General features: G+C 45.4%; 53 protein-coding genes (2 of these 53 running past the window's edge). 22 read left to right on the forward strand and 31 right to left on the reverse strand.

The genetic code is table 11. The annotated features are described in order from the left end of the window. The 15 genes from JAO78_RS06985 to mioC form a co-directional block, all read right to left on the reverse strand. A protein-coding gene (locus JAO78_RS06985) for an alpha/beta hydrolase family protein (protein ID WP_226750648.1) crosses the window boundary here: on the reverse strand, positions 1-1,644 show its 5' portion. 306 nt of this gene lie to the left of the window's left edge; the window shows 1,644 of its 1,950 coding nt (coding positions 1-1,644); it begins with the start codon at positions 1,642-1,644; its stop codon lies off the left edge, out of view. A 200-nt stretch (positions 1,645-1,844) separates the two neighbouring features. Beyond that, positions 1,845-2,261: a F0F1 ATP synthase subunit epsilon gene (locus tag JAO78_RS06990; protein WP_226750649.1), complete on the reverse strand. Its 417-nt coding sequence runs from the start codon at positions 2,259-2,261 to the stop codon at positions 1,845-1,847. A 22-nt stretch (positions 2,262-2,283) separates the two neighbouring features. After that, positions 2,284-3,669, reverse strand: coding sequence for a F0F1 ATP synthase subunit beta (gene atpD, locus JAO78_RS06995; RefSeq protein ID WP_226750650.1), 1,386 nt, complete (start codon positions 3,667-3,669; stop codon positions 2,284-2,286). A 32-nt stretch (positions 3,670-3,701) separates the two neighbouring features. Then, complete coding sequence (atpG, locus tag JAO78_RS07000; RefSeq protein WP_226750651.1) at positions 3,702-4,565, reverse strand: F0F1 ATP synthase subunit gamma; 864 nt, start codon at positions 4,563-4,565, stop codon at positions 3,702-3,704. A 52-nt stretch (positions 4,566-4,617) separates the two neighbouring features. Then, entirely contained in the window at positions 4,618-6,159 is a 1,542-nt protein-coding gene (atpA, locus tag JAO78_RS07005) for a F0F1 ATP synthase subunit alpha (RefSeq protein ID WP_226750652.1), read from the reverse strand. Between the two features lie 13 nt (positions 6,160-6,172). Further along, entirely contained in the window at positions 6,173-6,706 is a 534-nt protein-coding gene (atpH, locus tag JAO78_RS07010; protein ID WP_226750653.1) for a F0F1 ATP synthase subunit delta, read from the reverse strand. 11 nt (positions 6,707-6,717) lie between these two features. Next, positions 6,718-7,188 (reverse strand): F0F1 ATP synthase subunit B, encoded by a 471-nt coding sequence (gene atpF, locus JAO78_RS07015; protein ID WP_226750654.1) that lies wholly within the window; start codon positions 7,186-7,188, stop codon positions 6,718-6,720. A 44-nt stretch (positions 7,189-7,232) separates the two neighbouring features. Continuing rightward, positions 7,233-7,466, reverse strand: a complete 234-nt coding sequence (atpE, locus tag JAO78_RS07020) for a F0F1 ATP synthase subunit C (RefSeq protein WP_062483651.1) — start codon at positions 7,464-7,466, stop codon at positions 7,233-7,235. A gap of 43 nt (positions 7,467-7,509) precedes the next feature. Continuing rightward, positions 7,510-8,370 (reverse strand): F0F1 ATP synthase subunit A, encoded by an 861-nt coding sequence (atpB, locus tag JAO78_RS07025; protein ID WP_226750655.1) that lies wholly within the window; start codon positions 8,368-8,370, stop codon positions 7,510-7,512. Between the two features lie 14 nt (positions 8,371-8,384). Further along, the gene (locus tag JAO78_RS07030; protein ID WP_226750656.1) at positions 8,385-8,810 is read right to left on the reverse strand and encodes an ATP synthase subunit I; all 426 of its coding nucleotides are present in this window, start codon (positions 8,808-8,810) and stop codon (positions 8,385-8,387) included. Positions 8,811-8,894: 84 nt separating this feature from the next. Then, a complete protein-coding gene (locus JAO78_RS07035; RefSeq protein ID WP_226750657.1) occupies positions 8,895-9,773 on the reverse strand; it encodes a ParB/RepB/Spo0J family partition protein in 879 nt (292 codons plus the stop codon). 26 nt (positions 9,774-9,799) lie between these two features. Beyond that, on the reverse strand, positions 9,800-10,597 hold the full coding sequence (locus JAO78_RS07040; RefSeq protein WP_226750658.1) for a ParA family protein: 798 nt from the start codon (positions 10,595-10,597) through the stop codon (positions 9,800-9,802). A 19-nt stretch (positions 10,598-10,616) separates the two neighbouring features. After that, positions 10,617-11,243 (reverse strand): 16S rRNA (guanine(527)-N(7))-methyltransferase RsmG, encoded by a 627-nt coding sequence (rsmG, locus tag JAO78_RS07045; protein WP_226750659.1) that lies wholly within the window; start codon positions 11,241-11,243, stop codon positions 10,617-10,619. Between the two features lie 9 nt (positions 11,244-11,252). Beyond that, the gene (gene mnmG, locus JAO78_RS07050; protein WP_226750660.1) at positions 11,253-13,142 is read right to left on the reverse strand and encodes a tRNA uridine-5-carboxymethylaminomethyl(34) synthesis enzyme MnmG; all 1,890 of its coding nucleotides are present in this window, start codon (positions 13,140-13,142) and stop codon (positions 11,253-11,255) included. A gap of 462 nt (positions 13,143-13,604) precedes the next feature. Beyond that, complete coding sequence (gene mioC / locus JAO78_RS07055) at positions 13,605-14,057, reverse strand: FMN-binding protein MioC (RefSeq protein ID WP_226750661.1); 453 nt, start codon at positions 14,055-14,057, stop codon at positions 13,605-13,607. 161 nt (positions 14,058-14,218) lie between these two features. Between mioC and JAO78_RS07060 the strand changes: the two genes are divergently transcribed. The 12 genes from JAO78_RS07060 (at position 14,219) to JAO78_RS07115 (ending at position 26,426) form a co-directional block, all read left to right on the forward strand. After that, positions 14,219-15,994, forward strand: a complete 1,776-nt coding sequence (locus JAO78_RS07060) for a DEAD/DEAH box helicase (RefSeq protein ID WP_226750662.1) — start codon at positions 14,219-14,221, stop codon at positions 15,992-15,994. A gap of 153 nt (positions 15,995-16,147) precedes the next feature. Beyond that, positions 16,148-18,628 (forward strand): M1 family metallopeptidase, encoded by a 2,481-nt coding sequence (locus tag JAO78_RS07065; protein ID WP_439647502.1) that lies wholly within the window; start codon positions 16,148-16,150, stop codon positions 18,626-18,628. Further along, a complete protein-coding gene (locus JAO78_RS07070; RefSeq protein ID WP_226750663.1) occupies positions 18,628-19,116 on the forward strand; it encodes a DUF6702 family protein in 489 nt (162 codons plus the stop codon). Before JAO78_RS07065 ends, JAO78_RS07070 begins: the two co-directional genes overlap by 1 nt. Before the next feature lie 39 nt (positions 19,117-19,155). Further along, positions 19,156-19,578, forward strand: coding sequence for a thioredoxin TrxC (gene trxC, locus JAO78_RS07075; RefSeq protein ID WP_226750664.1), 423 nt, complete (start codon positions 19,156-19,158; stop codon positions 19,576-19,578). 41 nt (positions 19,579-19,619) lie between these two features. Next, the gene (locus JAO78_RS07080; RefSeq protein WP_226750665.1) at positions 19,620-20,114 is read left to right on the forward strand and encodes a YbhB/YbcL family Raf kinase inhibitor-like protein; all 495 of its coding nucleotides are present in this window, start codon (positions 19,620-19,622) and stop codon (positions 20,112-20,114) included. A 68-nt stretch (positions 20,115-20,182) separates the two neighbouring features. Next, positions 20,183-21,367: a YbfB/YjiJ family MFS transporter gene (locus tag JAO78_RS07085; protein ID WP_226750666.1), complete on the forward strand. Its 1,185-nt coding sequence runs from the start codon at positions 20,183-20,185 to the stop codon at positions 21,365-21,367. Between the two features lie 143 nt (positions 21,368-21,510). Beyond that, positions 21,511-22,050, forward strand: a complete 540-nt coding sequence (locus JAO78_RS07090) for a sigma-70 family RNA polymerase sigma factor (RefSeq protein ID WP_226750667.1) — start codon at positions 21,511-21,513, stop codon at positions 22,048-22,050. Then, positions 22,047-22,724 carry an anti-sigma factor gene (locus tag JAO78_RS07095; RefSeq protein WP_226750668.1) on the forward strand — a complete coding sequence of 226 codons (678 nt, stop codon included), beginning with the start codon at positions 22,047-22,049 and terminating at the stop codon, positions 22,722-22,724. Before JAO78_RS07090 ends, JAO78_RS07095 begins: the two co-directional genes overlap by 4 nt. Positions 22,725-22,823: 99 nt before the next feature. Continuing rightward, on the forward strand, positions 22,824-24,401 hold the full coding sequence (locus JAO78_RS07100; RefSeq protein ID WP_226750669.1) for a DUF4331 domain-containing protein: 1,578 nt from the start codon (positions 22,824-22,826) through the stop codon (positions 24,399-24,401). A 12-nt stretch (positions 24,402-24,413) separates the two neighbouring features. Then, positions 24,414-24,938, forward strand: a complete 525-nt coding sequence (locus tag JAO78_RS07105) for an Ig-like domain-containing protein (RefSeq protein ID WP_226750670.1) — start codon at positions 24,414-24,416, stop codon at positions 24,936-24,938. Next, positions 24,931-25,920 carry a tetratricopeptide repeat protein gene (locus JAO78_RS07110; protein WP_226750671.1) on the forward strand — a complete coding sequence of 330 codons (990 nt, stop codon included), beginning with the start codon at positions 24,931-24,933 and terminating at the stop codon, positions 25,918-25,920. The genes JAO78_RS07105 and JAO78_RS07110 overlap by 8 nt, the downstream gene beginning before the upstream one ends. Beyond that, on the forward strand, positions 25,917-26,426 hold the full coding sequence (locus tag JAO78_RS07115; RefSeq protein WP_226750672.1) for a hypothetical protein: 510 nt from the start codon (positions 25,917-25,919) through the stop codon (positions 26,424-26,426). Before JAO78_RS07110 ends, JAO78_RS07115 begins: the two co-directional genes overlap by 4 nt. 2 nt (positions 26,427-26,428) lie before the next feature. Here JAO78_RS07115 and mnmE read toward each other — a convergent pair whose 3' ends face one another. The 5 genes from mnmE to rpmH all read right to left on the reverse strand — a co-directional run bounded on the left by mnmE (position 26,429) and on the right by rpmH (position 30,282). Further along, positions 26,429-27,793, reverse strand: a complete 1,365-nt coding sequence (mnmE, locus tag JAO78_RS07120) for a tRNA uridine-5-carboxymethylaminomethyl(34) synthesis GTPase MnmE (protein WP_226750673.1) — start codon at positions 27,791-27,793, stop codon at positions 26,429-26,431. Between the two features lie 89 nt (positions 27,794-27,882). Then, the gene (yidC, locus tag JAO78_RS07125; protein ID WP_226750674.1) at positions 27,883-29,535 is read right to left on the reverse strand and encodes a membrane protein insertase YidC; all 1,653 of its coding nucleotides are present in this window, start codon (positions 29,533-29,535) and stop codon (positions 27,883-27,885) included. Between the two features lie 3 nt (positions 29,536-29,538). Beyond that, complete coding sequence (gene yidD / locus JAO78_RS07130; protein WP_226750675.1) at positions 29,539-29,802, reverse strand: membrane protein insertion efficiency factor YidD; 264 nt, start codon at positions 29,800-29,802, stop codon at positions 29,539-29,541. Then, a complete protein-coding gene (rnpA, locus tag JAO78_RS07135; RefSeq protein WP_226750676.1) occupies positions 29,757-30,125 on the reverse strand; it encodes a ribonuclease P protein component in 369 nt (122 codons plus the stop codon). The genes yidD and rnpA overlap by 46 nt, the downstream gene beginning before the upstream one ends. Before the next feature lie 19 nt (positions 30,126-30,144). Continuing rightward, positions 30,145-30,282: a 50S ribosomal protein L34 gene (rpmH, locus tag JAO78_RS07140; protein ID WP_226750677.1), complete on the reverse strand. Its 138-nt coding sequence runs from the start codon at positions 30,280-30,282 to the stop codon at positions 30,145-30,147. A 440-nt stretch (positions 30,283-30,722) separates the two neighbouring features. Between rpmH and dnaA the strand changes: the two genes are divergently transcribed. Genes dnaA through glyS form a run of 6 tightly spaced genes read left to right on the forward strand, consistent with a single transcriptional unit; the run spans position 30,723 to position 39,789 of the window. Then, positions 30,723-32,090, forward strand: a complete 1,368-nt coding sequence (gene dnaA, locus JAO78_RS07145; protein ID WP_226750678.1) for a chromosomal replication initiator protein DnaA — start codon at positions 30,723-30,725, stop codon at positions 32,088-32,090. A gap of 12 nt (positions 32,091-32,102) precedes the next feature. Beyond that, on the forward strand, positions 32,103-33,206 hold the full coding sequence (gene dnaN / locus JAO78_RS07150; protein ID WP_226750679.1) for a DNA polymerase III subunit beta: 1,104 nt from the start codon (positions 32,103-32,105) through the stop codon (positions 33,204-33,206). A gap of 19 nt (positions 33,207-33,225) precedes the next feature. After that, complete coding sequence (recF, locus tag JAO78_RS07155; protein WP_226750680.1) at positions 33,226-34,326, forward strand: DNA replication/repair protein RecF; 1,101 nt, start codon at positions 33,226-33,228, stop codon at positions 34,324-34,326. Positions 34,327-34,328: 2 nt separating this feature from the next. Next, positions 34,329-36,746 (forward strand): DNA topoisomerase (ATP-hydrolyzing) subunit B, encoded by a 2,418-nt coding sequence (gene gyrB / locus JAO78_RS07160; protein ID WP_226750681.1) that lies wholly within the window; start codon positions 34,329-34,331, stop codon positions 36,744-36,746. Between the two features lie 59 nt (positions 36,747-36,805). Then, positions 36,806-37,732, forward strand: a complete 927-nt coding sequence (gene glyQ, locus JAO78_RS07165) for a glycine--tRNA ligase subunit alpha (RefSeq protein ID WP_226750682.1) — start codon at positions 36,806-36,808, stop codon at positions 37,730-37,732. Further along, positions 37,732-39,789: a glycine--tRNA ligase subunit beta gene (glyS, locus tag JAO78_RS07170; protein WP_226750683.1), complete on the forward strand. Its 2,058-nt coding sequence runs from the start codon at positions 37,732-37,734 to the stop codon at positions 39,787-39,789. Before glyQ ends, glyS begins: the two co-directional genes overlap by 1 nt. Before the next feature lie 102 nt (positions 39,790-39,891). Here glyS and JAO78_RS07175 read toward each other — a convergent pair whose 3' ends face one another. Then, a complete protein-coding gene (locus tag JAO78_RS07175) occupies positions 39,892-40,947 on the reverse strand; it encodes a GGDEF domain-containing protein (protein WP_226750684.1) in 1,056 nt (351 codons plus the stop codon). Positions 40,948-41,522: 575 nt separating this feature from the next. Continuing rightward, positions 41,523-42,422 carry a 23S rRNA (adenine(1618)-N(6))-methyltransferase RlmF gene (gene rlmF / locus JAO78_RS07180; protein WP_226750685.1) on the reverse strand — a complete coding sequence of 300 codons (900 nt, stop codon included), beginning with the start codon at positions 42,420-42,422 and terminating at the stop codon, positions 41,523-41,525. 128 nt (positions 42,423-42,550) lie between these two features. Here rlmF and JAO78_RS07185 point away from each other — a divergent pair, with 128 nt between their 5' ends. Further along, positions 42,551-42,949 (forward strand): VOC family protein, encoded by a 399-nt coding sequence (locus JAO78_RS07185; RefSeq protein WP_226750686.1) that lies wholly within the window; start codon positions 42,551-42,553, stop codon positions 42,947-42,949. Between the two features lie 8 nt (positions 42,950-42,957). Here JAO78_RS07185 and JAO78_RS07190 read toward each other — a convergent pair whose 3' ends face one another. The 5 genes from JAO78_RS07190 to fadB form a co-directional block, all read right to left on the reverse strand. Continuing rightward, a complete protein-coding gene (locus JAO78_RS07190; RefSeq protein ID WP_226750687.1) occupies positions 42,958-43,383 on the reverse strand; it encodes a hypothetical protein in 426 nt (141 codons plus the stop codon). Between the two features lie 87 nt (positions 43,384-43,470). Then, positions 43,471-45,066, reverse strand: a complete 1,596-nt coding sequence (locus tag JAO78_RS07195; protein WP_226750688.1) for an amidohydrolase family protein — start codon at positions 45,064-45,066, stop codon at positions 43,471-43,473. 120 nt (positions 45,067-45,186) lie between these two features. Beyond that, on the reverse strand, positions 45,187-45,435 hold the full coding sequence (gene tusA, locus JAO78_RS07200; protein ID WP_226750689.1) for a sulfurtransferase TusA: 249 nt from the start codon (positions 45,433-45,435) through the stop codon (positions 45,187-45,189). Between the two features lie 100 nt (positions 45,436-45,535). Beyond that, a complete protein-coding gene (gene fadA, locus JAO78_RS07205) occupies positions 45,536-46,699 on the reverse strand; it encodes an acetyl-CoA C-acyltransferase FadA (RefSeq protein ID WP_226750690.1) in 1,164 nt (387 codons plus the stop codon). An 18-nt stretch (positions 46,700-46,717) separates the two neighbouring features. Continuing rightward, complete coding sequence (fadB, locus tag JAO78_RS07210; protein WP_226750691.1) at positions 46,718-48,871, reverse strand: fatty acid oxidation complex subunit alpha FadB; 2,154 nt, start codon at positions 48,869-48,871, stop codon at positions 46,718-46,720. A gap of 193 nt (positions 48,872-49,064) precedes the next feature. Here fadB and JAO78_RS07215 point away from each other — a divergent pair, with 193 nt between their 5' ends. The 3 genes from JAO78_RS07215 to JAO78_RS07225 are packed head-to-tail and all read left to right on the forward strand — an operon-like array spanning position 49,065 to position 53,819. After that, a complete protein-coding gene (locus JAO78_RS07215) occupies positions 49,065-50,978 on the forward strand; it encodes a transglycosylase SLT domain-containing protein (protein WP_226750692.1) in 1,914 nt (637 codons plus the stop codon). Positions 50,979-51,020: 42 nt separating this feature from the next. Then, on the forward strand, positions 51,021-52,346 hold the full coding sequence (gene pepQ / locus JAO78_RS07220; RefSeq protein WP_226750693.1) for a Xaa-Pro dipeptidase: 1,326 nt from the start codon (positions 51,021-51,023) through the stop codon (positions 52,344-52,346). Positions 52,347-52,367: 21 nt separating this feature from the next. Continuing rightward, complete coding sequence (locus tag JAO78_RS07225) at positions 52,368-53,819, forward strand: TrkH family potassium uptake protein (RefSeq protein ID WP_226750694.1); 1,452 nt, start codon at positions 52,368-52,370, stop codon at positions 53,817-53,819. 10 nt (positions 53,820-53,829) lie between these two features. On the opposite strand, the gene trkA is transcribed toward JAO78_RS07225, so the two are convergent. The 4 genes in view from trkA to def are tightly spaced (at most 12 nt apart) and all read right to left on the reverse strand, a layout consistent with a single transcriptional unit that may run on beyond the window. Continuing rightward, a complete protein-coding gene (gene trkA / locus JAO78_RS07230; protein ID WP_226750695.1) occupies positions 53,830-55,206 on the reverse strand; it encodes a Trk system potassium transporter TrkA in 1,377 nt (458 codons plus the stop codon). An 8-nt stretch (positions 55,207-55,214) separates the two neighbouring features. Continuing rightward, on the reverse strand, positions 55,215-56,516 hold the full coding sequence (gene rsmB / locus JAO78_RS07235; RefSeq protein WP_226750696.1) for a 16S rRNA (cytosine(967)-C(5))-methyltransferase RsmB: 1,302 nt from the start codon (positions 56,514-56,516) through the stop codon (positions 55,215-55,217). Further along, complete coding sequence (gene fmt / locus JAO78_RS07240) at positions 56,513-57,454, reverse strand: methionyl-tRNA formyltransferase (protein ID WP_226750697.1); 942 nt, start codon at positions 57,452-57,454, stop codon at positions 56,513-56,515. The genes rsmB and fmt overlap by 4 nt, the downstream gene beginning before the upstream one ends. A 12-nt stretch (positions 57,455-57,466) precedes the next feature. Then, a protein-coding gene (def, locus tag JAO78_RS07245) for a peptide deformylase (protein WP_226750698.1) crosses the window boundary here: on the reverse strand, positions 57,467-57,671 show its final stretch. 311 nt of this gene lie beyond the right edge of the window; the window shows 205 of its 516 coding nt (coding positions 312-516); its start codon lies beyond the right edge, outside the window; it ends in the stop codon at positions 57,467-57,469.

Consider the following 57,671-nt stretch of genomic DNA (forward strand, 5'->3'; position numbering starts at 1 on the left):
GCCGCCTTTTGATTCTGTGGTATCACCATGTTCATACATTAAATTCAAATCTGACATACCGACAAAGCTCACCGCACACTTATATAAATCAGGTTCACGCACCACGCTCATTAATGAAGCATAACCACCGTAAGACGCACCGTAAACACAAACGCGATTAGCATCAACCATGCCTTTATCGATCAGATGTTTCACGCCATCGGTCATATCATCGATCATAGTGGTGCCCCAGTTTAAATAGCCCTGCTGCAAGAAGGAACGGCCAAAACCACCTGATCCGCGAAAGTTTGGCTGTAACACCGCATAACCATGTTGAGCTAACACTTTGGCATCAGTATCAATTTCTAAATAATCCCGAATACCATGCGGGCCACCATGCGGTAATAAGATTAATGGTAAATTTTTAGCGGCTTTGTCTTTAGGTAAGGTCAGTACAGCATGAATATCTAAGCCATCACGCGAGGTGTAAAATATCGACGATGTTTGTGCCAACTGTTCAGCTTTCATCCAAGGCTGACCGTTCAAAAGATAACTTAATTGCATATTGCGCGTGTCAAACAGATAAAACTCGCGCGGGTGATTGGCCGAATGAACAGTTAACACAGCCAAGCTGTTATCTTTAGTAATCGAGGTAAAATTAACTTTTTTGTCTGCAAAAGCGGCACGTAAACCTTGTAAATAACCACTAAACGTTTTGTCTTGAATATCTTCAAAGTAAACTTCTTCGTAGATATCATGTTCATACGAAGCACCGATGACTTCATTTATAAAGCCGTTTTTAATACTGTAGATTGCCGAAACATCCACTTTAGGATGATGGGCAATGATTTCCTCTTTACCGGTTTCAGGATTAAGAATACTAATGGCTTGCGTATCGGTTTGCGTATCGCTAACGCCAAGCACATGTAAATTATCAGGCATAAATGACAATGGCGTGAAAGAGCCATCACGTTGACCATAACGACGCAAAGTCTCCCAATCCGCTTTTTCATTTTTGCGGTACATCATGATCATTTCATTATCGTTTTCTTGATCGATACCAATAGCGATCCGTGCAACACCTGTGCGATCGGTCATCATGCCGGAAGAGCGCATCGGCGCGCGCGCCACTTGCCGAGCACGGCCATTTTCGATGTTCAGACGTTTAATTAAACTAAAAGACCCTTTGCGGTTGGGTGTTGATGTGACGATTAACACGTAATTTTCATCTTCGGGTAAATAGTTAATGACGGAAGCGGGCGTTTTTTCATTATCCGCACGGTAGCCCGTTAACATACGCGCATTAGAGCCATCGGCATTTACGGCAAAAATTTCACCCGTGCCCACCGGAGACTCTAAAGCACCAATATCACGCACTAAGGTAATTAAGATCCGCTCAGCATTAGCCCAATTAATTGAACCAATCGAATCTCGCCCCGTAAAATGGCGAACACTAATAATTTGATTGGTTTTTATATCAATAATTTGCAAATAAATATTACCCTCGTCACTGCGTGAAGTTGCAGCGAGGTATTTTCCGGTAGGAGATATTTTAATATCCAAAAACTGTGCAGGGCGTGCATAGTCTTCTAAAGTAAGATTTTGTGCCTGCACAACGATAAGGCATGATGCTATCAATAGTAGAAAACTATACAACGAGCGCATAAAACGATGTCCTGTTATTTTTTATTTTTGCCAACAATTTAATATAAATACCTTTCAGAATTGAAACAAGTTTTAAACGAATTTATCTGAGCTGTTAGTCTGCCAATTTTGGTTTATCACGCTATTTTTAGTCTTTGCACAAATTGTAGGCAAAAAAAAACCACCCTTAGGTGGTTTTTTTATCATTTATCAATGGAAACTTATTTCTTACGCAGTTTTTGTATCACGCGCAGCTGAGCAATGGCTTCGGCCAATTGCGCGGCTGCTTCGGCGTAATTAAAGTCAGCGCTGGCATGCTGCATTGCTTCTTCTGCACGTTTCTGTGCGTCTAAAGCCGCTTGCTCATCTAAGTCTTCACCGCGTACCGCTATGTCTGCGAGCACCGTGATCATATCGGGTTGTACTTCAAGTACGCCACCGGCAACATAAATCAGGTGTTCTTCGCCAAACTGCTTTACGATACGGACCATGCCAGGTTTCAGGGTGGTCAGTAACGGGGCGTGGAAAGGTAACACACCTAACTCGCCCTCACTGCCTGTGACCTGCACGGATTCGACAAGGCCTGAGAAAATCTTTTCTTCGGCACTTACTACATCCAGTTGCACTGTCATCGCCATCTCGCTCTCCTAAAGCCTGAACTTAAAGTTTCTTCGCTTTTTCGATCGCTTCGTCGATTGAACCAACCATGTAAAACGCCTGTTCTGGCATATGGTCGTATTCACCGGCCAGGATACCTTTAAAGCCACGGATAGTTTCTTTCAGCGGAACGTATTTACCTGGCGAACCAGTGAATACTTCAGCAACGAAGAATGGCTGAGACAAGAAGCGTTGGATTTTACGCGCACGGTATACAGTTGTACGGTCTTCATCAGACAGTTCGTCCATACCTAAGATGGCAATAATATCTTTTAGCTCTTTGTAACGTTGCAATACCGTTTGTACGCCACGTGCCACTTCATAGTGCTCTTTACCGATAACCAATGGATCTAACTGACGAGAAGTTGAATCCAATGGGTCGATGGCTGGGTAAATACCCAGTGAAGCGATGTTACGGCTTAATACTACCGTCGCATCTAAGTGCGAGAACGTTGTTGCTGGTGATGGGTCAGTTAAGTCATCCGCAGGTACGTAAACGGCTTGAATAGACGTGATAGAACCGGTCTTAGTCGACGTGATACGCTCTTGTAGTACACCCATCTCTTCCGCTAGCGTTGGCTGGTAACCTACTGCTGAAGGCATACGACCTAACAACGCAGATACTTCAGTACCCGCTAGGGTATAACGATAGATGTTATCGACGAAAAACAGTACGTCACGGCCTTCATCACGGAATTTCTCAGCCATGGTTAAGCCGGTTAACGCAACGCGTAAACGGTTACCTGGTGGCTCGTTCATCTGACCGTATACCAACGATACTTTATCGAGTACGTTAGAGTCTTTCATTTCGTGATAGAAGTCGTTACCTTCCCGTGTACGCTCACCTACACCGGCGAATACTGAATAACCGCTGTGCTCGATGGCGATGTTACGGATCAGTTCCATCATGTTTACGGTTTTACCTACACCGGCACCACCGAACAGACCTACTTTACCACCTTTTGCGAACGGACAAACCAAGTCGATAACCTTGATACCGGTTTCCAACAAGGCATTTGACGCCGCTTGATCTTCATATGAAGGCGCAGCGCGGTGAATTGACCAACGCTCTTCTTCACCGATTGGGCCCGCTTCATCGATCGGCTCACCCAATACGTTCATAATACGGCCCAGAGTCGCTGTGCCGACTGGAACCTGAATTGCTTTACCGGTATTACTTACCGCTGAACCGCGACGTAAACCGTCTGTAGTACCCAGCGCGATAGTCCGTACCGTACCGCCACCCAGCTGCTGCTGAACTTCCAGCACTAAACCAGCTAGATCACCGTCGGTCACGTTTAACGCGTCATAGATACCAGGTACCGCATCTTGTGGAAAGTCGATATCCACAACGGCGCCAATGATTTGGACGACCTTACCTTGACTCATGATGTTTCCTCAAATTTGCAAAACTCTTAACCTTAGCCTACAGCTGCCGCACCTGCGACGATCTCGCTGAGCTCTTGGGTAATCGCGGCCTGACGTGCTTTGTTGTACACGAGTTTCAGGTCGTCCATCAGGTTACCGGCGTTGTCGGTTGCGGCTTTCATTGCCACCATCCGCGCTGCATGTTCACTGGCAGCGTTTTCAACAACACCTTGATAAACCTGAGATTCAATATAACGAGACAACAACATATCCAAAATAGGTTTCGGATCTGGCTCGTATAGATAGTCCCAATTATGCTCTTTTTGTGCGATGTCTGCTTTTGGCAGAGGTAACAGTTGATCGATCACTGGCTCTTGCTTCATGGTATTAACAAACTTGTTGTATACCAGGAATAAGCGGTCGATCCGGCCTTCGTTAAATGCTTGCAGCATTACTTGCACCGAACCAATCACATCAGCCAAACGTGGTACGTCACCTGAACCCGATTGTGCAGCGACCACTTTACCACCGAAGCGCTTGAAGAAGGCGGCGGCTTTATTACCGATTACGGCAAATTGAGCATCAACACCTTGCTGTTTCCAGTTCTTCAGTTCGATAGCGACTCGTTTAAACTCGTTGGTATTCAGGCCACCGCAAAGACCACGGTCAGTAGCAATGACGATGTAACCCACTCGTTTCACGTCACGATCCGCTAAATACGGATGACGATATTCGAGCGAACCATTCGCCACATTACCAATCACTTTGCGCATACCTTCAGCGTATGGGCGAGTTGCAGCAACGCGGTCTTGCGCTTTGCGCATTTTGCTGACCGCAACTTTTTCCATAGCACTGGTGATCTTGCGAGTATTATTAATACTCCCAATCTTACTTTTTATCTCTTTACCACCGGCCATGACTGTATCTCCGTTTTTTCAACGAATGGGGTGGCTAAGCCACCCACATTGCTTACCAGGTCTGCGTCGCTTTGAATTTATCAATAGCGGCTTTGAACGTAGACTCGATTTGGTCGTTGTAGTTACCGGTTTTATCGATTTCAGCCATCAGCTCAGCGTGTTCAGCTTTCATAAAGGCGATTAATCCTGCTTCAAAATCAAGGATTTTGGCAACATCAACATCTTTCATAAAGCCTTTTTCGATAGCGAAAATAGACACACCCATCTCAGCAACTGACATCGGGCTGTACTGTAACTGTTTCATCAGCTCAGTCACCTTTTGACCATGCTCTAACTGAGCACGGGTTGCATCATCTAGGTCAGAAGCAAACTGCGCGAACGCGGCTAATTCTGAATACTGAGCTAAGGCTAAACGGATACCGCCACCCAGCTTTTTGATGATTTTAGTTTGCGCTGCACCACCTACCCGCGATACTGAAATACCGGCGTTAACGGCAGGGCGAATACCTGCGTTAAATAAGTCAGTTTCTAAGAAGATCTGACCATCGGTAATTGAGATCACGTTAGTGGGTACGAAAGCAGAAACGTCACCCGCTTGTGTTTCAATGATAGGTAAGGCGGTTAATGAACCGGTTTTACCTTTCACTGCGCCTTTAGTGTATTTTTCAACATAATCGGCATTAACACGCGATGCACGCTCAAGTAGACGAGAGTGTAAATAGAATACGTCACCTGGGTAAGCTTCACGACCTGGTGGACGACGTAACAGTAATGAGATTTGACGGTAAGCAACTGCTTGCTTAGATAAATCATCATATACGATTAGCGCATCTTCACCATTGTCACGGAAGTATTCGCCCATAGTACAGCCAGAGTATGGCGCTAAGTATTGTAACGCAGCGGCTTCAGAAGCAGAGGCCACAACCACGATAGTGTGAGCTAAAGCACCGTGCTCTTCTAATTTACGTACTACGTTAGCGATCGTAGAGGCTTTTTGACCAATTGCCACATAAACGCATTTAACGCCAGTGGCTTTTTGGTTGATGATAGCATCGATTGCCAGGGCCGTTTTACCGGTCTGACGGTCACCGATCAGCAATTCACGCTGACCACGACCGATCGGGATCATCGCATCAACCGATTTGTAACCGGTTTGCATTGGCTGATCAACTGATTGACGTTCGATTACGCCAGGTGCAATTTTTTCTACTGGCTCAAAACCTGCAGCTTCAATTGGACCTTTACCATCAATTGGCGCACCGAGTGTGTTAACTACACGACCTAATAAGCCTGGGCCTACAGGTACTTCTAAGATACGACCAGTACTTTTAACTTTTGTGCCTTCCGTTAAGTCCGCATACGGACCCATAACTACCGCACCTACTGAATTACGTTCTAAGTTCAGTGCGATTGCATAACGGCTGCCAGGAAGCTCTATCATCTCACCTTGCATACAGTCTGCAAGGCCATTGATACGGATAATACCGTCAGTTACCTGAACGATAGTACCTTCGTTACGAGCTTCACTGACCACGTCGAACTGAGCAATACGACTCTTGATCAGTTCAGATATTTCTGTGGAATTCAGTTGCATTCTCTGTTCCCCATTAAGACTGCAGCGCAGTTGCTAAACGATCCAGCTTACCGCGGACCGAGCCATCAATTACCATGTCACCTGCTTTAATCAGCATTCCGCCGACTACGTCAGGATTGACGCTACAGTGCAATTTAACCTTGCGTGCCAAACGTTGCGATAATGCAGCTATTAGCTTGTCTTGTTGTGCAGTATTCAGCGTGGTGGCAGAAGTTACTTCAACAGTAATTTCTTTTTCATACGCTGCTTTATGCTCAATAAAAGTTGCTAATACTTCAGGCAACGCCAACAAGCGGTGATTTTCAGCCATAACTTTAATAAAGTTGCGACCTTGCTCATTGAGTTGCTCACCACATACCTGGATAAACAGGTCGGCCTGCGTTTCGGCAGTGCCGTTAGTACGCAATATGGCAGCAACCTGTTCGTGTTTTGCTACTTCCGCAGCGAACACCAGCATTTCTAACCATGCGTCCAATGCTTTTTGCTCAACAGCAAAGTCAAAGGCCGCTTTTGCGTAAGGACGAGCAATATTCGTCAAATCAGACATAGCTCACCCTCTTACAGTTCTTGTACCAGTTTTTCCAGGATGTCAGCGTGAGCCGCTTCGTCAATAGAGCGTTGCAGAATTTTCTCTGCGCCGGCTACCGCTAAGGCTGCTACCTGCTTGCGTAAATCTTCACGTAAACGATTGCGTTCAGCTTCAATTTCAGTCTTGGCTTGTGCCAGGATATTGTCGCGCTCAGCAGAAGCTTTCGCTACCGCTTCGTCCAGCATTTTCGCTTCACGCTTTTTCGCTTGCTCGATGATTTCAGCCGCTTGTGCTTTGGCATCTTTTAACTGATCTTTTGCTTTGTCCTGGGCTAAAGCCAAGTCTTTTTCAGCACGATCAGAAGCCGTCAGTCCGTCTGCGATTTTCTTCTGGCGCGCTTCAATTGCATTACTCAGCGGTGGCCAGACGAACTTCATACAAAACAGTACAAAGACGACAAAAGCGATTAATTCTCCGATAAGAGTGGCGTTTAAATTCACGTCCGCTCCTCCTTATTTAGTTGTTCGAGTTTAAAAACCTTAAATTACATTGCGAACAACATGTACATGGCGATACCTACACCGATCATAGCTACGGCGTCGATAAGACCAGCAAGGATGAACATTTTAACCTGTAGTGAAGGGGCTAGTTCTGGTTGACGAGCACAAGCTTCTAAGAACTTACCACCCATGTTACCGAAACCTAGCGCAGTGCCGATAGCACCGAAACCGATTAACAGCGCAACTGCGATTAATTTGATAGCTACTGCAATTTCCATTTTTATCTCCGATATTTCAAGTTTAAGTTAAAGTTTAAAAAAATTAATGATTGTCCGAACTGGCCATGCTCAGGTAAACAATGGTCAGCATCATAAACACGAACGCCTGCAATACAATTACCAGGATGTGGAATACCGCCCAAACAAAGTGCAGTGGTAACTGCAACAAGCCAATGGCACCAATCAGGATAAAGATCATTTCGCCCGCATACAGGTTACCGAATAAACGTAGTGCCAGCGAGAATGGCTTGGCTACTAAGGCAATCAGTTCAAGTAATAGGTTAAATGGGATCAGTACAATTTGCAGCGGTACGTTTTTGGTGCTGAAAGGATGCAGCGTTAACTCTTTAATAAAGCCAACAACACCTTTAATACGGATTGAATAACCGATCATCAATATGAATACGCCCAATGCTAAAGCGGCGGTCATGTTGATATCAGTTGTGGGTACGATCTTCATGTAAACATCATGCGAGTCCATACCAAAGAAGGTGGCTCCGACCCAACCAGCAAAGGCTGGCAAGAAGTCAACAGGTACTAAGTCCATCAAGTTCATTAGGAAAATCCAAACGAAGATGGTCAGTGCCAGCGGGGCAATAAGTTTACTTTTACCGTGGTAGGTATCTTTAACGTTGGCAGCAACGAATTCGATAACCATTTCCACAAAGCATTGAAATTTACCCGGTACGCCGGTTGTCGCTTTTTTAGCGGCGCTACGGAACAATAATATAAATAAGAGGCCTAAGCCAATAGACCAAGCGAGCGTATCAATGTGCCATGTCCAGAACCCGGCCTCGCTACACGCTTTGTTAAATGCGACACTACCGTCAACGGTACACATTTTGGCGTTAGTAAGGTGGTGCTGAATATGACTGGATAGCGTTAACTCTTCACCTGCAGCCATGTTTCATCCCAATGTTAATGTTTAAAGAAAAAAGGTGCTGTCCATTGTGTGAGCAGGGTAAGCAAAAATCCGGTAAGAAAAGGTCCCGCTACCGTTTGCTCTTGTTGAAAAACCACTGCACACAACACTACTGTTAACAATACTTTCATTGATTGGCCGCGCATCATTGAAGCCGCCACCAATTCTGCTTTATCTGCGCCGCTGTGACGAAACGCAAAAAAAGCGAATGCAAAATTCGCTATTACTGCCACTAAACCGCCTTTAAAAGCCGATTTAGCCGCTGCGGCATCTGCCGCAATCAGAAAGAATAACACCACCAAGGTTGCAAACACTGCTTGAAACAAAACTAACAAATATGCAGCTTTACGACTTTGCTGGCTATTTGGCTCAGCCACTGTAATTGCCTCTGAAAACGCCCGAGAAGGGGTTACAAAAAACATGCGAAAGTATACTTATTTGCCCCTGATTTGCAACTAAAAGCGGCTTAGACGTTAGTCATGTAGCGATCTTGGAGAAAATTTTAGCTATTCTGATTGTTCGTGGCCTAACTTACCTAAAATGCCATCTAATTCATCTAAACTATTATAGGCAATCATTAAACTGCCTTTGCCTTTTTTGTTGTACTGAATTTGCACAGGCGCAGCAAAGCGATCACTTAAGCGTTGTTCAAGTGCAATCACATCGGGATCCTTTACTTTTGGCTCGGGTACAGGTGCTGGTTCAAGTATTTTCCGCACCAAATTTTCAGTATCACGTACCGTCATTTGTTTAGCCGCCACTAAACGGGCAGCATCAGACTGGTCCGCATCTGATAAAGCTAATAAAGCCCGTGCATGCCCCATTTCAATATCGCCATGCTCTAACAACAATTTCACATCATCGTTTAATTGGTTTAAGCGTAAAAGATTGGTGACAGTGGTGCGTGATTTACCGACCGCATCAGCCACTTGTTGATGGGTTAATTCAAATTCAGATAACAAGCGTTGCAGTGCTATGGCTTCTTCCATAGCATTAAGATCTTCGCGCTGAATATTTTCAATCAGCGCGATAGCCACGGCAGCTTCGTCAGGCACATTTTTGATGAGACAAGGCACTTCGGCAAGTTGTGCCAATTGCGCTGCTCGCCAACGGCGTTCACCCGCGATAATTTCATAGCTGTTTTCGGCTAAGGTACGAACAACGATAGGTTGAATAACCCCTTGCGCCTTGATTGAACTGGCCAGATCGTCTAACGCTTCTTGTGACATGTCTTTACGCGGTTGATATTTACCAGGGCGTAGAAACTCTACTGGAATAGTTTGCAGTTCCGATTTAATCGGTGCGACATCTACTGTGTTAGTAGGTTTACTTGCTGTGAGTAATGCATCAAGCCCTCGGCCTAAACCGCGTTTTTTTAAAGACATGCGAAGTGTAATTCCTTTAGAGGCTGTTAGCTGGTTAGGTGAGCTGCTGTGCTACTTTTCTTTTCAGATCGCCGTAATATTTCACCTGCTAAAGCGAGATAAGCTTTAGCGCCTGTCGAGCTTTTATCGTAATACATTACCGGTGTACCAAAACTTGGCGCTTCGGCAAGCCGAACATTACGCGGAATCACCGCACGATACACCTTATCACCAAAATGTTGTTTTAATTGCTCAGACACATCGTTGGCTAAACGATTACGGGGATCATACATGGTCCGTAATATGCCTTCGATTTTCAGATCGCCATTGATTACCGCGGCTAATTTATTAATGGTTTCAACTAAAGCGGTTAAACCTTCTAGCGCAAAATATTCACACTGCATCGGCACTAATACGCTGTCAGCTGCGGCCATTGCGTTAACCGTCAACATATTCAAAGAAGGTGGGCAATCGATAAAAATAAAATCGTAACTGCTTTTGTAAGCTTTCAATGCGTTCTTCAAACGAAGTTCACGAGCAAAAACATCCATCAGGCGTACTTCGGCCGCTGTCACATCAGAGTTGGCCCCGATCAGATGATAACCACCGGTCGTTTCTTTTACGACCACTTCTGATAAGGGTTTTTCATCGACTAATAATTCGTAAGCACTGGCGGCTAATTCATATTTATCGACACCGCTCCCCATAGTGGCATTACCTTGAGGATCAAGGTCAATAAGCAGAACTTTACGTTTTGTTGCGGCCATAGAGGCAGCCAAATTCACCGCTGTGGTTGTTTTACCCACGCCGCCTTTTTGGTTAGCTATTGCGATGATCTTGCCCACAAGGATCCCTCTTTGACGATTAGACTTTTTTAAGAATAACCAAATGACGCTGCGCATCCAGCTCTGGTACTTGTAAGTTTTGAATAGCTGTTACTTTAACAAAATCCTGCAAAGCTGCAATTTCTTCTTGCACTGCAGCGCCCTTCATGGCGAAAAACTGGCCGTTTAGCCCAGGTAAATGCTGACACCAGTTCAGCATATCATTAAGTGAGGCAAATGCGCGGCTTATTACACCATCATAACCGGGTTGGGGTTGATGATCTTCAACTCGGCTTTGTAGTGGGAAAATATTGTTTAAGCCTAACTGTAATTTCACCTGATTTAAAAAACGTATACGTTTTCCTAAGCTGTCTAACAAGAAAAATTGTTTCTGTGGATAGTAAATGGCCAATAACACACCAGGTAAACCAGGACCGGTGCCAACATCAATAAAACGTTCGCCGATTAAATAGGGTGCAACAACCAGGCTATCCAATACGTGCTTGATGAGCATTTCTTGTGGATCACGTACTGAAGTGAGGTTGTAAGCGCTATTCCATTTATCCAATAACCGTACATAATCCACGCATTGTTGTAATTGTTGTTCAGTTAATTGCAGATCGGTTTGTGCAACTAGCCGGCGTAAAGGGCTTAATAAATCAGTCATGCTTTTCCTTTAAGCGCTTTTACGCAGTAAACCTTGTTTTTTTAAGTACACCAACAGTAAAGAAATCGCTGCGGGCGTAATGCCTGAAATACGTGATGCTTGGCCAACCGTTTCTGGTTGGGTTTGGTTTAGTTTAACGATAACTTCATTCGATAAACCTTTAACCGAGGCATAGTCGAAGCCTGCAGGCAATTTTGTTGCTTCGTTGCGTTGCTGCTTAGTAATTTCTTCTTGTTGACGGTTAATATAGCCTTCATATTTGATCTGAATTTCAACTTGTTCAGCTGCTATCGGATCAGCTAAACAGGGCCCTAATTCAGCAATGCTAATTAATTGCTGATAAGTGACTTCAGGACGGCGGATCAATTCTTCTAAGCTGGCTTCGCGGGTTAAAGGCGTTTTAAGTAATTGATTAACTTCGTTTAAAGCTGGGTGTTGTTGATGGATCCAGCCTTGACGTAAACGTTGTCGTTCAAGTTCAATTTGCTCCATTTTTTCATTAAAGGCAGCCCAACGGATATCGTTTACTAAGCCTAGCTCACGGCCTTTACTGGTTAAACGAGCATCGGCATTATCTTCACGTAACATCAGCCGGTATTCAGCTCGGCTGGTAAACATGCGGTAAGGTTCTTTAGTACCCAGTGTTGTGAGATCATCCACCAGTACACCTAAATACGCCTGATTACGGCTTGGTGACCAACCGTCTTTTTCTTGGGCATACAATGCGGCATTTATCCCGGCTAGTAAGCCCTGTGCACCGGCTTCTTCATAACCGGTGGTACCGTTAATTTGGCCGGCAAAAAATAAGCCTTTGATAAATTTTGTTTCTAAAGTGGCTTTAAGATCGCGTGGATCGAAGAAATCATATTCAATGGCATAGCCTGGACGTGTGATATAGGCGTTTTCCATGCCTTTGATCGATCTCACAATACTGAGTTGCACATCAAACGGTAAACTGGTTGAAATACCGTTAGGGTATAGTTCATGCGTGGTTAAACCTTCTGGTTCAATAAAGATCTGATGTTGATCTTTATCAGCAAAACGCATCACTTTGTCTTCAATTGATGGGCAATAACGTGGGCCAATACCTTCGATCACGCCGGTATACATCGGTGAACGATCCAGGTTGTTACGTATTACATCGTGTGTTTTTTCATTGGTGTAGGTGATGTAACACGGGATTTGCGGTGGTTGATCGCTATGTTTGCCTAAGAATGAAAATACTGGCGTAGGATTATCGCCTGGCTGAGCTTGCATAACTGAAAAATCAACGGTGCGTGCATCGATACGCGGCGGTGTGCCGGTTTTTAAACGATCCACTCTAAAGGGTAAATTGCGTAAGCGTTTAGCCAAGGCGATAGACGGCGGATCGCCTGCTCGACCACCCGAAAATTGCTCTAGGCCAATATGGATTTGACCACCCAAAAAGGTGCCTACTGTTAGCACCACGGTTTTACTATGAAACTTTAAACCCATTTGCGTAACAACGCCTTTGACTTGATCTTGTTCAACAATCAGATCATCACAGGCTTGTTGGAAGATTTTAAGATTTGGTTGGTTTTCTAATATGCTACGAATAGCGGCACGATAGAGTTGCCGATCAGCTTGGGCACGAGTAGCACGAACGGCAGGGCCTTTTGAACTGTTTAAAGTTCTAAATTGAATACCACCTCGGTCTGCTGCCATAGCCATGGCGCCACCCAATGCATCGATTTCTTTAACTAGATGGCCTTTGCCAATACCACCAATAGCTGGGTTACACGACATTTGACCGAGGGTTTCGATGTTATGCGTTAGCAATAAAGTATTTTGACCAGCACGAGCTGCAGCTAAGGCGGCTTCAGTACCTGCATGTCCACCACCTACAACGATAACGTCAAAACTTTCTTGAAACAGCATACTTGCCTCGATCACATACAGATTAAAAACAGGGTGCATATTGTAGCCTGATCTTGGGTTGAGTGAAATGGGCAAAATAGGATCAGGATCGTGCTTAATATATATAAGATCTTTTTAGATCTTTTTTATTATTACTTCTATTAAGCAAGCCATTTGCAGTGGATAAGCCTTTTTACATACGAAGGATCAATGGATTAGATAAGATCAGATCCTGTGATCAAGCTTGGATCTACGTCAGGTGAAGCCGTGTGTAAGATCGTTACTTATCCACACTGAGCGCAGAAAATAATTTTATTATTGGGATAAATACAGCTTAATAACCGCATAAAAGACTAGTTATCAACATTAGTTATATTAGAAGTGTCAATATGTGTATAAGGTGTGGGGAAGCGGATCATAAGATCGTGGCGGCCATAGCATTGTTAGCATTCAGGGATCCCTTGTTTGGATCCCGCTGCAAAGTTATCCCAGATCAGATCCGGATAAGCTGTGGATAAACAAAGGTAGCCAAGCTTGGGCAATATCCTCTGGCAAGGCGTCTGTTTGTGCGTCAATATCTAAACCGTCGATAAGGCGTTTTGCACCGCGATTTTCTAATAAAGTGGCAATTTTTTGCCCTGCTAAGCAAAAAGTATCATAACTGGAGTCACCTAAAGTGATCACGGCGTAAGAAAGTGTGTTAAGATCACTGCGATCTTGTGCTAATTGATCCGCAAAGGGTTGAATATTATCAGGCAGATCTCCTGCGCCATAGGTGGATGTGATCACTAACCAGATGTGAGTCGGGTTTAGCTGATCCAAATCGGGTTGAAGATGAAGTTTAGTTTCATATCCCGCTTGTACCAGTGTTTCAGCAACTTGTTCTGCCACATATTCCGCTGCGCCCATTTGGCTGCCAACGAGGATTTCTATCATGGATCTCTTCCAGGTGGTAAATGACTGGCTATACTAATGGAATAAAATCGAGAAAAGCTACGGTTTTTGCTCGTTTTCGTGTTTTTACTGCATTGCAGGCCAAGTAAAAACAACAATAGCACTCCAACAAGCCTGCGTGTGATTTGAGGTTATAACAACGTATGTCTGAAACATTGTCTTTTTCCCAGCTAATGCTGCCGGAACCGCTTGTTCGTGCGGTTACTGAACTTGGTTATGAAACGCCTTCGCCTATCCAGGCAGCGGCTATTCCAAAATTATTGGCTGGCGAAGACGTATTAGGTCAGGCGCAAACGGGTACTGGTAAAACCGGTGCTTTCGCTCTGCCTTTATTGGCACGGCTAGATCCTGCGCAAAATGATCCACAAATTCTGGTATTAGCACCCACTCGCGAATTAGCGATCCAGGTTGCTGAAGCCTTTCAAGCTTATGCTCGCTACATGCCGGCATTTCATGTCTTGCCTTTATACGGTGGTCAAAGCTATACCAATCAACTTAAATCACTGAAGCGTGGTTCACAAGTTATCGTCGGTACGCCGGGTCGTATCTTAGATCACTTAGATCGCGGTACGTTGAAACTCGACAAACTGCGCGCTATCGTGCTGGATGAAGCCGATGAAATGTTACGGATGGGTTTTATCGATGATGTACAAACCATCATGGATGCAACCCCCGCAGGTCGTCAGGTGGCGATGTTCTCTGCTACCATGCCCGCGCAAATTCGCGCTATTGCGCAAAAGCACTTAAAAAATGCTGAAGAAATTAAAATTGCGTCGAAAACCAGTACCGTTGAGCGCATTACTCAGCGTTATGTGATGTTAGATTCTAATCAAAAGTTAGATGCGTTAACCCGTTTATTAGAAGGCGAAGAATACGATGCCAGCATCGTGTTCGTGCGTACGAAAAGTGCTACCGAAGAAATTGCTGAGAAATTGGGTGCCCGTGGTTATGCCGTTGCCTGTTTAAATGGTGACATGAACCAAGCACACCGTGAGCAAACGATTCGTCGGATGAAAGCCAGTCAGCTGGATATCATTGTGGCAACTGACGTAGCTGCGCGTGGTTTAGACGTTGAGCGTATTAGCTTAGTAGTTAACTACGATATTCCTTACGATAGTGAAGCCTATGTGCACCGGATTGGTCGTACGGGCCGCGCTGGTCGTGAAGGTAAAGCGATTTTATTCGTATCACCTCGTGAACGGCGTTTGCTGCGCACGATTGAACATGCAACTAAGCAGCCGATTGAGCAAATGAGCTTACCAAGCGGTCAAGTGATTGAGCAGCGTCGTATCGAGTCTTTCCGTGAGCAATTAGCACAAACGATTGAAACGCAAAATCTGAGCTTCTTCCAAGAGTTAGTGACAGATTGGCGTGAAAAATTAGAAACGACCGATGTTGATTTAGCGGCAGCCTTATTGTACTTAGCGCAAAAAGATCAGCCGCTAAACGTAGCGAAGCAATTTCCTGAATTACGCCAGCCGCATGCTCGTGGTGAACGTGAAGAGCGGCCACGTCGTGAGCGTAGCGATCGCCCAGCGGGTGATCGTCCAGAACGCGGTCCACGTGTGCGTCGTGAAATGAAAGGCGACTACAACACGTACCGCATTGAAGTGGGTAAAGAACACGGTGTTAGAGCCGGTGATATCGTTGGCGCTATCGCTAATGAAGCGAACATTGATAGCCAATTCATTGGTAATATCAAATTGTTTGACCATTTTAGTACGGTAGAATTACCGGCTACGATCCCAAATGAGATCTTCCAACACCTGAAAAAGGTTTATGTGCGTAAGCAGAAACTGAATATCAGTGTGGATACGGGTGCTGCGGCTTCTGGCGGTGAGCGTCGTCCAAGCACTGGCACAGGCCCTGGTCCGCGTCCTGGTGCGGCACCACGTGCACCACGCAAGCCAAGAGATTAATCTTTATTTGACTAAATTGCCTCGCTTTTGCGGGGCTTTTTTTTGGAGACAGAACCCCGGCTTTTCGTGATAGATAGGCCTTGTTTGTTCAGGTAAATTTACCTAGAGTAGATACTTGCCATTTTACTAATAAATAACCAGAGAGACCTGCTGATGTCTGCCATTTTGTCCCGTATTTCAGTCATAAGCCTGGTCACTGTATTGTTGTGTAGCCAATTTGCTACTGCCAGTGCTGTGCGCCAGACAAAAGGTGATTTTGAAGATAAATTTCGTCAATTAGACGAAGTGCTTCCAACACCGAATATCTATCGTAATGCTGCCGGTGAGCCAGGCCAGCAATATTGGCAACAACAAGTCAATTATCAGATGGATGTCACCTTAGACGAAGCCAAGCGCCGTTTAAGTGCAAAACAACAAATTCAATACAAAAACAATTCACCTTACACGTTGAAATATTTATGGCTGCATTTAGACCAAAATATTTTCAAAAACGATTCAATGGCTGAAATGAGCACCGATTTTGGTGGTGTTGGCCGTCGCGGTCCTGCTACTTCGATAGGTGAAGGTGACATTACTGCTCGTTTGAGCCTAGAAGAGTTACGTCGCCAACAATTTATGGCCGATAACGAGCTGGGCTTTCAAATTAATAATGTGAAAAACAGTAAGGGTAAAACCTTAGCCGCCACGGTAGTGGGTACCTTAATGCGCATCGATTTAGACACGCCATTAAAACCCGGCCAGTCGATGGAGTTTAGTTTAGATTTTGCTTTTAATATCGTAGAAGAAGATGCGGTGTCAGCCCGTTCAGGTTATGAGCATTTTCCGGATGATGCGAATGAAGGTGGCAATGATATTTTCTTATTAGCTCAGTGGTTCCCGCGGTTAGTGGCTTACACCGATTACGAAGCGTGGACCAATAAAGAATTTTTAGGTCGCGGCGAATTCACCTTAGAGTTTGGTGATTATGATGTGAAATTAACGGTACCAGCCGATCACATAGTGTCTGCGACTGGTGAGTTACAAAACAGCAGTAAAGTGCTGACTAAACAGCAGATTGCACGGTTAGAGCAAGCGAAAACAGCGAAGCGGCCGGTGTTTGTTGTTACTGAGGAAGAAGCCTTAGAAAACGAAAAAGCCGGTACTAATGACAGCAAAACCTGGCATTTTAAAGCCGATAATGTACGTGACTTTGCTTGGGCGTCATCACGTAAATTTATGTGGGATGCTAAAGGCTATCAACAAGGTGGCAAAGAGCAGCCGTTGGTCATGGCGATGTCGTTTTATCCTAAAGAAGGTGGCGATCTGTGGAAAAAGTATTCTACGGAATCTGTGGTGCATACCATGGAAGTCTACTCACGTTTCTCGTTTGATTATCCGTACCCTGTAGCGCAATCGGTTAATGGCCCTGTCGGCGGTATGGAATACCCGATGATCACGTTTAATGGCCCTCGCACTAAGTTACAAGACGATGGCAGCCGCACCTATTCTCAAGCCGAAAAACGCTTTTTAATTGGCGTGGTGATCCATGAGATTGGTCATATTTATTTCCCGATGGTTGTTAACTCGGACGAGCGTCAGTGGACTTGGATGGATGAAGGCTTAAACAGCTTTTTAGACGGCGTTGCCGGTCGTGAGTGGGACCCTACTATTCCTTGGGGCGTAGAGCCTCGTGATATTGTCGATTATATGAAATCGGATGTTCAAGTGCCGATCATGACGCAATCCGACAGCGTATTACGTTTAGGCCCAAATGCTTACACCAAACCTGCTGCAGCATTAAATATTCTACGTGAAGTAATCCTGGGTCGTGAGTTATTTGATTTTGCCTTTAAAGAATATGCCCAGCGCTGGAAATTTAAACGCCCAACGCCATCTGATTTTTTCCGTACCATGGAAGAAGCCAGCGGTGTCGATTTAGATTGGTTCTGGCGTGGCTGGTTTTACAGCACTGATCATGTGGATATTTCGTTAGACCGTGTCTATCAGTTACGCATGGATACCAAAGATCCTGATATTGATTTTGCACGTGAGCGCCAGCAAGAGTTAGACAAACCCACCTCATTGTTTGTTGAGCGCAACAAAGCGGCTGGTAAAGTATTGTGGATTGATAAAAACAAAGATATCACCGATTTTTATGATGAAAACGACCGTTTTACCGTAACCAATAAAGAACGTAATGCCTATAACAAGTTCTTAGCCGATTTAGAGCCGTGGGAGCGCACCGCGTTTGAACGTGCAGTAAAAGAAGATAAAAACTACTATGTACTGCAATTCAGTAATTTAGGTGGGTTAGTGATGCCCATCTTACTGCAACTGCATTATACCGATGGCAGCGTTGAAGATCAGATGATCCCTGCTGAGATTTGGCGTCGTAGCCCGAAAGCGGTGAATAAGATGATTGTGACGGCTAAAGACAAAGTGTTAAAAGAAGTGGTCGTTGATCCGAAGTGGGAAACTGCCGATGTCGATATTGAAAACAACTATTACCCACGTCGTATTATTCCGTCACGCGTAGAGGCTTACAAATCTGATAAGAGTAAAGCCAAAGTAAGCCGCGATATTATGCAAGACAGTAAAACTAAGCTAAAAGATCCGGCTGAAAAAACCGATGAAAAGCTTAAGGAAGGTAACTAATGCGTTATCTGCTTAGCCTGCTGATAATGGCAGGCTTAGTTAGCCCAAGTTTTGCACATGAAATGAACGCGGCGGTCAGTACCGTATTGTTTAACGCGCGAAGCGGTAATATTGAAGTGATGCACCGTTTTTATGTGCATGATGCAGAACATGCGGTAAAACAATTGTTTGATAAACAAGCTGACTTGTTAAATAACGAACAAACCCAGCAAACATTCAGTCAGTATGTGACAGCGCAATTTGCTTTAACGCATTTAAACGGTGAACCGATAGCGTTAACCCTGATTGGCGGCCAGTTAGACGGTCGCTTCTTTTGGGTATACCAAGAGGCTGTGATGCCAGATGACTTGCCAGGATTGCGGGTACGCCACCGCTCTTTACAAGAGATTTGGCCAAAGCAGATTAACACCGTTAATATTGAAAGCATGAATGGCGTTAAAACCCTCAGTTTTGATAAAAACATGGATTGGCTAGACGTTAAATTTTGATCTTAAGGCGATGTTAAAGTAGCAAAGTTGGAGTGACACATGATTATAGCTTGCCCATTTTGTCATGGTTTAAACCGTGTTCCGGCGGACAAAGCGGCCAACACTGCCCGTTGTGGTAAATGTAAGCAAGCTTTATTCACTGGCCAGCCATTAACTTTAACAAGTGCCAACTTTGTCGCCCATGCTGAAAAATCGGAATTACCTCTAGTCATTGATTTTTGGGCCAGTTGGTGTGGCCCTTGTCAAAGTTTTGCGCCGATATTCAGCCAAGCCGCTGCTGAGTTAGAACCACAATTTCGTTTTGGTAAAATTGATACAGAACAGCAGCAAACCTTAGCAGCACGCTTTGCTATTCGTTCTATTCCCACTATTTTAGTGATACGCCAAGGTCAAACATTGGCGCAGCAAGCCGGTGCTTTACCGAAAAGTGCCTTTTATCAATTTTTACAAAAACTCAGTTAACCTTAGTTAGATCATAAAGTTGCCTTTGTTAGGAGTGAAGTATGAGTAAAAACACCTTTACCTTAAGCAGCCCAGATATTGCCGAAGGGCATTTTATGGCAAAGCAGCATGAATTTGATGGCTTTGGTTGTAACGGCCAAAATATTTCACCTGAATTACATTGGCGTAATGCGCCAGCAGAGACCAAAAGTTTTGCATTGACGGTGTTTGATCCTGATGCGCCGACCGGCTCAGGTTTTTGGCATTGGATTGTCACCGATATCCCTGTGGCCGCAACCTGCTTAGCCAAAGGAGCTGGGACGGGCAGTTTACCGCCGGGTTGTCGTAGTTTTACTAATGATTATGGTATGAAAACCTTTGGTGGTGCTTGTCCACCAGAAGGCCATGGCATGCATCGTTATCAATTTACGATCTGGGCTTTACCAGAAGAAGCATTACCTGCACCAGAGGGCGCCAGCGCCGCAGTAGTGGGGTTTATGCTAAATGCGATGGCCTTAGCAAAGGCTACGTTAACGGCAACTTACGCGCGCGATTAGGCGAGTGACTACTATAGCCGCATAGCAGCGGCGATTTATTTCTCCTAAGCCTATAGGAACGCAGCTTTATGATGTTACCCCTGCGGATTAAAGTGTTGCTAGCTGGCTTTTTTAGCCAGCTACTTTGCTTAGGTATTGCTCGTTTTGCTTACACGCCTTTATTACCATTAATGCAGCAACATACCGCGTTAGATGATGCCAGTGGTGGATATCTAGCTGCGGTGAATTACCTAGGGTATATGACAGGTGCGTTACTCGCGGCCCGTTTATCTAATTTGACCGTAAAAGATCGCTTATACCGAGCCGGTTTATTGATAGCCGTGATAAGTACGGTAGGCATGGCGTTCACGGAAAACCTATATCTGTGGTCATTTTGGCGGTTTCTCGCTGGGCTCAGCAGTGCCGGTTCCATGTTAATCGCTTCAGCGCTGATTATGCATTGGTTAATTAGCCATCAGCATCGTGCCGAGCTGGGAGTGCATTTTGCTGGTTTGGGTTTAGGTATCGCCCTGGCCGCTTTTTTAGTGGAAAGCATGGCCCGGTTACAGCTGGATTGGCAGCTACAATGGCAATTATTTGCGCTGTTAGGGCTATTGCTGGCGATACCAGCATGGCGTTGGCTGCCGAAACCCGTGTTTAGCCCTGTCAGCAATACCTCAGCCAGTGCGGATCGGCCACCGACTAAACGATTTTTACGTTTATTGTTGCTGAGTTATTTTTGTGCGGGTTACGGCTATGTGATTAGTGCGACCTTTATTGTGACTATTGTCGAGCGGATGCCAGGGCTTGCCGGTAGTGGCAACATCAGTTTTATCATCTTAGGTTTGGCGGGTGCGCCCGCCGTATTACTTTGGGATCGGGTCGCCCGTAAAACGGGCTATTTAACGGCGATTATTTTCGCGTTATGGCTGCAAGCTCTCGCCATTTTACTTCCGTTATGGTTTAACAACTTGGCAGTGGTATTAGCCAGTGCGGCTTTATTTGGAGCGACCTTTGTTGCGGTGGTCAGTTTGGTGTTAACCATGGCAGGGCGCTTATACCCGAGTAAACCGGCAAAATTGATGGGGAAAATGACTTTAGCTTATGGCAGTGCGCAAGTGATTGCACCGGCGCTAACCGGTTATTTAGCCCAGTTGACCGGCTACTTTTCGATCGGTTTATATTTAGCCGCGGGTTTTGTTGCTTTTGGTGCTTTGCTGATTACGCTACTCAAGTTTACGGATCGTACGGCACAACAACTTGATAATACGTAAAAAAATGCTATACCCAATACAGTGAATTAGCGTTGCCCTGAATGTTCAGTTTGCCTGCTGGCGATAATAATTAAAATAATTGCATCCAAAAACTCGGCTTATTCGGATTTTAGTATGCTATTAGGCCATAAGGAGTTTTTGTTATGTCTACCCCCCAACTGCTCGAACGCGATTTGCAACAAATTGCTTTGGGCGATACCGCGGCATTTCGTCGTTTATACGAAGCCACCTCTGCTAAGCTGTTTTCGGTCAGTTACACCATGCTGCGCCGGTCAGATTGGGCAGAAGAAGCGCTGCAAGATACCTTTATTAAAGTATGGCATCGTGCCGCAGATTATTCGGTTTCAAAAGGCTCGGTAATGAGTTGGTTGATCAGTATTGTGCGTTATCGCTCCATTGATTTACTGCGTAATCGCGCTAATCAAGAATTGTCAGCTGATGATTTTGATGAGTTACCTGCTGCCGATATGCTTGAGTCAACTATTGAGTCGTTAGGTCAGTCGAAGAACCTGCGGATGTGCATGGACGAATTACAACCTACTACGCGCCAGTGTATTCAATTAGCGTTTGTATGTGGGTTAAGTCATCAAGAAGTCAGTGAGCATATTAGTGAGGCATTAGGTTCGGTGAAAAGCTGGATCCGCCGCGGCCTAGATAGCTTAAAAAGGTGCTTACAACGATGAAGTATCAGTCGACAGAACTACAACATCAATTGGCCGCCCGCTTCGTGCTTGGTAGTATGCGTGGTTTAGCGCGGCGACGATTTCAGCGGCTACTGATGGATATTCCGGCTTTACGTGATGAAGTGGCGTTTTGGGAAGAGCATCTACACGAGTTAACGGATGTGATCCCTTTGCGACAACCCCCTGCTCAGGTATGGCAACGCATTCAAGAACGTTTAGGCTGGGTGCAAGCGCGCCCGGTGAATCGTTTTAATTGGTCTTGGCTGCTAGGCGCAATGGCCAGTATCGTTTTACTGGTGAATGTGTTCATGCTAGTAAGTCCCGATCCGAGCATCACGCCAAGCCCACAACGTATAGCCGTGATTCAAAACGCGGATGCTCGTACGCTGTGGTTAATTGAGCAGCGCGATCAGCAACTTAAAGTTGCGGCTGTCGGCGCGATTGCACCACTGGCTAATGAAGATTATCAGTTATGGATGTTACCTGCTGATGGAACGGCACCGGTGTCATTAGGGTTATTGCCGCAACAGGGTGAAGTGTTATTAGCATTAACCGATAAAATTGATTTGGCTTTAGTGGGCGCATTGGCGGTCAGTCGTGAACCTTTAGGCGGTTCACCTGAGCCATTTCCAACCGGTCCGGTATTATTTACGACGGATTTATTAATAATTTAAAAATAGTTGCATCTAATACGTCCACTCAATCGTTGCTTGAGCAGACCTAACAAAAATTGTTGGGTGTCATAATCAAAAAACGATTGAGAGGACAACAAGATGAATAGGAAAACCGTTATTGCTACTGCACTATTAGCTGCCTTGGCAACCACCACCACTGCTTTTGCTTCTAGCCACCGTGAAGCGCCCAATGTGACACGCTTACCTACGATTGATTCCACCGATTTTTATATTTTTAATAGTTATGAATCGGGTCGCAGTGATTATGTCACCATTATTGCCAATTATATTCCGTTGCAAGATAGCTACGGTGGCCCGAATTATTTCGCGATGGATCCAGCAGCAGTGTATGCCTTGCATATCGATGCCAACGGCGATGCGATGGAAGATTTTACCTTTGAATTTCGCTTTAATAATAAACTGCCCAATGGCGGTATTAAGTTGCCAGTTGGCCCAAATGGTGTGATGGTCAGTGTACCGTTGAAACATGTTGGCCCAATCAGCGCAGGTAATAACGGTGCGTTAAATTACAGTGAAACCTACAGCATGAGCTTAGTGACGGGCTCGCAAAGAACCGGCGCTCGTAGTGCGATTACAGGCGCTAATGGCCAAACAGAGTTTGTGAAGCCTTATGCATATGTGGGTGAAAAAACCTTTGGTAACACAGCAGAATACTCTGCGTATGCCGATCAGTATATTTATGATGTCTCCATTCCAAATTGTAATGCAATGGGCCGGGTGTTTGTTGGTCAGCGTAAAGATCCCTTCACCGTTAACTTAGGCGAAACCTTTGATTTAGTGAATTATGTTCCCGTGGAAGGTGACAGTACGCCAGGTGCGGGTGATGGTAATGGTTTCCCTGGCGGTATTACCCAATCAACCGCTAATGATGATTTGAACGATAAAAACGTTAATACCATTGCTTTAGAAGTACCTAAGTCGTGTATTACGGGTTCTGGTAACGGTGTTATTGGGGCATGGACGACGGCCAGCTTACCGCAAGCACGTATTTTAAACCCGAATGCCACCTTGGAAAAACCGGAAGTAAACGGTGGTGCTTTAGTACAAGTGTCACGTTTAGGCTCACCACTGGTGAATGAGTTAGTTATTGGTATTGACGATAAAGATCGTTTTTCAAGCGCACATCCGTCGGCTGATGGCCAATTTGCGACTTATGTAACCAATCCAACCTTACCGATTATTCTGGATTTATTGTTTAAAGATGCCGTTAACGCCACTTTAGGTACGTCATTTGACACTATCGCGCCAACACATTACCCACGTACTGACTTGGTTGCCGCCTTCTTAACCGGTTTTGCTGGTGTCAATCAGCAATCGATGGTGACAGCGTCAGAAATGTTGCGCTTAAACACGATGATCCCAGCGACCCCTGCTGAACAGCAATCTAATTTTGGCGTGGCGGGTAATGATTTAGCCGGTTTCCCAAATGGCCGTCGTCCTGGTGATGATGTGGTAGATATTGCACTGCGCGTGGTGATGGGGGCGTTATGTCATGATATTCCGGTAGCCGGCACACCGACCAATCTGGGCTTATGTCAGCCAGAAGATGCCAATGTGGGTACTGCGCCCTTTACTGATGGTGCACCGATAGATGCCAGCTTTATGAACACGAGTTTTCCGTATTTGATCGCGCCATTAGCCGGTTCACCACAATAAGGAGTTCGCAGCATGTTAAGCAAAAAATCTAAGCTGTGTCTGGCCTTAAGCACAGTATTGTTGGTGAGCGCCTGTAATGACTCCGCTGATAAAGCGGTGACACCCCAGGTTAATACGGCGCCACAAGCGGCCGCATCGTCGATAACCACTCGGACAGATACCGCGGTTACAGCGCGATTAACTGCGGTGGATGCCGAAGGGGATAATCTTCGTTATAGCAGTAATACTGAACCAGCAAATGGTCAGGTGTTGATTGCGATCGATGGTGTCTTTACTTACACACCCAATGCTGAGTTTGTCGGTAGCGACAGTTTCAAATTTACGGTGTCGGATGGCAAGTTGAGCACAACGGCAACCGTTAGTGTGCAAGTCACGACCTTACAAGTATCATTAAGAAGCGCGGTGCGTGATGCGTATGCGCAAGATGCGCAAAGTAAGCCGTTGTCGGTCAATGGCCGCGATTTTAACCAAGACGTGTTAGATACCGCAGAGTTTGCCGATCTGGTGGCTGCGGGCGTGGTGGCGAACAATGAGTAAAAGCACCTACTGGCGTTTTGCCATAGGCGTGATGTTTAGCGTGGTGTGCGGCTCTGCCGCCGCCACGGCTGTTAAAGCTGAGCATTATGCTGAGTTAGTAATTCAGGGCAAGCAAGCTGCGCAGCATCAGTTGCATGAAGATGCCGAAATACTATGGCAGTTGATGGCGCCGCGGTTAGCTTCATTGCCGGCAATAGAGCAAGCACAGTGGTGGTTGGCACAAGCCGATTTATTACAGTTCGAACATCGTTTTGCTGAAGCGTTAACGGCTTTAGAGCAGGTATTGGCGTTGCAGCAGTTACACGAGCCGGTGTATTTGATGCAAGCGCGTATTGCGTTAACGCGCGATGATTTAACGCGAGCAACACAGGCTTGTCGTGCTTTAACCGGCTATAGTCAAATTGATGTCGTGGCAACCTGTTTACTCGAAGTACAGGGGCGAGCTGGGCAATTAGAAAGCAGTTATACCCGTTTACAACAGCTGCATTTACGTAATAGCAATTCAACTGAGGCATTACAGCAATGGCGACTACAAATCTTAGCTGAGCAAGCGCATTTGTTAGGGCGTTATAACGAAGCGTTAGAGTGGTTGGATTACCCAAACTATTTTCAGCAACCGGAAGTGATGCAACGGCAAATGCTGGATATTTTGCTGCAAACCGGTCGAGCGGCTGAAGTGTTAGCGCTTTCGGGCGTTTGTCCAAAAGTGGATGCCTTACCCTCTGATAGCCTGTTAGTGCGGGTTGCCTATGCTGAAGCTCAACTTGGCGAGCAGCAATGCTGGCGCGAGGTGACTGCGCAGCGTATGTATTTGCGAGAGTTACGCGCCGATGCCTTACATACCGCAGATATTGCCTATTACTTTAGTTATGTTGCGCCAGATGGCGAAAAGGCTCGATATTGGGCTAAACAAAATATGGCTGTGGCACAAGAGCCATTCGATAAACAATTACTTGCAGCAGCACAGGAGCTTGCACTATGAAACAGGCCTTACTTTATTCTGGTTTAATCATTAGTCTTTTGTTTGCTTGGCCCTCGCAGGCACACAAATTTAGCACCAGTTGGGTGCAAATGAGCAGTGGTGCCGATCACCCCGCAGAATTTGATTGGAGTTGGTTGCTAGCCGAACATGATTTGGCCGTATTAGCGCCTTTTATGATGGATAATACTGGGCGCTTACTCGATGCGGATGCGTTGTTAGCCCAGCAAGTTCCCTTTAACAATGTGATTAATAACATGCTGCAATTTAATACTGATTGCCCATTAGAAGTGTTACCGGTAGTGCATTTAGAACGCGAGGTGTATGCCGGCCAGCAGTCGGTGCGTATTTATGGTCATGCAGGTTGCCCCTTAGCATCATTACAGCAGGTTAGGGTAGCGCAGTTGTTTGATAAGTTAAAAAATCACAAAGTGATTGTCGAGCTAACTGACACGGCTGAGCGTAGCGTATTAAGCCAGAGCAAAGCACAGTGGCAGTTAGCAAAGTAAGCTTATTTACCGATACAAAATGAGCTAAAAATGCGTCCGAGTAAGTCATCACTACTAAATTCGCCAGTGATTTCATTCAGATGTTGTTGAGTTAGCCTTAATTCTTCGGCCAGGATTTCACCTGCAATATAACTGTGCAGTTGTTCTTGGCCAGTACTCAGATGCTCCGCCGCGCGATCCAGTGCATCTAAATGGCGACGTCGAGCCAGAAAGCTGCCCTCAGTGCTGGCATCAAAGCCAATGCATTGTTTTAAGTGTTCGCGCAGCGCATCAATACCATCACCGGTTTTAGCCGATAAACGATAAACCGGAGCTGCTGCTTGTTGGTCCGGTGTCATGGGCTCGCCGGTAAGATCGGCTTTGTTGCGGATCACCGTTACGCCTAAATTAGCGGGTAAGCGATCAATAAAGTCTGGCCAAATTTCGCGGGGGTCGGTGGCAGTAGTGGTTGTGCCATCCACCATAAACAGTACTCTGTCGGCTTGGGCGATTTCATTCCATGCTCGCTCAATACCAATTTGTTCAACTTGGTCGTTGGCTTCGCGCAGACCAGCGGTATCGATAATATGCAGCGGCATGCCGTCGATATGAATATGTTCGCGCAACACATCACGGGTCGTACCGGCAATGTCGGTAACAATTGCTGCTTCACGCCCGGCTAAGGCATTTAATAAGCTAGATTTTCCGGCATTTGGCCGGCCAGCAATGACCACTTTCATGCCTTCACGAAGAATACTGCCTTGTGCCGCTTGTTTCTTCACGGTGGCTAAAAAGTCGATAATGTCAGCTAAGTCTGTGGCGACTTTGCCGTCTGATAGAAAATCAATTTCTTCATCTGGAAAGTCGATAGCCGCTTCAACATACATTCGCAGATAAATCACTTTTTCAACTAATTCATGAATACGTCGTGAAAACTCACCCTGTAAGGATTGCATGGCGCAGCGAGCGGCTTGTTCACTACTGGCATCAATTAAATCGGCAATGGCTTCGGCTTGAGCCAAGTCGAGTTTATCGTTTAAAAACGCGCGCTCTGAAAATTCGCCAGGGCGAGCAATGCGTACATTAGGTAATTGCAGCACTTGTTTAAGTAACATGTCTAGTAGTACTGGCCCGCCATGCCCTTGTAATTCCAGCACATCTTCGCCGGTAAACGAGTTTGGGCCTGGGAAGAACAACGCTATACCTTGATCCAGTAATTGCTGGTCTTTAGCATAAAAGCCTAAATATTCGGCCGCACGGGGTTTAGGGATTTTATGCAGAATGGCTTGAGCCACCGCTTTGCTATCGGGGCCAGAAATACGAATAATGCCTACTCCGGCTCGACCTGGGGCAGTGGCTAAAGCGGCAATAGTATCAGTGCTAAACATAACATCCTCTGGGATAAAAAAAGCCTGCTGCATAATGCTAACAGGCTTAGTGTAGAACATCTTATCCGCAAGGGATAAGTTGCGCGGTATTAGGTTTTGCGGGTATGCAGACCTTTTTTCTCCATGCCGCGATAAATATACAGCATCTGGCCAAGTGAGATTAAGTTACTGACTAACCAGTATAATACTAAGCCACTTGGGAACCAGAAGAAGAATACGGAGAACGCGACAGGCATCCACATCATCAGCTTCTGTTGTAAAGGATCGGTGACCTGCATTGGCGTGAGTTTCTGCATCATAAACATACTCAAACCAAACAACACCGGTAACACATAGTATGGGTCTTTAGTTGATAAGTCGGTGATCCACAGCATAAATGGCGCATGGCGTAGTTCAATACTTTCAACAAATACCCAGTACAGTGCTAAGAAAATAGGCATTTGGATGAGCATGGGTAAACAGCCACCCATCGGGTTTACTTTCTCTTTGCGATATAATTCCATCATCGCTGGGCCCATTTTCTGTTTATCGTCTTTGTAACGTGCTTGTAGCTCTTCAATTTTTGGCTTCAAGTTACGCATTTTCGCCATCGACTCATATTGGATCTTCGTCAGCGGGAACATTGCGCCTTTAACAATTAACGTAATACAGATAATCGCTAAACCCCAGTTGCTAACAAATAACTGAATTTTAGTCAGTAGCCAGAACAGTAATTGTGAGATAAACCACAGGAAACCGTAATCAACGGTAAGGTCTAAGCCATTGGCTAATTTGGCTAATTCGTCCTGGACTTTAGGGCCAGCATAAAACGTGGCTGTGATGCTGGCGCTTTGGCCCGGATCAATATCAATGGCGGTACCCAGCGCGCCAATAACGCCTTTGTTCGTGCCGTGGATGCGGCTGTATAACTGGTTAGTGGCTGCTGAGTCTGGGATCCAGGCAGCAACAAAGTAATGCTCTAACATGGCAACCCAACCTGCTTGAGTGCTGACGCTCAGGTTAGTTTTCTGCATGTCTTCAAAGTTATACTTTTTATAGCGTTCTTCGCCGCTACCAAAAGCGGCGCCGCGGTATATTGGCATAAACATGCTGGCGCTTTCGCCACTATCAATGTTTTGTAATAAATGCTGATAAGGCTGAACCGTTTTGATTTCATCGCTGTTGTTGACGATAAAATATTCTACCCGGACATCATATTGTCCTGGGGTAAAGGTAAAGCGTTTTTCGATTTGCATGCCATTGTGCGTTAAGCGCAGTGGCACCACTAAGGGTTCAGTACCCTGAGCTTGATATTGAGTTTTTTCAACTTGATACAATGGCCGTTCAGTGCGGTCTGGGCCGTCACGGGCAATCAAACCAGATTGCGCAACATATTCAAAACCAGGAAGCTGACGCATCAATACATAAGGAGTGTTGCTGTCTTTGGTTAAGTTATGTTCAGGCAATTTAACACTGACAATATCACCACCGCGGCTATCAATCTCAAGTTCAAACACATCAGTGCTAACTTTAATGCGACGGTTTTGATCAATGTTGGGCGTGCTGTTGGCTACCGCCGGCGTGTCAGGGCTATCCATTAACATTGATGCCGAGCTGCCATTGTTAGCACTGCCACTTACCGTGCTGCTGACCTGTTGAGTGGCTACCGCCGGTTGCGGACCATAATCTTTTTGCCATTCCTGCCAGAGGAAAAAACTGACGATTGCCAGGGCAATTACTAGAAAACTGCGTTGTGAATCCATGGGTTAGCTTTTCTCATTATGCTTATCAGGAACGGGATCTTCACCACCTTGGTGAAACGGATGACATTTTAATATGCGTTTGCTGGCTAACCAAGCCCCTTTTGCTGCACCAAAGCGACCAATGGCCTCAATAGCATAATTTGAGCAAGTTGGGTGGAATCGGCAGCGTGGCCCCAATAGCGGGCTTATCAATAATTGATAACCTCGGACTAGGCCGAGCATCAACCAAACGATAAAGCGGTGTATTGGCGAGCGATCTTCTGCCATAGCCGTTCCAGTTGTTTCAGTAATTCATCATTAGGGGTGTTGCTAATATCCCCTTTTACCATGAGTACCAGATCCACACCGGGAAGCTGATGCTGATGCAAACGAAAGCTGTCGCGCACACATCGTTTAATACGATTGCGGTGCACGGCTAATTTAACACGTTTTTTGGCGATAGTAAGGCCAATTCGTGGATGAGCTAACTGATTGGGCTTTGCTAGAATGGTAAATAGGGGAGATGCGACCCGAAACGGGTTTTGAAAAACATTATCAAACTGACTGGGAGTTAACAGACGTAACTCCCGGCCGAATCTGAAGCTGGGCACGCAGCGTTTAACGACCAGTTTAGGCTGTTAAACGTTTACGGCCTTTAGCACGACGACGTGCTAACACCTCACGACCATTTTTAGTGGCCATGCGGGCGCGGAAACCGTGGTTACGCTTGCGCTTTAATACGCTTGGTTGAAAGGTTCTTTTACTCATAATTTCATCCGTCCGGTCGAAATATTTACTAAGGTTACCTGTGTTTTAGCAAATACACCAAAACGCAGCTGACAAAAATGAGCGCGAATTTTAAGTACTCTGCGCCCTAAAGTCAATGCGATCCTTGCTTTAATTACGATCCTAGCCAGTCGCGATCCCAGTTTTACTAAAGTTTTCCACAGCCTAGGCGATCTTTTACGAATAAAGTGTGAGTTATTTATTGTTTAAGCCAGATTTAACCCAGTTTTAGCTTGAGTATTCTTAAATAGAATAACAGTATAATAACCAATTAATACAATGGTATAGCGTGTTGGCGGGGGTGTTGTTAGGCTTTTTTAAAAAGTCAATCTTGAAGTTGTGGATAAGATCATACGATAATGCCGTTTGGCATTTCTACACCAGCCTTATCGATCATTATAATTCAGGCTTCAGGAGATCAGGTGTATCAGTCCGTTTGGCAAAATTGTCTGCAAGCTTTGCAAGCAGAACTCCCCGCGCAACACTTTAGTATGTGGATCCGTCCTTTGCAGGCTGACAGCTCGGCTGACGCTTTGACGTTGTATGCACCGAATCGTTTTGTACTGGATTGGGTGCGTGAAAAATACCTAAACCGGATCCTTGAACTGATCCGCGATTACTGTGGTGACAATGCACCGCGTTTACGCTTTGATGTGGGTACTAGCCAAAATAACGTTAAAGCTACTCCCGCGCCACAACCTCATCTGATGCCGTCTGAGGTAGCTGTCGCTTCGCGAGAAATTGCAGAACCGGTTCCTAAAACCATAGTGCGCTCCAATATGCGCGCAAATTACACCTTTACTAACTTTGTTGAGGGTAAATCGAACCAATTGGCTCGGGCGGCAGCCTCACAGGTTGCTGACAACCCTGGCACGGCTTATAACCCATTATTTATCTATGGCGGTACAGGTTTAGGTAAGACGCATTTATTACATGCGGTTGGTAATGGCATTTTAGCGAAGAAACCGGATGCAAAAGTGATATACATGCATTCAGAGCGCTTTGTGCAGGATATGGTAAAAGCTTTACAAAACAATGCTATAGAAGAGTTTAAGCGCTATTATCGTTCAGTTGATGCGTTACTTATTGATGATATTCAATTCTTTGCCAACAAAGAACGTTCCCAAGAAGAATTCTTTCATACCTTTAATGCCTTGTTAGAAGGCAATCAACAGATCATTTTAACCAGCGATCGTTACCCCAAAGAAATTGATGGTGTCGAAGATCGTTTAAAATCACGCTTTGGTTGGGGTTTGACTATTGCGATCGAGCCACCTGAGCTTGAAACCCGGGTGGCGATCTTAATGCGTAAAGCGCAAGAAAATCAGATCCGCCTACCGGAAGAAGTGGCTTTTTTCGTGGCCAAGCGTTTGCGCTCAAATGTTCGCGAACTCGAAGGCGCCTTGAATCGGGTGATTGCTAATGCTAATTTCACCGGCCGGCCCATTACCATTGATTTTGTGCGGGAAGCCTTACGCGATTTATTAGCCCTACAAGATAAGCTGGTGACCATTGAAAATATTCAAAAGACCGTAGCCGAATACTACAAAATCCGTATAGCGGATTTACTGTCGAAACGGCGTTCTCGTTCGGTAGCGCGACCGCGGCAAATGGCGATGGCATTAGCGAAAGAACTCACTAACCATAGTTTGCCAGAAATTGGGGATGCTTTTGGTGGTCGCGATCATACAACTGTGCTTCATGCCTGTCGTAAGATTGAATCGCTAAAAGAAGAAACACATGAAATTAAAGAAGATTTCCAAAATCTTATTCGAACATTATCGTCTTAACAGGGTTTTGTTATGCAATTTGTGATTAACCGTGACGCCTTACTGAAGCCGCTACAAATGGTATCGGGTGCTATTGAACGCCGCCATAATTTGCCAATTTTATCGAATGTGTTATTGGATGTTAGCGCCGATACACTGTCACTGACCGGTACCGATTTAGAAGTGGAGTTGGTTGCTAGCACGGTACAATTGCAAGTACACAGTGCAGGGCGGATTACTGTGCCGGCAAAAAAGCTGTTAGATATTTGCCGCAGCTTACCGGAAAACAGCGATATTGCCGTGCAGGTGCAAGGTGAAAATTGTATTTTAAGCAGTGGCAAAACCAAATTTACGTTATCCACGCTCAATGCTGCTGAATACCCCAATTTAGAAACCTGGCAAGGTGAGGTTGAGTTATCACTGACTCGCCAACAGTTGCGCAAGTTATTAGATGATACGGCCTTTTCGATGGCCAATCAGGACGTACGCTATTACTTAAATGGTTTGTTGTTTGAAGTGGATAACGGCAACTTATCTGCAGTGGCCACTGATGGCCATCGTTTAGCCATGAGTACTTTAGCGTTGCCGTCTTATGCTGGCCAACAAAAGCAGATTATTATTCCACGCAAAGGTGTTTTAGAAATTATGCGCTTGCTGGCGAATGATGAGCAGTTGGTCACCTTGAGCCTTGGCCAAAATCATATTCGTTTAAGTGACAGCAGTTTTAGTTTTAGCAGTAAATTAATTGATGGCCGTTTCCCCGATTACCGTCGTGTGTTGCCGCGCAACAGTACCAAGCAAGTGACCGCGCATCGTACCGTATTAAAAGATGCCTGTACTCGCGCCTCTATTTTATCGAATGAAAAATACCGCGGTGTGCGTTTTACCTTAAGTTCTTCTGAACTGCAGATTGTGGCGAACAACCCTGAGCACGAGCAAGCAGAAGAAGTGATCGAAGTGGAGTACGAAGGGGATAACCTCGAAATTGGTTTTAATGTCGGTTATTTACTAGATGTATTAAATAGCTTGAATACCGATCTGGTGATCCTGAATTTAAATGATTCCAATTCTAGTGCCTTAATAGAAGGTGTGGGTAACGTTGGTGCTGCCTACGTTGTCATGCCGATGCGCTTATAATTCTGTTGTTGTCTAAAGCATGTCGTTAATCTCGCTGCAGCTTAAGCAGTTCCGTAATTTTTCGGAACTGCAATTTAACGCGCATGCGCAGTGCAATCTGATTTGTGGTGAGAATGGCAGCGGCAAAACCAGCTTATTAGAGGCAATTTACTATTTGGCGCATGGTCGTTCTTTTAGAAGTAGTCGGCATCAACGTTTAATTCAATACGAGCAAGAGCATTTTGTACTGCATGCCAAGGTTGCCGATGCTGAGCAAACCTTTAGCTTAGGCTTACAACGCGACAAGCAAGCCGAATTGCTATTGCGGTTAAATGCGGCCAGTAACTGCAAGTTAGCCGATTTTGCGGCTTTGTTGCCGGTGCAATTAATTACGCCTGACAGTTTTAAATTATTTTTTGGTGGCCCGAAAGAGCGTCGTCAATATTTTGATATGGGTGTGTTCCACGTGGAACCTACCTTCTATACCGTGTGGTTGCAGTTTAGTCGGGTTCTGAAACAACGTAATGCCTTGTTAAAGCAAAGCCGGGCTTATGATCAGCAATTTGATTATTGGGATCAGCAATTAGTCAGTCTGGCTTGGCAGTTACAATCGTTGCGAGAGCACTATATCGGTCTGCTGCAACATGAATATTTGAAGCTAGTAGAGGGTAATTCCCTGTTAGCTGAAGTGAGTTTGCAATTACAAGCGGGTTGGCCTGAGCGGGTGCAAAGTCCAGCCGATTTGAAGCAACTGTTAGAACAAAATTTTCAACAAGATATGCGGCAGGGTTTTACTCAATATGGCCCACAAAAAGCGGATTTAAAACTTCGAAGAAAGCAGTTAGTGGTTGAAGAAGTATTATCCCGTGGACAGCTAAAAGTGTTATTATTTGCGCTTAAAATCGCACAAAACAATGTGATAGGTAGCAGCGGCAAGAAACAGCCCTTGTTATTGATTGATGATTTAGCATCCGAGTTGGATGCCAGTTCCACCCAAACGGTTTTTAATTATTTAAACAATATTAATTCGCAGGTTTTTATAACAGCAATTAATGCTGATCAGGTTTCACCTTTTATACCGGCTTCGCGCCGGCAAATGTTTCACGTGGAACACGGTCAGATAACAAGCACGGACAGATAGAGATGGCCGAAGAGCATAATTACGATTCCTCAAGTATTAAAGTATTAAAAGGTCTGGATGCAGTACGTAAAAGACCCGGTATGTATATCGGTGATACCGATGACGGTACAGGTTTACACCATATGGTATTCGAGGTGGTCGACAACTCCATCGATGAAACCTTAGCAGGCTACTGTACTGACATCTGGGTCACCATTCACAGTGATGGTTCGGTCTCTGTTCGTGATAACGGTCGTGGCGTACCTACTGATATGCACGAAGAAGGCGTCTCAGCCGCTGAAGTTATCATGACCGTGCTGCATGCCGGCGGTAAATTTGACGATAACTCTTATAAAGTATCAGGTGGTTTGCACGGTGTGGGCGTATCCGTTGTAAATGCCTTATCTGACAAATTAGAACTGACCATTCGCCGTAAAGGCAAAGTGCATAACCAAATTTATCATCTGGGTGTACCACAAGCACCTTTAGCGGTAATCGGTGAAACAGAAGGTTCAGGTACGGCAATTCGTTTTTGGCCAAGCCCAACTATTTTCTCTGACATCAATTATCACTACGATATTTTAGCGAAACGTTTACGCGAACTGTCGTTCTTAAACTCGGGCGTAAGTATTATCTTAACCGACGAGCGTAACGATAAAAGCGACCATTTTAAGTATGAAGGTGGTATCGAAGCTTTTGTACAGTATTTGAATCGTAGTAAAACCAGCGTGCATCCAAAAGCGTTCTATTTTTCTGATCAGCGCGAAGACGGTATTTCAGTTGAAGTGGCGATGCAGTGGAACGACAGCTATCAAGAAAACGTATTTTGTTTTACTAACAACATTCCGCAACGTGATGGTGGTACTCACTTAGCGGGCTTCCGTGGTGCCTTAACCCGCGTGCTAAATACCTACATTGAGCATGAAGGTTATGCGAAAAAAATGAAGGTACAAGCTTCTGGTGATGATGCCCGAGAAGGTTTGACTGCGGTGATCAGTGTTAAAGTGCCTGATCCAAAATTCAGTTCGCAAACGAAAGACAAATTGGTTTCTTCAGAAGTCCGTTCTGCTGTTGAAAGCGTCATGGGTGAAAAGCTCAACGAGTATTTGTTAGAAAACCCAGGTGATGCCAAAATTATCGTGGGTAAGATTGTTGATGCAGCACGTGCGCGTGATGCCGCGCGTAAAGCGCGCGAAATGACACGCCGTAAAGGAGCGCTGGACATTGCCGGTTTACCGGGTAAATTAGCCGACTGCCAAGAAAAAGATCCTGCTTTATCTGAACTGTACATTGTAGAGGGTGACTCTGCGGGTGGTTCAGCCAAGCAAGGCCGTAACCGTAAAAACCAAGCGATTCTGCCGTTAAAAGGTAAGATCCTTAACGTTGAAAAAGCGCGTTTTGATAAGATGTTATCTTCACAAGAAGTAGGCACTTTAATCACGGCTTTAGGTTGTGGTATTGGTCGCGAAGAATATAACCCGGATAAAACGCGTTATCACAGCATCGTATTAATGACGGATGCTGACGTCGACGGTTCGCATATTCGTACCTTATTACTGACGTTCTTCTATCGGCAAATGCCTGAGTTGATCGAACGTGGTTACATCTATATTGCCCAGCCACCGCTGTTTAAAGTGAAAAAAGGCAAGCAAGAGCAGTATATTAAAGATGAGCCCTCATTAGTTGAATACTTAACGACACTGGCTTTAGATGAAGCTTATTTGCATGTTAATGAAAATGCCCCCGGCATTGGTGGTGAAGCACTGGAAAAGCTGGTTCGTCAATATCATAAAGCTACCAGCATAATCCAACGTTTAAGCCGTAAGATCCCACAGAACTTACTAACCGAACTGATTTATATTGACGGTTTAACCACTGACACAATGAAAAATCAAACGGCGGTAGAAGAATGGGTAAAAACCTTAGCGAAGCGTTTAGATGAGAAAGAAGGTGACGGGTCAATTTATAAATACGATGTGGTAGAAGATCGCGAACGGCAGTTATTCCAGCCAAAAGTGATTATTCGTCAGCATGGTATCGATAACGAATACTTGTTACATCACGATTTTATTACCTCTCGTGACTATTTAAGCCTAGCAGCCTTAGGTGATGAGATCCGTGACTTAATCGAAGAAGGCGGGTATATCCGTCGTGGTGAGAAAGTGAAACCAGTAGCCACATTCCGTGAAGCCTTAGATTGGTTAATGTCTGAGTCGAAGCGCGGTTTGTATATTCAGCGTTATAAAGGGCTAGGGGAAATGAACCCCGATCAGCTTTGGGAAACCACCATGGACCCACAAAATCGCCGGATGCTGCAGGTAAGGATCGAGGACGCTATCGGTGCTGACCAACTGTTTTCAACCCTGATGGGGGATCACGTTGAACCACGGCGAGCCTTTATAGAAGAGAATGCTTTATACGTCGCAAACTTAGACGTATAACCGCACAATACCAAGTAGGGGCTTTCAGCCCCTCAGTTATTTTAGTGAGTTAGTAGCGCATGCATAAATACGATACGAAAACCTTTCAGGGGCTAATCTTAGCCTTGCAGGATTACTGGGCGCGTCAAGGCTGCGTTATTGTTCAGCCGTTAGACTTAGAAGTGGGCGCAGGTACTTTTCATCCTATGACCTTCCTGCGTTCGTTAGGCCCTGAGCCAACCAACGTTGCCTATGTGCAACCTTGTCGTCGGCCAACGGATGGTCGTTATGGCGAAAATCCAAACCGTTTACAACATTACTATCAGTTCCAAGTTATCCTTAAACCATCACCTGATAATATTCAGGAACTGTACTTAGGCTCTTTAGAAGAGTTAGGATTAGATACCCTGGTACATGATATTCGCTTTGTCGAAGACAACTGGGAATCGCCAACGTTAGGTGCTTGGGGCTTAGGATGGGAAGTGTGGTTAAACGGCATGGAAGTCACTCAGTTCACTTATTTCCAGCAAGTCGGTGGCTTAGAGTGTCGTCCGGTGACCGGTGAGATTACCTACGGCCTAGAGCGTCTGGCCATGTATATTCAAGGTGTGGATTCCATCTATGACCTCGTTTGGGCTGATGGCCCCTTAGGCCGAGTGACTTACGGAGACGTATTCCATCAGAATGAAGTTGAACAATCAACTTACAACTTTGAACATGCCGATGTACCTGCCTTGTTTAGCTACTTTGACCAGTGTGAAAAAGAAAGCCAATATCTGATTGAAAAAGGCTTGGCATTGCCAGCCTACGAAAAAGTTATGAAGGCTTCACATGCCTTTAACTTATTAGATGCACGACATGCCATTTCGGTAACTGAGCGTCAGCGTTATATATTACGAGTGCGGGCTTTAGCGAAAGCCTGTGCTGAAGCCTATTTTGCCGCACGTGAAAAATTAGGTTTTCCGCTTTGCAAAACGCAGCCTGCAGTTCAAAAGGAGGCCAAATAATGAGTGCTCAGGATTTTCTGGTTGAGATTGGTACTGAAGAGTTACCACCAAAAGCACTGACAACCTTAGCCACGGCTTTTGCAGACAACATTACGGCGGAATTAGCCAAGTTAGAATTACAACATGGTACGGTGCAATGGTACGCTGCACCACGTCGCCTAGCTGTGCGCGTTAATCAATTAGCGGCACAACAAGCTGATAAAGTAGTAGAAAAGCGTGGCCCTGCTATTGCAGCCGCCTTTGATAAAGCGGGTGAGCCCACCAAGGCAGCTCAAGGCTGGGCTGCAGGTTGTGGTATTAGCGTGGCCGAAGCCGAACGTTTAGAGACGGATAAAGGCGCATGGTTGTTGTGTAAGCAGTTACAAAAAGGCCAAAGTACCACCGCGTTATTAGCCGAGGTGATTACTAGCGCTTTAGCTAAACTGCCGATCGCCAAACCGATGCGCTGGGGCAATTCCGATGCTGAATTTATTCGACCTGTGCATACCATTATTATGCTGTACGGTGATGCTGTTGTTCCTGCAACCATCTTAGGTCGACAAAGCGGTAATCAAACGCACGGCCATCGTTTCCATGCGCCGGCTAAAGTTACCGTAAAAGATGCTGATGCTTACTTACCCGTGTTAGAACAAGCTTATGTCATTGCTGACTTTAGTCGCCGTAAAGCGTTTATTGCTGAGCATGTAACTGCTGCAGCTAAACAGCTTGATGCACAAGTGCAATGGGATGATGCCCTGCTCGAAGAAGTGACCGCCTTAGTAGAATGGCCGGTTGTGTTAGTGGGAAGCTTTGAAGAAAGTTTCTTGCAAGTGCCAGCCGAACCACTTATTTCAACCATGAAAGACAACCAAAAATACTTCCCATTGCGTGATCAGCAAGGCAAGTTATTAAACAAATTTGTGTTTGTCGCGAACATCGCCAGTAAAGATCCGCAGCAAATTATCTCGGGTAACGAGAAAGTGGTGCGGCCGCGTCTATCAGATGCACAGTTTTTCTTTAATACCGATCGCAAAACTAAGTTAGTGGATCGCTTAGAAAGCTTAAGCACCGTGTTATTCCAACAGCAATTAGGTACCTTAGCGGAAAAATCGGAGCGGATCAGTCAGGTTGCTGCCTATATTGCTAAGCAAATTGGTGCTGATGAAACGGCGGCAGCACGCGCCGGTTTATTATCTAAAACCGATTTAATGACCAACATGGTCGGAGAGTTCCCAGAGGTACAAGGTATTATGGGAATGCACTATGCACGCTTAGATGGTGAAGCGGAAGCAGTGGCATTAGCGCTCAATGAGCAATACATGCCGCGTTTTGCAGGTGATCAATTACCAAGCCGTTTAGAAGGTGCGGCAGTAGCCATTGCCGATAAATTAGATACCTTAGTCGGTATTTTTGGCATTGGCCAAGTGCCGAAAGGAGATAAAGATCCTTTTGCATTGCGTCGTGCAGCTATTGGTGCTTTGCGTATTATGGTCGAAAAGCAACTGCCATTGGATTTAGTCGATTTAATTCGCTTTAGCCAGCAGACTTTTGGCAGTAAATTGACGCATTCAGAGGTGGCTAATGACGTCGTCGACTTTATGCTAGGCCGCTTCCGTGCTTGGTATCAAGACGAAGGTTACAGCATTGATGTGATCCAAGCCGTACTGGCGCGCCGTCCAACCAACCCTGCAGACTTTGACCGCAGGGTGAAGGCGGTAGCCGCGTTCCGTAAACTTGAGGCCGCTTTAGCGCTGGCAGCAGCGAATAAACGCGTTGCAAATATTCTTGCTAAGGTGGACACCGCCATTGCGGATACTGTGCATGAAAACTTACTGCAGGAAAACGCGGAACAAGCCTTATTTAGTGCGATAAAGGCAGAGCAAGTGTATCAGGCGAGTGTCAGTGATTATACCCGCGCGTTAAGCCATCTTGCCGCTTTACGTGAGGTGATTGATCATTTCTTTGATCAAGTAATGGTCAATGCAGATGATGCCGCCGTCAGAGCGAATCGTTTAGCGTTATTAAAACAGCTGCGCGAATTATTTTTGCAGGTTGCTGATATCTCAGTATTGCAATAGAGCATGAATAACTAAAAAGCCAGCTGAATTGCTGGCTCTTTAGTTTATTTAATAAATGTCGAACGATGAACGCGCAATTTAATAATATATTAAAATGATAAGTTAGCCTCTTGTTTGATCTCGGCCATTGTTTTTTGCTTTGTATAACATCATATCTGCCAACTTTATACTTTCACTAAACTCTTCAGACTTATTGCATAACGCAACTCCAAAACTTGCTGTTACCTTATATTGCGGTGCAGAAGGGACCAATTGTTGTTGGTGAAACTGTTTGCGAATTTTATCAGCTATATTCAACGCATCTTGAACAGAAGTACGTGGCAGAATTAATAAAAACTCTTCACCGCCGATGCGACATGCGAAGTCTTGTTGGCGAATATTTTGTTTGAACATATATGCGACTGATTTAAGTACGTTATCTCCAACATCGTGACCAAAATTATCATTAAGGCGTTTAAAGTAATCTATGTCACACATAATAAGAGAAACCGGAAAAAAAAGATCCGGTTGTTTTTCGAAGCTTGGTACTAAACAAGCATCAATAAAGCGACGATTCGCTAAATTGGTTAACTGATCAGTGTTTGCTTGTTGGTCTTTAATTTGTTGTAGCTTATCCATTGCTTCGTGACTACGTTCACGGTAATGATCGTTAATCCAACAGACAATAATAACAATGAGCAACGAGGCAATAAAACGACTAGCTTCAGCTTCTTTATAGTTTGCCGAAATAAGGTCGGGGATAAAAAGCATTATACTTAGAATAATAAGTAAAACAGCATTCGAGATTAGCGCATTGCGCACACCAAGTAGGCCAAACAAAATTGCGGGAAATGGAAATACCCAAAACAGTGCTGTGTTATTAAAGCCCCCTTGATAAACTAGGCTAAGAACAAAACTTGCAACAAGTAGCGTTTCAATAACACAGGCTCGATCAAGATTGCGAGTAATATTAAAAACAATTATGTTTAATAAGAATAAACTGCCCGTAGTAAACAAGATAGTAGGTAATAATATTTGTTCAGCACTGAGATTTTTTACACCGTAAATAAACATAACGGCAGTGGTGATGTAACTAACAAACCTCAGAATATATAAACGCCGTCGAGCATCAATTTTCTGAGCTTGTTCCGTACTTTGCTTATTAAAAGGCTGATGCAATGTTTTTAATCCTTCAAATTATCTCATCATACTAATGTTAGTCTGCTATTTTTTAAAGCCAAGGGGTAATGTTAATTTGCCTGTATAAAAAAGCCAAACATAGCGGCATTTAGTATTAGCTATCAAAAATAGACTAAGTTTCAGAATTAGAGATTCTCGTTAATAAGGTTAATCGTCCAAAACATTAACAGCACTTTATACAGTATAAAATAGGTGGATATCGTTGGCTTGGCGAGGTTTCATCAACATAGGTATATAAGAGCCTAGTTATATTGACGAATAAACCCAGTAAGTTCGCGGCCAATTACTTGCGACATATTTTAGTCCGTTACTAATAAATTAAACATCTGTTTAAGCAACAGCGTTATAGCTTGTTTGCCATTTTTCCATCAGTGGTATACGAATACCAAGGTGGTTTTTAAGTTAACGGTAAGAAGTCAGAGCTAATCAGCATCGGCTACTAAGAATACGACTCGTAAATTGTATGAATCAACTAGGTAAAGAACAAATTCAGCGGATGAGAACCACTCTATGGCAATATTAAGAGAGTTATTAGCTGCTGTTCGTCAAATGGTTTAGTGAAATCGCCAAGTTAATAATAAGCTGCTCTTTTGGCCTTGCTGCATCTTCAATTGTTTCACTTCAACCGTTTGATATTGTGTTAACAACGCGAGCAACAGGTTGTGGTGTTTTTGCTGTGAGACCAGAGTGGTAAACCAGCCAACTTGTTTAGCAAATAATGCGCTCTCTTTAATCATATTGCTAATAAAAGCGAGCTCGCCGCCGTCACACCATAGCTCATTGTTATTGCCCGAAAAATTGCGACCTTGCTTGGCTTTACCGAGCTTTTGCCATTTTTGTTGGTTAACCGCTTGTGCTTCAGCAGCAGAACGATAAAAAGGGGGATTACACACCACTAAATCAAAATACTCCTGCGCGTGGATAATACTTTGAAAAATCTGCAAAGGTTTGGCTTGTAAACGCAAACTAATCATCCCTTTTAAGCGATCGTTGGCGTTAATAATAGTGTTGGCGATGTTCAGAGCTTGCTGATCAATATCGCTACCGACAACCTGCCAACCGAAACTGCGTGTCGCCAAAATGGGGTAAATGCAATTCGCGCCACAACCAATATCTAGCATTCGTACTTGTTTACCCTGTGGCACTTGCCCCTGATGTTGTGGCAGTTGACCAAGCAAATCTGCAGCATAATGTAAATAATCAGCACGGCCTGGGATCGGTGGGCAGAGATAGCCTGAGGGTAATTGCCAAAAATCAATTTGGTAATAGCTTGCTAAGATGGCCGCATTCAGATGTTGTACCGCCTGGCTGTTACTGAAATCTATAGTGGCAGCACCGGTTGGCGTGCGGGTTAAAAATGGTGTTAATGCAGGATATTTGGCACAAAGTGTTGGCAAATCATAACGGCCATGATGCGGATTTCTGGGGTGAAGTTTTGAAGGTTCGCTGGTCATAATCTTTAATAGTAAGCACTTTGCGCTAAGTGTAATAGAATGCCGCTTGGGCTGCGAGTTAAACTCGCCACAATAAGCACAAGCTTCGGCTAGCGGATGCAATATGACTCATTTAAAAGGAGCTTGCCATGGCGCAGAAATTTATCAGTTGTATCAGTTTATTAGTAACGGATTATGATGCGGCGATTCAATTTTACACGCAGTGTTTAGGTTTTAACTTAATAGAAGATACCATGCTATCCGCCGATAAACGCTGGGTAAAAGTCGTCCCACCAGGCGCACAAACCGCGATCTTGCTGGCTAAAGCAAGTAATGCACAGCAACTTGCCTTGGTCGGCTGTCAAACCGCAGATCGGGTAGGACTGTTTTTACAAACAGACAATTTTTGGCAAGACTACGAGAAAATGTGTCAGCAAGGTGTCGTGTTTTTGGAAGCACCTCGTGAGGAAACGTATGCTACCGTAGTGGTGTTTCAAGATTTGTATGGTAATAAATGGGATTTACTACAGCCTAAACAACCTGCCTAGCAACAGTATTAACTTTTAAAACCGTTCACAAACTCAGTATCTGGCAAGGCTTGTTGCAGCAATTGCTGTAACGGTTGCATTTGTTCTAGCCGAAATTTGTATTGCACGCGAAGCTGGCCATTTAAGTCAAAATCGATAAAACCCAGTTTATCTTCTTGCCACAGTGTGATTTGTTTAATGCTGCGAAGCGGGGCGCTGTCCATGCCGACACGCAGTTTTTGTTCCTGAACAGCAAAAAGTCTCAGGATGTCTTTGCTATAAATATACTCGTCATCACTCAGTGGCTTACTTTTGCTGAAAAAAAATAGCTCTAAGCTAAATAGTAAAGCCGTGAAAAACAAACTTTGATAACCAAATAGCCAAAATAAAAGCGCAATACCCAGCAGTATTAGCGCTTTTGCAGTAATAGAGTCTTTAATCAGTGGCCAAAACATAGATAAAAGCTGAATAAGTTAACATTTAGTTACCTTAAATAACCTCGCTAGGCTCGTCAAGCTAGAGACCGTCTGTTAGCGACACGATTAATTGCTTGGTGCTAATTCTGCTGTTTTAGCTTGTTGTACTAAGTTACGTACATCCTGTAGCAGTTGCTGTGCGTCATAGATAATGCCATCTTTAATGGTATAGCGCACACCTTTAGTGCGTTCTGCTTCATTTTTGTCGTTTAATCGATAATGCCCGGTGCCATATAGCACTTTAAAATTGGCTAACGGGTTTTCAGCTACAATGAACATGTCGGCTTTTTTGCCCGGTACGATACTGCCAATGTCTTCGTCTAAACCCAGTGCAATAGCGCCATTAAGCGTTGCCGCTTGAATAACTTCCAGTGCATTAAAGCCGGCTTCACGTAATAGTTCTAACTCTTGAATAAAGCCAAAACCATAGATTTTATAGATATAACCCGCATCTGAACCGGTGGTAATACGACCACCATGGTTTTTAAAGTCTTGTAGAAATTGCATCCACAACCGGTAATTTTCGCGCCAACGTACTTCATGCTCAGTGGTCCAATCAAACCAGTAGGAGCCATGTGCGTAACGGTTTGGCGTAAAGAAACGCGTTAGGGTCGGTAGGGTATACTCTTGATGCCATTCAGCGTTACGCTGCGCGGAGGCATCACGGCTAGCTTCATAGATAGTTAGGGTGGGGTTAATAGTAAAATCGAGTTTAATAAGCTCATCTCGTACCGCAATCCATTTATCTGAGCCGGGTTTAGCTGCTTGCGCCCATAATTCACCGGCAGCCGCGAAGCGATCTTGTTCATTTTGATAGTTATAGTTTGTCGGATAGTTTTGAACAGTTTGTCCATCAAACAATGCTTCAGGCAAACCATACCAATGTTCCATCGAACCCAGCCCCATGCGGGCACTGTCGACGACATTGGTGCGCATCACATTAAGTTGCGCATGATGCATCATGCTGCCAAGATTTTGTTTTTCAGCTTCATCTAAGGCTGCAGCCATAATGCTGGGCGTAGCACCAAAAAATTTAATGCCCGCTGCTCCGGCTTTTTTGATGTCTTTAACCCATTTACGTGCCTGATCCGGATTAAATACCGGTTGCGCTAAGCCTTGACCAAAGCCAACATAAGGCACGATCCTTGGGGCAACTATAGTATTCGCGGCGGCCGCTTTGACGTGCTTTAACGTCCATGCTAGGCCGTTAAAACTGCCGGGTTCTCTTACGGTGGTAATGCCATGCGCGAGCCAAAGTTTAAATACATATTCTGCAGGGATGCCATTGGCTGAGCCGCCAATATGACCGTGCATATCAATAAAGCCAGGCAGGATATACATACCGCTGATATCCATTTCTTGATCGCCAGGCGCCGCTTGTGGTCGACTGGCAGGCAATACGGGCACATCAGGATAACCGACAATACTCACTTGTTTAATCCGGTCTTGCTCGATAACGATATCGACAGGCCCTACTGGTGGCGCACCTTCTCCGCTAATTAAAATCCCTCCTCGAAGAATTAACCGCTTATAAGGGCCATCACCTTGGTTGCCGCGCTCAGGCGCTGAGGGCGTGCGCTCAGTGGTTTGGGCGAAGGTAATCGGTGTTACTAAGGTAGCTAATATCAATAACGTGAAGGGAAGTCGCATAAAACGGACCATAACATTTCCAATAGTCATTTATTATGGTATCAGTGTGGATAAAGTTTCGACATGTCGCAAGCGATTACGTTAGCTCGTCGCTAGGATGCGTTAAAAGGTTTCTGGGTTTAACAGTGAGTGTTAATGAGCCCCTTTTTTGATTAAGTAACGGTAGGGAATTTCGCTGGTGCTGTATTGCATTAACTCGTGATCCATAAAGCGACAAAAAGCGGGAATATCACGCGTACTGGCTGGATCGTCGGCGATAATCAACAAGGTTTCACCATTTTGCATTTTTCGGATCTGTAGTCTTACCATCATCACTGGCTCTGGGCAGCGTAGGCCTAGGGCATCTAAGGTGTGATCGGCATGCTGAAATTCATCTGCCATTGATAACTCCAATAATATAAGACGCAAATTTAACGACAAGCCATTAAAAAAGGCCGTATCAACGGCCTTATTCTAAGCGATTGTGTTACAAGCTGCCAGTTTAAGGCCGCTCAAACACCGTGGCAATGCCTTGGCCTAAACCAATACACATAGTCGCTAAACCAAATTTACCGCCTTTATCTTCCATCACATTTAGTAAGGTGGTGGCGATACGTGAACCTGAACAACCTAATGGGTGACCTAGCGCAATGGCGCCCCCATTAAGATTCACTTTTTGGTCGGCCACTTCAAGTAAGCCAAGATCTTTCATTACAGGCAAGGCTTGTGCAGCAAAGGCTTCGTTCAGTTCTGCATAGTCAATGTCGTTAATGGTTAAGCCAGCCATTTTTAACGCTTTCTTACTGGCCGGTACCGGACCATAACCCATGATGGACGGATCACAACCTGCGACACCCATACCGCGTACATAAGCACGGATAGGTAAGCCTAAGGCTTTAGCTTTCTCTTCGCTCATCACTAACATGCCCGATGCACCGTCAGATAAGGCTGAAGACGTACCGGCCGTTACAGTGCCGTTTGCTGGGTCAAACACCGGGCGTAAAGCTGATAACGCTTCAACCGTGGTTTCAGGACGGATGACTTCATCATAATCCATGAGTTTTAACACGCCGTCGGCATCGTGGCCTTCAGTAGGAACAATTTCGTTTTTGAACCGACCCTGCTCTGACGCTTCTTGTGCCAAGCGGTGTGAGCGAGCACCAAATTCATCTTGTTGCTGACGACTGATACCGTGCATTTTACCAAGCAGTTCTGCGGTTAAACCCATCATGCCTGCTGCTTTGGCAACAGATGTTGCCAAGCCTGGATGAAAATCAACACCGTGATTCATTGGCACATGACCCATGTGCTCAACACCACCAATTAGATAGACATCGCCCATACCCGTTTGAATAGCACGTACGGCGTCATGCAAGGCTTGCATGGATGAACCACAAAGACGGTTAATGGTCACCGCGGGCACAGAATGCGGGATACCGGCTAATAACGAGGCGTTTCGAGCAATGTTAAAGCCTTGTTCTAGCGTTTGTTGCACACAACCCCAGATCACATCATCAATATCGGCAGCATCTAATGCGGGATTACGAGATAACAACGATGCCATAACATGCGCTGAAAGTTGTTCGGCACGCACATTACGATACATGCCACCTTTAGAGCGACCCATCGGGGTGCGAATACAATCTACTATTACTGCGTTTTTCATTATGCTGTGCTCCTGCGCTTAAACCGGGAAGAAACGCTGGCCGTTGGCAGCCATGGCGCGCGTATGATCTGTAACCTGATAAATTTCACCTAGATGGGCGTATTTATCGGCTAGGGCAACAAAGTTAGCTAAACCTAAGGTGTCGGCGTAACGCAGTGGACCACCGCGAAACGGAGGGAAACCTAAGCCGTAAACAAGGCCCATATCGGCTTCAGCGGCACTGGCAACGATACCTTCTTCTAAGCAGCGAATGGTTTCGTTAATCATCGGTACCATAACGCGAGCAATAATCTCGTCAGCACTAAACTCGTGTTTCTCAGTCGTAAGTTCAGACAGTAAACCTAAGCTTGTTGCATCGATATCTTTCTTCGGTTTGCCTTTGGCGTCTTTACTGTAAGTATAGAAACCTACGCCATTTTTCTGGCCGTAACGTTTCGCGTTATACATCGCGGCTACCGGGTCCTTTGCCAGTTTCGCCATCCGAGTTGGGAAGCCATCCGCCATCACATCGGTACAGTGATAAGCGGTGTCTAAGCCCACTACGTCCAGTAAATAGGCGGGGCCCATTGGCCAACCGAATTGTTTCTCCATCACTTTATCCACTTGCGCAAAATCTGCGCCATCCAGCATTAACTTACTGAAACCAGCAAAGTAGGGGAACAATACACGGTTAACGAAGAAACCAGGACAGTCGTTTACAACAATGGGGGATTTCCCCATTTTGGCAGCATAAGCCACGACCGCAGCAACGGTTTCATCACTGGTATCTTTACCGCGGATGACTTCAACTAACGGCATTCTGTGTACGGGGTTAAAGAAATGCATACCGCAGAAGTTTTGCGGCCGATTTAGGTTTGCCGCTAACTGATTAATAGAAATAGTAGAGGTGTTCGAGGTTAAAATAGCATCGTCGCTTAATAAGGCTTCAGTTTCTTTTAACACCGCGCCTTTAATTTTTGGATTTTCGACAACCGCTTCAACAACGATATCCACGCCGGCCACTAAATCATTGCTTAACGTGGGAGTAATAGCCGAAATCACTTTAGCCATGCCGACGGCATCTAATTTTTTACGATCGACTTGTTTTGAGAGCAACTTGGTTGCTTCTGACATGCCTAAAGCGAGTGCGTTGTCGGCAATGTCTTTCATGACCACCGGTACACCTTTCAGTGCAGACTGATAAGCAATACCCCCGCCCATAATACCCGCGCCTAATACAGCGGCTTTATTCACGGCTTTAGTCGCGGTCTTCGCGGCTTTTTTCGCTTTACTTTTAATGACTTGGTCATTTAAAAATAGCCCTATTTGCGCCGTCGCCGCGTCGGTCTTGGCTAATTTGGCAAACCCGGCGTTTTCTAAAGCAACGGCACCAGCCCGATCTAACGTGCTAGCGGCTTCTATCGTTTGTACCGCCATCATCGGTGCCGGATAATGTTTACCCGCAGTGGCGAACACCATACCCTTGGCTGTATTAAAGCTCATGGTGGCTTCAATTTTATTCAGTTTTAGAGGCTGTAATTTTACGGCGCGTTTTTTCTGCCAGTTTAGCTGACCCGCGATAGCGTCTTGCAGCATGCTTAAACCGGCTGCCGCTAATTTTTCAGGGGCAACAACGGCATCAATTAAACCTTCTTTTTGGGCTTGCTCTGCACTGCGATCTTTACCGGTGGTGATCCACTCCATGGCATTGTCAGCGCCAATAATCCGTGGTAAACGAACCGTGCCCCCAAAGCCAGGCATTAAACCGAGTTTAACTTCAGGTAAGCCGATGCGCGTGGTCGTGTCAGCTACACGGTAGTCACAAGCGAGCGTCCATTCACAGCCGCCACCTAAGGCGAAGCCTTTAATGGCCACTACGGTAGGAACAGGCAGGTCTTCACAAGCATCAAACACATCAGAAGCTTGTTTAATCCACGGAACTAAATCGGCTTCAGGCCGTTCAAAAATAGGTAAAAACTCAGTAATGTCAGCACCGACCACAAAGTTATCTTTGCCACTAACAAAAAGAACACCTTTTAAAGCGGGATCCGCGTGCAGCTTACTTAGGGCTGCCTTACAATCAGTCAGCGTCTGTTGATCAAATTTGTTGACCGAACCTTGTGCGTTAAAGGTAAACTGGGCAATACCAGGTTGCACATACTCAACCTGAATGCTGTTACTCTGGTAAATCATAAAAATGCTCCTTGGTCGCGTTAGCTATATATCATTATTCGCAACTGGTACGATGAGGTTATCTGATCCAGTGTCTCGTGCTTTTAGAAAAATATCAATAGTTATTTAAACGGGTGTTTTAAATCGTGCTAAGCACAAACATACTTAACTATAGACAGTATTGACTGACTAAGTTTTCATCTGGAGTTGTACAGTGAAACGCCTGATCTTTATATTAAGTTGTACTTTTTTTTCTACAATGGCTGTCAGTAATGCTGAACAGATTGAACAGCAACGTGAGTTATTTGTGCAAGCCGAGCGCCAAATTGGCTCTGCACCTCTTAGACAAGTTGAAGCGTGGTTAGAAGAATTAAAAGATTATCCGTTACAACCCTATCTGCAACAACGCTACTTACAGCGGCGTTTGAATGCTCACACTGATATTGAAAGCTTTTTACAGCAACATAAAGGCTCTCCGCTGGATTGGCCGTTGCGCCGGCCCTTTTTACAAAGTTTAGCTAAAGCAAAACAATCTGAACGGTTTTTAATGAACTTTCCGGGTAGTTCAGACGCTGAGCTAAATTGTACGGCGTTGGAGCAGCGTTTGCTGGTTAGTCCGGTTGATAAGCAGCAAGTCTGGCAGGAGGTACAAGCGTTATGGACCGTAGGGAAATCACAACCTAAAGACTGCGATGACCTGTTTAAACAATGGCGCCAGGTTAATCCGCTGCAAGCTGATACAGTGTTGCGGCGTATTCAATTGTCTGCAGAAGGCGGTGATGCGAGTTTAATTCGTTATTTAAAAACCTTGCTACCGACTAATCAGCAATATTTAGCGGACATGTGGCTACAAGTAAGAAAGGACCCTAGTGTCATGACGAAAGGTCGCTTCTTTGCTGGCAAACATGTGGTTGAACGCGACATTTTGGCTTACGGTTTAAAGCGTCTAATCTGGCGCTCACCCGATCAAGCCTTAAAAATGTGGCAGCGTTTTGTTAATGATCCTTATTTTACCGCTGCTCAGCGCGTTGATGTGCAGCGTCAATTTGCTATTGCCTTAGCCAGTAAAGGGGATAGTCGCGCCGATGAGTGGATGGCGCAGTTACCCCCCGAGTTATTGGATAGCAGCTTGGCACAATGGCAAGTAGGCCATGCGTTACGAGAGCTAAACTGGCCGAAAGTGCAAAAAGTCATTGAGCAGTTTCCTGCAGATCTCGCGGCAGATATCAATTGGCGCTATTGGTTAGCTCGAGCTTTTGAAGAGCAGGGTCAGCAAGCAAAGGCCGATCCCATTTTTCGTGAGCTGGCTTTGCGTAGACACTTTTATGGCTTTATGTCGGCAGCTAAGTTGGGGCTGCCACCGAGTTTAGCGCACAATCCGGTGATGGTATCTGCTGAAGAGTTGTTATTAGTGCAGCAACACCCTGCGGTGCAACGCGCCATTGAATGGCTGGCGCTTGGCCGAATGACCGAAGCGCGACGGGAATGGAATTTCTTACAACGCTCAGTGACTGAATCGCAAAAGTTAGCCGCAGCTAAGCTAGCCGGTCAAATGGAGTGGCATGAGCGCGCCATTTTTACGCTGGCGGATGCCGGTTATTGGGACGATGTAGAATTACGTTTTCCGCTGGCTTATAAAGATGAAATTCAACGCTCGGCGAAAGGCGCAAAAGTAGATTCTGGTTGGGCTATGGCAATAGCTCGGCGCGAAAGCTCTTTTATGGCTGATGCTAATTCTCCGGTGGGTGCGCGAGGTTTAATGCAAATTATGCCAGCTACCGCCAATGATATTGCAAAAAAACGCGTGCCAATAGCGCAACTTTATAACCCCACCACCAATATCGATTATGGTACCGATTACCTTAATTATTTGATGAAGCGTAACGACGGTAATTTAATTATGGCCACCGCAGCTTACAATGCAGGTTACAGTCGTGTTCGGCAATGGATCCCGACAGACCACGCTTTGCCCGTTGATGTATGGGTAGAAACGATCCCTTATCGCGAAACGCGAGAATATGTAAAAGCAGTGATGGCGTATTATCAGATTTACAATATTCGCTTAAATGAACCCATTGATGTGTTTCAACCGCTGGTTGCGATGCAGATTGGGGCGAAGAGTAAATGATGTTATTATCCAAAGCCCTTAACAGCAACCAGTAAGGTGTTTATGAACTCAACATATCAGCAACTTTATCCAGAGCATCTAGCAGAACTGCAGTTGCGTACCCGCAATGTGTTGGCTCGTGAGAATCTCGACGCGCTCGTTATTCATTCAGGTCAAGCAAAGCGCAAGTTCTTGGATGATATGGATTATCCGTTTAAAGCCAATCCACATTTTAAAGCGTGGTTACCGGTAGTCGATAATCCGCATTGCTGGTTAATAGTTGATGGTGTAAATAAACCCAAACTGATTTTTTATCGGCCAAAAGATTTTTGGCACAAAGTGCCTGACGCACCAAGTGATTTTTGGGCTGAGCACTTTGATATTCAGTTGCTTGAAAAAGCTAATACGGTTGAAAAGCTGTTGCCTTATGATAAAGCACGTGTGGCGTATTTAGGTGAGTATCTTGAAGTCGCTAAAGCCTTAGGCTTTACCCACATCAACCCTGAGCCCGTGATGAATTACCTGCATTTTTACCGGGCGTATAAAACCGCTTATGAGCATGCCTGTATGCGCAATGCCAACCGTATGGCTGTGACCGGGCATCGTGCGGCAGCCGCGGCCTTTTATGCCGGTGGCAGTGAGTTTGATATTCAGCTCGCTTACTTAGCGGCTGTTGGTCAAACTGAAAATGAAGTGCCTTATGGCAATATCATTGGTTTAAATGAACATGCCGCTATTTTGCACTACACTGCTTTAGAGCGTAAAAAACCTGCGCAGCATCATTCCTTTTTAATTGACGCGGGTGCCGAGTTTCATGGTTATGCGGCAGACATTACTCGTACTTACAGCTTCGATCCGAAAGATGAATTCTCTGCACTGATCCAAGCGGTGCAAAACGTGCATTTGCAGGTAGTGGATGCGATTAAACCGGGTAACAAATACACGGATTTACAGTTTTTAACTCATCGCTTGTTAGCACAAGTGCTGATTGATTTTGATTTTGTCCGCAGCAGTGTCGATACTATTGTTGATACCGGTATTAGTAGCACTTTTTTCCCGCACGGCGTGGGCCATCACCTAGGTTTGCAAGTGCATGATGTCGGTGGTTTTATGGCCGATGAGCGTGGCACTCATGTGGCTTCACCAGAACAACATCCGTTCTTACGCTGTACACGGCTGATTGAACCGTCAATGGTATTTACTATTGAGCCAGGCTTATATTTTATCGATAGTCTGTTAGCCGACTTGCAAGACAAAACCGAGAATAAGCTGTTTAACTGGCAAAAAATTGATGCTTTCCGCCAGTTTGGTGGTATTCGTATCGAAGATAACATTATTGTGCACCGTGAGCGCAATGAGAATATGACTCGCGAGTTGCAACTGCCATAAGCGGTCGCTGAAAAGGACATTATGCAATATCGTTCGATTATCCGTATCTTGGGGATGCTGATTGCTATCTTCAGTATCACCATGGTGCCGCCGGCGATGGTGGCCTTCTGGTATAAAGATGGTGCGGGTTTACCCTTTATTTTGTCCTTTTTAATGTGTGTTGCCATCGGTTTTATCACCTGGTATCCCAATCGTAAATACCGTCGCGAACTTAAAGTGCGTGACGGTTTTTTAATTGTAGTGCTGTTTTGGATTGTGCTCGGTGCGGTGGGCGGCATCCCGTTAGTTCTGGCTGAATATCCGAATTTGAATCTCGCTTCCGCGATGTTTGAAGCTTTTTCTGGCTTAACTACGACCGGCGCCACGGTGCTAACCGGCATTGAGTTGTTACCCAAGGCCATTCTCTATTATCGTCAGCAATTACAATGGCTAGGCGGTATGGGAATTATCGTTTTAGCGGTGGCCATTTTGCCACTGCTCGGTGTGGGCGGGATGCAGTTGTTTCGTGCTGAAACACCCGGGCCGGTTAAAGATAACAAAATGACACCGCGTATTGCTGATACCGCAAAGCACCTCTGGTATATCTATTTAGCCTTAACCATTACTTGTGCGTTAGCTTTTTATTTAGCCGGTATGTCGGCGTTCGACGCCATCTGTCATGCGTTTTCAACAGTCGCCATTGGTGGTTTTTCTACTTATGACGCCAGTATGGGCCATTTTAACAGTCCGTTGATCAATCTGATTTGTGTGTTCTTTTTGTTTATTAGCGCGGTAAATTTCACCTTGCATTTTGCTGTCGTGCGCGGCAAAAATTTAAGAACTTATTTTGGCGATCCAGAATTTAATACCTTTTTGGGTATTCAAGTGGCGTTGATTCTCATCTGTTTCTTAGTGTTGCTGCACACCAGTGTCTATCCCGATCAGCTCACTGCGCTAAATCATGCCGTATTTCAAGCCGTGTCTATCTCCACTACCGCCGGTTTTGCTACGGATAGCTTTTCAGCTTGGCCATTGTTTTTGCCTATTTTGCTAATATTTTCGAGTTTTATTGGCGGTTGTGCCGGCTCGACCGGTGGCGGCATGAAAGTTGTGCGTGTGCTGTTGTTGTTTAAGCAGGGTGCGCGTGAGCTCAATCGCTTGGTGCATCCACGCGCGGTATATGCCATTAAGTTAGGTCGTCGTGCTGTAGAAGATCGCATTGTGCAAGCGGTATGGGGCTTCTTTGCGGCTTATGCGTTAGTGTTTGTGGTGATTATGCTGGCGTTGATTTTTACTGGTTTAGATAATATTACGGCGTTTTCGGCAACGGCGGCTTGTTTAAATAACTTGGGGCCCGGTCTGGGCGAAGTGGCCGCTCACTTCGGTAATATCCCCGATGCCAGTAAATGGATTTTGATTGTAGCTATGGTGTTCGGTCGCTTGGAGATTTTCACTTTGCTGGTGCTATTTACCCCTGCCTTTTGGAAAGACTAAGCTTAGCGTGTTAGATAAAAATCGCACTCACTTGGAACAACTTTTCGACTTCCACAATGTGTTTTTTATCGACCATAAATAAGATAACGTGATCATCAGTATTGATGCGCGTATTATCATGGGCAATCATGACTTCATCGCCTCTGACGATGGCGCCGATAGTGGTGCCTGGCGGCAGCTTAATTTCGCCAATGGTTTTACCGACCACCTTGCTGGTGCTGCTGTCACCATGCGCGATGGCTTCAATGGCTTCAGCCGCGCCACGGCGCAGTGAATACACATTTACAATGTCACCGCGGCGAATATGCGTCAATAATGCTGAGATAGTGGCTTGTTGCGGCGACACTGCAATATCCACTTCACCACCTTGCAATAAATCAACATAGGCACTGCGTTTAATCAGCACCATGGTCTTTTGTGCCCCCATACGCTTTGCCAGCATGGCCGACATAATGTTGGCTTCGTCATCGTTTGTTACTGCAATAAAAACATCGATTTGCTCAATGTTTTCTTCTTCTAACAATTCAGGATCTGAAGCATCGCCGACATAGACAACAGTGTTATCTAAGCCACTAGATAAGAATTCAGCCCGTTCTTTACTACGCTCAATTAATTTTACACTATGAGTTTTTTCTAATGCGCGGGCTAAACCAAATCCGACGTTACCACCACCGGCAATCATGATCCGTCGATAGCTACGTTCTAACTTTTGCAGTTCGCTCATTACTGCGCGGATGTGTTTAGTGGCGGCGACAAAGAACACTTCGTCGTCGGCTTCGATAATGGTTGTGCCCAGCGGTTTTATTGCATTACCACGTCGATAAATGGCGGCCACACGGGTTTCGATATGTGGCATGTGTTCTTTCAGTGCCGATAATGCATGGCCCACTAATAAGCCACCGTAATAGGCTTTCACCGCAACTAAACTGACTTTACCTTCAGCAAATTCAACAACCTGTAGTGCGCCGGGGTAATCAATTAGCCGGCGAATATAATTGGTCACCAACGCTTCCGGTGCAATAAAGTGGTCAACGGGCATATCGTCTTTATGAAAGAGTTCATCGCGGTACTTTAAATACTGATTGGTGCGAATACGGGCAATTTTCAGCGGCGTATTAAACATACTGTAGGCCACCTGACAGGCCACAATGTTAACTTCATCCGAGTTGGTCACGGCAACAACCATGTCGGCATCTTCGGCGCCGGCTTTGCGCAAAATATCAGGATGTGAGCCATGACCAAACACCACCTGCAGGTCAAAACGATCTTGCAATGAGCGCAGTTTATCCAGATTGGTATCAACAATCGTAATATCATTCTGTTCACCGACCAGGTTCTCTGCCAGTGTTGCGCCAACTTGTCCTGCCCCTAGGATGATGATTTTCATAGTCTGTCTCAGTTCGGCGTTGCTTTGTGCAACAAGGCAAAGAAGAAGCCATCCATGTCGGCTGCACCCGGTAAGATTTGCCAACAAGCTTCGGTACCGGCCTGAGTGATAGGCACTAGGCTTGCATCGGCTTGGTGTGCCAAAAATTGCGTGATTTGTAGCTGGTTTTCGGCCGGTAACACGCTACAAGTTGCATAAAGTAAGGTACCGCCTGGTTTTAATAGCTGCCAGGCTTGTTGCAAAATGTCGGTTTGTAAGCTGGCTAAATTAGCGATATCGGCTTTTTTACGTAACCAGCGAATATCAGGATGGCGCCGGATCACACCGGTGGCCGAGCAGGGCACATCTAATAAAATGCGATCAAACAGGTTGCCTTGCCACCAGCGTGCAGTATCCAGCACATCGGCAGCAACGACGCGAGCCTCTAATTGTAGCCGTGCTAAGTTTGCATGCACACGCTCTAATCGCTTTTCATCACGGTCCAGTGCGGTTAAATGCAGGTCAGTGGTCTGTTCCAAAATATGGCACGTTTTGCCACCGGGCGCGCAGCATGCATCCAGTACTTGCTCGCCGGGTTGTGCATTCAGCAATAAAGCGGCATGTTGCGCTGCGGCATCTTGCACAGAGAACCAGCCTTGCTGATAGCCCGGTAAGCTGGTGACATCGCAAGCTTGTTGTAGTTTGATCGCAACCGGTAAATAGCTAAAGGGTTGGCTATAAGCAATATCTTCAGCCGTTAGTGCAGCACAAAATTGCGTTGGGCTGATTTGTTGCTGATTAATGCGCAGCCATAACGGCGCTTTTTGTTGGTTGGCTAACAGGATATCAGTCCAATCTGCAGGGTAGGCTTGTTGCAACGCGCTGATTAGCCAGCCAGGGTGGTTAAATTTCACGGCATCAGGCGCATGACTAAAATCAAATAATGCCGGTTGACGTTGCACACTGCGTAACACCGCGTTAATCAGTTTTGTTAGGCTTTGGCCTTTTAAACTTCGAGCGGCTTCAACCGTTTCGCTGATGGCGGCATGATCAGGAATGCGCATAAACTTTAACTGATAAATGCCCACATACAACAAGAACTGCAACGGCCGCAGTTGTTTCACCAACGGTTTGCTCATCAGTTGTTGGCAAACGGTTTCCAGTTGCGGTAAGTAACGCATGACCCCAAAGCAAATTTCTTGAAGCAAAGCTTTGTCTGCGGGCAAATCTAATTTAAGTTGTGCCCTAGGTAAGGCATCCGATAAAGATTTACCTTGGTCAATCACTTGATAACAGGTATCGGCAGCGAGTGCGCGAAGTTGTGCACTCATAATTGCTGACCCACTGATAACCAGTCACTGCGGCCATTTAAAAAATCAGCCGCTGACATTGGTTTTTTACCGGGAGGCTGCAGTTGCGTAATCACCAAAGTCCCTTGCTGGCAGCTGATATAAATACCGGTTTTATCTGCCCTAATAATGACGCCAACAATTTGTTCGTCACTCGGTACAACATGTGCTTGCCATACTTTGACCGCACCTTGGGGTAGCTCAAGATAGCTGACTGGCCACGGGTTAAAAGCTCGCACTTCACGCTCTAGCGCATCGGCGTTCTTATTAAAATCAAGACAAGCCTCTTCTTTCGATAGTTTTTGTGCATAACTGGCTGCAGCGTCTTGTTGGGCTTCGGCTTGTTGTTGCAACTGAGGTAGTTGAGTCAGTGCAGTGAGCAACGCTTGTGGCCCCAACTCTGCCAATTTGCCATACAAAGTGGCACTGGTGTCGGTTGAAGTGATTGATATCGCGGCTTTACTGAGCATCGCTCCGGTGTCTAACCCTTCGTCCATTTGCATAATGGTGACGCCCGTTTGTTGATCGCCAGCCCAGAGCGCGCGTTGAATAGGTGCTGCGCCACGCCAGCGCGGTAACAACGAACCGTGCACATTGATACAACCCAAGCGCGGGGTGTCTAACACTATCTTGGGTAAAATTAAGCCATAGGCAACGACAATCATCAAATCGGCGTTCAAGGCGGCTAATTCTTGCTGCGCAGCCGCTTTTTTGAGTGATTTAGGTTGATATACCGGGATCTGCTGGCGCTCAGCTAATTGTTTTACTGGGCTTGGTTGCAGTTTTTGACCACGCCCAGCCGGTCGGTCGGGCTGGGTGTAAACCGCTACAATCTGATGTTCGCTTGCTAACAACGCCTGTAAGTGGCAGGCGGCGAAATCCGGTGTACCGGCAAAAATAATTCGAAGAGGTTGGGTCACAGTTTTTCCTGTTTACAGCGCGTGGCGTTCAGCCAGTTTGGCTTCTTTTTCTAGCTTTTTACGGATACGCTCGCGTTTTAAAGGCGACAGATAATCAATAAACAGCTTGCCAATTAAATGGTCTAGTTCATGCTGTAAGCAAATGGCGAGTAGGCCATCGGCGTGCAGTTCAAAACTATTGCCATCAATATCCTGAGCTTTCAAGGTAATATTTTTG

Origin of the sequence: Alishewanella maricola, from assembly GCF_016343785.1 — a bacterium.
Classification (GTDB): domain Bacteria; phylum Pseudomonadota; class Gammaproteobacteria; order Enterobacterales; family Alteromonadaceae; genus Alishewanella; species Alishewanella maricola.

Excerpts from the sequence above, each read along its gene's own strand:
- glyS (WP_226750683.1), top strand. The coding sequence starts at position 37,732 with ATGAGTGCTCAGGATTTTCTGGTTGAGATTGGTACTGAAGAGTTACCA.
- JAO78_RS07060 (WP_226750662.1), top strand. The coding sequence starts at position 14,219 with ATGTCTGAAACATTGTCTTTTTCCCAGCTAATGCTGCCGGAACCGCTT.
- pepQ (WP_226750693.1), top strand. The coding sequence starts at position 51,021 with ATGAACTCAACATATCAGCAACTTTATCCAGAGCATCTAGCAGAACTG.
- trkA (WP_226750695.1), bottom strand. The coding sequence starts at position 55,206 with ATGAAAATCATCATCCTAGGGGCAGGACAAGTTGGCGCAACACTGGCA.
- atpD (WP_226750650.1), bottom strand. The coding sequence starts at position 3,669 with ATGAGTCAAGGTAAGGTCGTCCAAATCATTGGCGCCGTTGTGGATATC.
- JAO78_RS07070 (WP_226750663.1), top strand. The coding sequence starts at position 18,628 with ATGCGTTATCTGCTTAGCCTGCTGATAATGGCAGGCTTAGTTAGCCCA.
- JAO78_RS07115 (WP_226750672.1), top strand. The coding sequence starts at position 25,917 with ATGAAACAGGCCTTACTTTATTCTGGTTTAATCATTAGTCTTTTGTTT.
- atpB (WP_226750655.1), bottom strand. The coding sequence starts at position 8,370 with ATGGCTGCAGGTGAAGAGTTAACGCTATCCAGTCATATTCAGCACCAC.
- JAO78_RS07100 (WP_226750669.1), top strand. The coding sequence starts at position 22,824 with ATGAATAGGAAAACCGTTATTGCTACTGCACTATTAGCTGCCTTGGCA.
- JAO78_RS07195 (WP_226750688.1), bottom strand. The coding sequence starts at position 45,066 with ATGGTCCGTTTTATGCGACTTCCCTTCACGTTATTGATATTAGCTACC.
- mioC (WP_226750661.1), bottom strand. The coding sequence starts at position 14,057 with ATGATAGAAATCCTCGTTGGCAGCCAAATGGGCGCAGCGGAATATGTG.
- trxC (WP_226750664.1), top strand. The coding sequence starts at position 19,156 with ATGATTATAGCTTGCCCATTTTGTCATGGTTTAAACCGTGTTCCGGCG.
- JAO78_RS07085 (WP_226750666.1), top strand. The coding sequence starts at position 20,183 with ATGATGTTACCCCTGCGGATTAAAGTGTTGCTAGCTGGCTTTTTTAGC.
- fadB (WP_226750691.1), bottom strand. The coding sequence starts at position 48,871 with ATGATTTACCAGAGTAACAGCATTCAGGTTGAGTATGTGCAACCTGGT.
- JAO78_RS07035 (WP_226750657.1), bottom strand. The coding sequence starts at position 9,773 with ATGTCTTTAAAAAAACGCGGTTTAGGCCGAGGGCTTGATGCATTACTC.
- JAO78_RS07080 (WP_226750665.1), top strand. The coding sequence starts at position 19,620 with ATGAGTAAAAACACCTTTACCTTAAGCAGCCCAGATATTGCCGAAGGG.
- atpG (WP_226750651.1), bottom strand. The coding sequence starts at position 4,565 with ATGGCCGGTGGTAAAGAGATAAAAAGTAAGATTGGGAGTATTAATAAT.
- rlmF (WP_226750685.1), bottom strand. The coding sequence starts at position 42,422 with ATGACCAGCGAACCTTCAAAACTTCACCCCAGAAATCCGCATCATGGC.
- gyrB (WP_226750681.1), top strand. The coding sequence starts at position 34,329 with ATGGCCGAAGAGCATAATTACGATTCCTCAAGTATTAAAGTATTAAAA.
- JAO78_RS07030 (WP_226750656.1), bottom strand. The coding sequence starts at position 8,810 with ATGTTTTTTGTAACCCCTTCTCGGGCGTTTTCAGAGGCAATTACAGTG.
- yidD (WP_226750675.1), bottom strand. The coding sequence starts at position 29,802 with ATGGCAGAAGATCGCTCGCCAATACACCGCTTTATCGTTTGGTTGATG.
- JAO78_RS07065 (WP_439647502.1), top strand. The coding sequence starts at position 16,148 with ATGTCTGCCATTTTGTCCCGTATTTCAGTCATAAGCCTGGTCACTGTA.
- JAO78_RS06990 (WP_226750649.1), bottom strand. The coding sequence starts at position 2,261 with ATGGCGATGACAGTGCAACTGGATGTAGTAAGTGCCGAAGAAAAGATT.
- tusA (WP_226750689.1), bottom strand. The coding sequence starts at position 45,435 with ATGGCAGATGAATTTCAGCATGCCGATCACACCTTAGATGCCCTAGGC.
- JAO78_RS07190 (WP_226750687.1), bottom strand. The coding sequence starts at position 43,383 with ATGTTTTGGCCACTGATTAAAGACTCTATTACTGCAAAAGCGCTAATA.
- JAO78_RS07105 (WP_226750670.1), top strand. The coding sequence starts at position 24,414 with ATGTTAAGCAAAAAATCTAAGCTGTGTCTGGCCTTAAGCACAGTATTG.
- JAO78_RS07185 (WP_226750686.1), top strand. The coding sequence starts at position 42,551 with ATGGCGCAGAAATTTATCAGTTGTATCAGTTTATTAGTAACGGATTAT.
- glyQ (WP_226750682.1), top strand. The coding sequence starts at position 36,806 with ATGCATAAATACGATACGAAAACCTTTCAGGGGCTAATCTTAGCCTTG.
- fadA (WP_226750690.1), bottom strand. The coding sequence starts at position 46,699 with ATGAAAAACGCAGTAATAGTAGATTGTATTCGCACCCCGATGGGTCGC.
- rpmH (WP_226750677.1), bottom strand. The coding sequence starts at position 30,282 with ATGAGTAAAAGAACCTTTCAACCAAGCGTATTAAAGCGCAAGCGTAAC.
- mnmG (WP_226750660.1), bottom strand. The coding sequence starts at position 13,142 with ATGCTGTTTCAAGAAAGTTTTGACGTTATCGTTGTAGGTGGTGGACAT.
- JAO78_RS07095 (WP_226750668.1), top strand. The coding sequence starts at position 22,047 with ATGAAGTATCAGTCGACAGAACTACAACATCAATTGGCCGCCCGCTTC.
- atpE (WP_062483651.1), bottom strand. The coding sequence starts at position 7,466 with ATGGAAATTGCAGTAGCTATCAAATTAATCGCAGTTGCGCTGTTAATC.
- recF (WP_226750680.1), top strand. The coding sequence starts at position 33,226 with ATGTCGTTAATCTCGCTGCAGCTTAAGCAGTTCCGTAATTTTTCGGAA.
- atpH (WP_226750653.1), bottom strand. The coding sequence starts at position 6,706 with ATGTCTGATTTGACGAATATTGCTCGTCCTTACGCAAAAGCGGCCTTT.
- dnaN (WP_226750679.1), top strand. The coding sequence starts at position 32,103 with ATGCAATTTGTGATTAACCGTGACGCCTTACTGAAGCCGCTACAAATG.
- mnmE (WP_226750673.1), bottom strand. The coding sequence starts at position 27,793 with ATGTTTAGCACTGATACTATTGCCGCTTTAGCCACTGCCCCAGGTCGA.
- rsmG (WP_226750659.1), bottom strand. The coding sequence starts at position 11,243 with ATGACTGATTTATTAAGCCCTTTACGCCGGCTAGTTGCACAAACCGAT.
- atpA (WP_226750652.1), bottom strand. The coding sequence starts at position 6,159 with ATGCAACTGAATTCCACAGAAATATCTGAACTGATCAAGAGTCGTATT.
- rsmB (WP_226750696.1), bottom strand. The coding sequence starts at position 56,516 with ATGAGTGCACAACTTCGCGCACTCGCTGCCGATACCTGTTATCAAGTG.
- yidC (WP_226750674.1), bottom strand. The coding sequence starts at position 29,535 with ATGGATTCACAACGCAGTTTTCTAGTAATTGCCCTGGCAATCGTCAGT.
- JAO78_RS07090 (WP_226750667.1), top strand. The coding sequence starts at position 21,511 with ATGTCTACCCCCCAACTGCTCGAACGCGATTTGCAACAAATTGCTTTG.
- JAO78_RS07110 (WP_226750671.1), top strand. The coding sequence starts at position 24,931 with ATGAGTAAAAGCACCTACTGGCGTTTTGCCATAGGCGTGATGTTTAGC.
- JAO78_RS07225 (WP_226750694.1), top strand. The coding sequence starts at position 52,368 with ATGCAATATCGTTCGATTATCCGTATCTTGGGGATGCTGATTGCTATC.